Annotated in this window: 47 protein-coding genes, 1 tRNA gene and 3 pseudogenes (2 of these 51 only partly in view); 22 read left to right on the top strand and 29 right to left on the bottom strand. The window is 52.7% G+C overall.

Annotated features, from left to right (window positions below):
• Window positions 1–1,475, bottom strand: partial view of a bifunctional 5-dehydro-2-deoxygluconokinase/5-dehydro-2-deoxyphosphogluconate aldolase gene (locus OQV00_RS23615; RefSeq protein WP_104895719.1) — the 5' portion only. 439 nt of this gene lie to the left of the window's left edge; 1,475 of the gene's 1,914 nt are visible here — the first part of the coding sequence; its start codon is at window positions 1,473–1,475; its stop codon lies beyond the left edge, outside the window.
• Between the two features lie 528 nt (window positions 1,476–2,003).
• On the opposite strand from OQV00_RS23615, the gene iolD reads away from it, so the two are divergent.
• The 8 genes from iolD to OQV00_RS23575 all read left to right on the top strand — a co-directional run bounded on the left by iolD (window position 2,004) and on the right by OQV00_RS23575 (window position 13,699).
• Window positions 2,004–3,944: a 3D-(3,5/4)-trihydroxycyclohexane-1,2-dione acylhydrolase (decyclizing) gene (iolD, locus tag OQV00_RS23610; protein WP_004857359.1), complete on the top strand. Its 1,941-nt coding sequence runs from the start codon at window positions 2,004–2,006 to the stop codon at window positions 3,942–3,944.
• Between the two features lie 47 nt (window positions 3,945–3,991).
• A complete protein-coding gene (gene iolG / locus OQV00_RS23605; protein ID WP_004857363.1) occupies window positions 3,992–5,005 on the top strand; it encodes a bifunctional inositol 2-dehydrogenase/D-chiro-inositol 1-dehydrogenase in 1,014 nt (337 codons plus the stop codon).
• Window positions 5,006–5,047: 42 nt separating this feature from the next.
• The gene (locus tag OQV00_RS23600) at window positions 5,048–5,932 is read left to right on the top strand and encodes a sugar phosphate isomerase/epimerase family protein (RefSeq protein ID WP_004857366.1); all 885 of its coding nucleotides are present in this window, start codon (window positions 5,048–5,050) and stop codon (window positions 5,930–5,932) included.
• Between the two features lie 23 nt (window positions 5,933–5,955).
• Window positions 5,956–6,855 (top strand): myo-inosose-2 dehydratase, encoded by a 900-nt coding sequence (gene iolE / locus OQV00_RS23595; RefSeq protein ID WP_004857371.1) that lies wholly within the window; start codon window positions 5,956–5,958, stop codon window positions 6,853–6,855.
• A 582-nt stretch (window positions 6,856–7,437) separates the two neighbouring features.
• Window positions 7,438–8,346 carry a dihydrodipicolinate synthase family protein gene (locus tag OQV00_RS23590; protein WP_015585290.1) on the top strand — a complete coding sequence of 303 codons (909 nt, stop codon included), beginning with the start codon at window positions 7,438–7,440 and terminating at the stop codon, window positions 8,344–8,346.
• Window positions 8,347–8,360: 14 nt separating this feature from the next.
• Window positions 8,361–10,328, top strand: coding sequence for a YjhG/YagF family D-xylonate dehydratase (locus tag OQV00_RS23585; protein WP_004857383.1), 1,968 nt, complete (start codon window positions 8,361–8,363; stop codon window positions 10,326–10,328).
• Between the two features lie 359 nt (window positions 10,329–10,687).
• Window positions 10,688–12,067: a glycoside-pentoside-hexuronide (GPH):cation symporter gene (locus tag OQV00_RS23580; RefSeq protein WP_004857385.1), complete on the top strand. Its 1,380-nt coding sequence runs from the start codon at window positions 10,688–10,690 to the stop codon at window positions 12,065–12,067.
• A 12-nt stretch (window positions 12,068–12,079) separates the two neighbouring features.
• Entirely contained in the window at window positions 12,080–13,699 is a 1,620-nt protein-coding gene (locus tag OQV00_RS23575) for a glycoside hydrolase family 43 protein (RefSeq protein WP_266279515.1), read from the top strand.
• Between the two features lie 4 nt (window positions 13,700–13,703).
• On the opposite strand, the gene OQV00_RS23570 is transcribed toward OQV00_RS23575, so the two are convergent.
• Window positions 13,704–14,462: an IclR family transcriptional regulator gene (locus tag OQV00_RS23570; RefSeq protein ID WP_004857393.1), complete on the bottom strand. Its 759-nt coding sequence runs from the start codon at window positions 14,460–14,462 to the stop codon at window positions 13,704–13,706.
• A 29-nt stretch (window positions 14,463–14,491) separates the two neighbouring features.
• Between OQV00_RS23570 and OQV00_RS23565 the strand changes: the two genes are divergently transcribed.
• On the top strand, window positions 14,492–14,740 hold the full coding sequence (locus tag OQV00_RS23565) for a hypothetical protein (protein WP_266279513.1): 249 nt from the start codon (window positions 14,492–14,494) through the stop codon (window positions 14,738–14,740).
• A gap of 41 nt (window positions 14,741–14,781) precedes the next feature.
• On the opposite strand, the gene OQV00_RS23560 is transcribed toward OQV00_RS23565, so the two are convergent.
• From OQV00_RS23560 to ahr, 6 genes are all read right to left on the bottom strand, one after another.
• Window positions 14,782–16,092: an ABC transporter substrate-binding protein gene (locus tag OQV00_RS23560; protein WP_127673423.1), complete on the bottom strand. Its 1,311-nt coding sequence runs from the start codon at window positions 16,090–16,092 to the stop codon at window positions 14,782–14,784.
• Window positions 16,085–17,158: an ABC transporter ATP-binding protein gene (locus OQV00_RS23555; protein WP_044349346.1), complete on the bottom strand. Its 1,074-nt coding sequence runs from the start codon at window positions 17,156–17,158 to the stop codon at window positions 16,085–16,087. The genes OQV00_RS23560 and OQV00_RS23555 overlap by 8 nt, the downstream gene beginning before the upstream one ends.
• Window positions 17,159–17,163: 5 nt before the next feature.
• Window positions 17,164–17,988, bottom strand: a complete 825-nt coding sequence (locus OQV00_RS23550) for a phosphodiesterase (RefSeq protein WP_266279510.1) — start codon at window positions 17,986–17,988, stop codon at window positions 17,164–17,166.
• A 10-nt stretch (window positions 17,989–17,998) separates the two neighbouring features.
• A complete protein-coding gene (locus tag OQV00_RS23545; RefSeq protein WP_004857406.1) occupies window positions 17,999–18,886 on the bottom strand; it encodes a carbohydrate ABC transporter permease in 888 nt (295 codons plus the stop codon).
• Window positions 18,876–19,748: a carbohydrate ABC transporter permease gene (locus OQV00_RS23540; RefSeq protein ID WP_004857408.1), complete on the bottom strand. Its 873-nt coding sequence runs from the start codon at window positions 19,746–19,748 to the stop codon at window positions 18,876–18,878. Before OQV00_RS23540 ends, OQV00_RS23545 begins: the two co-directional genes overlap by 11 nt.
• Before the next feature lie 157 nt (window positions 19,749–19,905).
• Complete coding sequence (gene ahr / locus OQV00_RS23535; protein WP_015585286.1) at window positions 19,906–20,925, bottom strand: NADPH-dependent aldehyde reductase Ahr; 1,020 nt, start codon at window positions 20,923–20,925, stop codon at window positions 19,906–19,908.
• Window positions 20,926–21,215: 290 nt separating this feature from the next.
• Between ahr and OQV00_RS23530 the strand changes: the two genes are divergently transcribed.
• Window positions 21,216–21,300 (top strand) — tRNA-Leu (locus tag OQV00_RS23530).
• A gap of 163 nt (window positions 21,301–21,463) precedes the next feature.
• Window positions 21,464–22,729, top strand: coding sequence for a tyrosine-type recombinase/integrase (locus OQV00_RS23525; protein ID WP_266279507.1), 1,266 nt, complete (start codon window positions 21,464–21,466; stop codon window positions 22,727–22,729).
• Window positions 22,730–22,765: 36 nt separating this feature from the next.
• Here the strand turns inward: OQV00_RS23525 and OQV00_RS23520 are convergent, their stop codons facing one another.
• The 6 genes and pseudogenes from OQV00_RS23520 to OQV00_RS23495 form a co-directional block, all read right to left on the bottom strand.
• On the bottom strand, window positions 22,766–25,123 hold the full coding sequence (locus tag OQV00_RS23520; protein WP_266279505.1) for a S8 family peptidase: 2,358 nt from the start codon (window positions 25,121–25,123) through the stop codon (window positions 22,766–22,768).
• Window positions 25,124–25,140: 17 nt separating this feature from the next.
• Window positions 25,141–26,127: an AAA family ATPase gene (locus OQV00_RS23515; RefSeq protein WP_039024018.1), complete on the bottom strand. Its 987-nt coding sequence runs from the start codon at window positions 26,125–26,127 to the stop codon at window positions 25,141–25,143.
• 346 nt (window positions 26,128–26,473) lie between these two features.
• Window positions 26,474–26,746, bottom strand: coding sequence for an ogr/Delta-like zinc finger family protein (locus OQV00_RS23510; protein WP_048276941.1), 273 nt, complete (start codon window positions 26,744–26,746; stop codon window positions 26,474–26,476).
• A 5-nt stretch (window positions 26,747–26,751) separates the two neighbouring features.
• Window positions 26,752–27,303 (bottom strand): phage polarity suppression protein, encoded by a 552-nt coding sequence (locus OQV00_RS23505; RefSeq protein WP_266279502.1) that lies wholly within the window; start codon window positions 27,301–27,303, stop codon window positions 26,752–26,754.
• Window positions 27,300–27,581 (bottom strand): annotated as a pseudogene (locus OQV00_RS23500) (septation initiation protein); the annotation flags it as partial. The pseudogene OQV00_RS23500 and the gene OQV00_RS23505, both read right to left, overlap by 4 nt.
• A 27-nt stretch (window positions 27,582–27,608) precedes the next feature.
• Window positions 27,609–28,744 (bottom strand): IS3 family transposase gene (locus OQV00_RS23495; RefSeq protein ID WP_201996915.1). Its coding sequence is split into 2 segments (ribosomal slippage): window positions 27,609–28,498 and window positions 28,498–28,744, totalling 1,137 coding nucleotides; the frame shifts between segments, so codons are not numbered across the junction.
• A 188-nt stretch (window positions 28,745–28,932) separates the two neighbouring features.
• Between OQV00_RS23495 and OQV00_RS23490 the strand changes: the two genes are divergently transcribed.
• Window positions 28,933–29,901, top strand: a complete 969-nt coding sequence (locus tag OQV00_RS23490) for an IS110 family RNA-guided transposase (RefSeq protein ID WP_065906418.1) — start codon at window positions 28,933–28,935, stop codon at window positions 29,899–29,901.
• 176 nt (window positions 29,902–30,077) lie between these two features.
• Window positions 30,078–30,530 (top strand): Hcp family type VI secretion system effector, encoded by a 453-nt coding sequence (locus OQV00_RS23485; protein WP_064357819.1) that lies wholly within the window; start codon window positions 30,078–30,080, stop codon window positions 30,528–30,530.
• 234 nt (window positions 30,531–30,764) lie between these two features.
• Here the strand turns inward: OQV00_RS23485 and OQV00_RS23480 are convergent, their stop codons facing one another.
• Window positions 30,765–32,444, bottom strand: a complete 1,680-nt coding sequence (locus OQV00_RS23480; protein ID WP_064357588.1) for a glycoside hydrolase family 43 protein — start codon at window positions 32,442–32,444, stop codon at window positions 30,765–30,767.
• 59 nt (window positions 32,445–32,503) lie between these two features.
• Window positions 32,504–33,943, bottom strand: coding sequence for an MFS transporter (locus OQV00_RS23475; RefSeq protein WP_160873654.1), 1,440 nt, complete (start codon window positions 33,941–33,943; stop codon window positions 32,504–32,506).
• Window positions 33,944–34,389: 446 nt separating this feature from the next.
• On the opposite strand from OQV00_RS23475, the gene xylA reads away from it, so the two are divergent.
• Window positions 34,390–35,709, top strand: coding sequence for a xylose isomerase (xylA, locus tag OQV00_RS23470; RefSeq protein WP_266279497.1), 1,320 nt, complete (start codon window positions 34,390–34,392; stop codon window positions 35,707–35,709).
• Window positions 35,710–36,240: 531 nt separating this feature from the next.
• Window positions 36,241–37,628 (top strand): annotated as a pseudogene (locus tag OQV00_RS23465) (carbohydrate porin).
• Window positions 37,629–37,828: 200 nt separating this feature from the next.
• Here the strand turns inward: OQV00_RS23465 and OQV00_RS23460 are convergent.
• The 3 genes and pseudogenes from OQV00_RS23460 to OQV00_RS23450 form a co-directional block, all read right to left on the bottom strand.
• Window positions 37,829–38,659, bottom strand: a pseudogene (locus OQV00_RS23460) (SAM-dependent methyltransferase); the annotation flags it as partial.
• 66 nt (window positions 38,660–38,725) lie between these two features.
• Window positions 38,726–38,983, bottom strand: coding sequence for a YjhX family toxin (locus OQV00_RS23455; protein WP_032716428.1), 258 nt, complete (start codon window positions 38,981–38,983; stop codon window positions 38,726–38,728).
• Window positions 38,984–39,233: 250 nt separating this feature from the next.
• Window positions 39,234–39,479 carry a helix-turn-helix transcriptional regulator gene (locus OQV00_RS23450; RefSeq protein WP_015585267.1) on the bottom strand — a complete coding sequence of 82 codons (246 nt, stop codon included), beginning with the start codon at window positions 39,477–39,479 and terminating at the stop codon, window positions 39,234–39,236.
• A gap of 116 nt (window positions 39,480–39,595) precedes the next feature.
• Between OQV00_RS23450 and OQV00_RS23445 the strand changes: the two genes are divergently transcribed.
• Together OQV00_RS23445 and cspE are read left to right on the top strand one after the other, a co-directional pair.
• Complete coding sequence (locus OQV00_RS23445) at window positions 39,596–39,862, top strand: helix-turn-helix domain-containing protein (protein ID WP_071824652.1); 267 nt, start codon at window positions 39,596–39,598, stop codon at window positions 39,860–39,862.
• Between the two features lie 623 nt (window positions 39,863–40,485).
• Window positions 40,486–40,698: a transcription antiterminator/RNA stability regulator CspE gene (gene cspE, locus OQV00_RS23440; RefSeq protein ID WP_007720208.1), complete on the top strand. Its 213-nt coding sequence runs from the start codon at window positions 40,486–40,488 to the stop codon at window positions 40,696–40,698.
• A gap of 239 nt (window positions 40,699–40,937) precedes the next feature.
• Here cspE and OQV00_RS23435 read toward each other — a convergent pair whose 3' ends face one another.
• Window positions 40,938–41,096, bottom strand: a complete 159-nt coding sequence (locus OQV00_RS23435) for a YqaE/Pmp3 family membrane protein (RefSeq protein WP_015585265.1) — start codon at window positions 41,094–41,096, stop codon at window positions 40,938–40,940.
• Window positions 41,097–41,317: 221 nt separating this feature from the next.
• Between OQV00_RS23435 and pspE the strand changes: the two genes are divergently transcribed.
• Window positions 41,318–41,656: a thiosulfate sulfurtransferase PspE gene (pspE, locus tag OQV00_RS23430; protein WP_015585264.1), complete on the top strand. Its 339-nt coding sequence runs from the start codon at window positions 41,318–41,320 to the stop codon at window positions 41,654–41,656.
• Between the two features lie 215 nt (window positions 41,657–41,871).
• Here pspE and OQV00_RS23425 read toward each other — a convergent pair whose 3' ends face one another.
• Together OQV00_RS23425 and uxaC are read right to left on the bottom strand one after the other, a co-directional pair.
• Window positions 41,872–43,416: an MFS transporter gene (locus OQV00_RS23425; RefSeq protein ID WP_075808921.1), complete on the bottom strand. Its 1,545-nt coding sequence runs from the start codon at window positions 43,414–43,416 to the stop codon at window positions 41,872–41,874.
• Between the two features lie 23 nt (window positions 43,417–43,439).
• Window positions 43,440–44,846 carry a glucuronate isomerase gene (gene uxaC / locus OQV00_RS23420; RefSeq protein WP_032716452.1) on the bottom strand — a complete coding sequence of 469 codons (1,407 nt, stop codon included), beginning with the start codon at window positions 44,844–44,846 and terminating at the stop codon, window positions 43,440–43,442.
• A 458-nt stretch (window positions 44,847–45,304) separates the two neighbouring features.
• Between uxaC and uxuA the strand changes: the two genes are divergently transcribed.
• Entirely contained in the window at window positions 45,305–46,375 is a 1,071-nt protein-coding gene (gene uxuA / locus OQV00_RS23415) for a mannonate dehydratase (protein WP_015585261.1), read from the top strand.
• Window positions 46,376–46,479: 104 nt separating this feature from the next.
• Here the strand turns inward: uxuA and OQV00_RS23410 are convergent, their stop codons facing one another.
• A complete protein-coding gene (locus OQV00_RS23410) occupies window positions 46,480–47,379 on the bottom strand; it encodes a LysR family transcriptional regulator (protein WP_044348406.1) in 900 nt (299 codons plus the stop codon).
• Window positions 47,380–47,496: 117 nt separating this feature from the next.
• Here OQV00_RS23410 and OQV00_RS23405 point away from each other — a divergent pair, with 117 nt between their 5' ends.
• From OQV00_RS23405 to OQV00_RS23395, 3 genes are all read left to right on the top strand, one after another.
• Window positions 47,497–47,679 (top strand): 4-oxalocrotonate tautomerase, encoded by a 183-nt coding sequence (locus OQV00_RS23405; RefSeq protein WP_032716433.1) that lies wholly within the window; start codon window positions 47,497–47,499, stop codon window positions 47,677–47,679.
• An 888-nt stretch (window positions 47,680–48,567) separates the two neighbouring features.
• On the top strand, window positions 48,568–49,476 hold the full coding sequence (locus OQV00_RS23400) for a winged helix-turn-helix domain-containing protein (protein ID WP_052626755.1): 909 nt from the start codon (window positions 48,568–48,570) through the stop codon (window positions 49,474–49,476).
• Window positions 49,476–49,949, top strand: a complete 474-nt coding sequence (locus OQV00_RS23395) for a hypothetical protein (protein WP_048025005.1) — start codon at window positions 49,476–49,478, stop codon at window positions 49,947–49,949. The genes OQV00_RS23400 and OQV00_RS23395 overlap by 1 nt, the downstream gene beginning before the upstream one ends.
• Window positions 49,950–50,202: 253 nt before the next feature.
• On the opposite strand, the gene OQV00_RS23390 is transcribed toward OQV00_RS23395, so the two are convergent.
• From OQV00_RS23390 to OQV00_RS23365, 6 genes are all read right to left on the bottom strand, one after another.
• Entirely contained in the window at window positions 50,203–50,679 is a 477-nt protein-coding gene (locus tag OQV00_RS23390) for a hypothetical protein (protein WP_015585256.1), read from the bottom strand.
• A 194-nt stretch (window positions 50,680–50,873) separates the two neighbouring features.
• Entirely contained in the window at window positions 50,874–51,485 is a 612-nt protein-coding gene (locus OQV00_RS23385; RefSeq protein ID WP_266280718.1) for a winged helix-turn-helix domain-containing protein, read from the bottom strand.
• A gap of 610 nt (window positions 51,486–52,095) precedes the next feature.
• Complete coding sequence (locus tag OQV00_RS23380) at window positions 52,096–53,010, bottom strand: winged helix-turn-helix domain-containing protein (RefSeq protein WP_266279492.1); 915 nt, start codon at window positions 53,008–53,010, stop codon at window positions 52,096–52,098.
• Between the two features lie 761 nt (window positions 53,011–53,771).
• Complete coding sequence (locus OQV00_RS23375) at window positions 53,772–54,815, bottom strand: fimbrial protein (protein ID WP_157792083.1); 1,044 nt, start codon at window positions 54,813–54,815, stop codon at window positions 53,772–53,774.
• A gap of 22 nt (window positions 54,816–54,837) precedes the next feature.
• On the bottom strand, window positions 54,838–57,384 hold the full coding sequence (locus OQV00_RS23370) for a fimbria/pilus outer membrane usher protein (protein ID WP_048025010.1): 2,547 nt from the start codon (window positions 57,382–57,384) through the stop codon (window positions 54,838–54,840).
• A 29-nt stretch (window positions 57,385–57,413) separates the two neighbouring features.
• Window positions 57,414–57,671, bottom strand: the end of a protein-coding gene (locus OQV00_RS23365; protein WP_075808918.1) for a fimbrial biogenesis chaperone. The gene runs 432 nt beyond the window's last position; the window shows 258 of its 690 coding nt (coding positions 433–690); its start codon lies off the right edge, out of view; it ends in the stop codon at window positions 57,414–57,416.

The following is a 57,671-nucleotide window of genomic DNA, read 5'->3' as shown; positions in this document are numbered from 1 at the left end:
ACTTCCAGCAGCAGCGCATCCTGCTCAGCCCGCAGCGGTGCCGGATCTGCCGGATGGTAGAAGACCAGGCATTTGACCACATGCTCCAGCGGCCAGTCGATCAGCTGGGAACCAATGTTGCCGTGTTCCAGACGCAGCGGGCGCGAACCCGGCAGCTCGATAGGGCGACCAATCCACCAGCCTTTACCGGTAATGGCATTCAGCGAGCTCTGACCGTAGGTGCCGTCAGCGAGAATACCGCTCCGCTGTTCCAGCCCCGCCTCTTTGGCGGCCGCTTCGGCGGCAGCCAGCAGCAGCAGCTTGAGTTGGGGAATAGAGGCCGGATCGCATCCGGTTTCATGGGCCAGATCCGCCAACTGTTTACGATGATCAAAAGCGAAAATGCACAGCTCCGGCCACTGCTGACGGCGGCTGGTGACGCGGTGTAAATGGTTTAATCGCGCGTCGATATCCGGACGCGGGACGGATTCCGCCCGCAGCAGATAATCATCCAGCTCGACTTTGGTCGGCATCGCCGGCGCGCAGCCGTGGCGTGAGACTACCAGCGCGCCGCAGGCATTGGCGTAGCGACACGCCTGCTCCCAGCCTTCATCATTCAGCCAGCCGCGCAGCAGACCGGACATAAAGGCATCGCCCGCGCCCAGCACGTTGAGTACGTCAACCCGCACGCCCTGCTGGAGCGGAATGCTGTCCCAGCTATCGGGAATGTCGCCTTCCAGCACCACGCAGCCCATCGGACCCCGTTTACAGACCAGCGTCGCTTTAGTCGCATGGCGGACATTTTTCAGCGCCGTCAGCGTATCGGTGCTGCCGCCGGCAATATGGAACTCCTCTTCTGTACCGACCACTAAATCGAACAGATGGAGCACTTCCTGAAGCTGGCTGGTGACCGGACCGGATTCGATGAAACGCGTTTCACCGTCACCCAGCGAGGTCAATCCCCACAGCACCGGACGGTAATCGATATCCAGCGCGGTGCGCAGACCGTGACGGCGGGCGTACTCCAGCGCCTTCAGGACGGCCGCGCGGGTGCTGGCATGAGAGAGGTGCGTGCCCGTTACCGCCAGCGCACGGGAAGAGGCGATGTACTCTTCGTTAATATCCTCAGGCACCAGCGCCATATCGGCACAATTATCACGGTAAAAAATGAGCGGGAAGGTCTCCTGATCTTTAATGCCCAGCATCACCAGCGCGGTAAGACGCTGTTTATCCGTGATCAGGTATTCGATGTCGACCCCGGCCCGAGCGAGCGTTTCGCGTAGAAAACGACCATTGTGCTCATCGCCGACGCGCGCCAGCATGGCTGATTTTAATCCCTGAATGGCGGTACCAAAGGCTACGTTGCCGGAAGATCCGCCCAGATATTTAGAGAAACTGGCAACATCTTCTAGCCTTGCACCAATCTGCTGGGCATAGAGGTCGACAGCCACCCGGCCAATACAGATGACGTCGAGCCGCTTTACTGCTGCATTCATAGCTAGGTTTTCCTTTTGCATATCTGCTGTACGGAAGGGTCGGAATGCCGACAAGGTCTCCACACACAGCCTGAGGGTGAACGGTTATCCCTAGTTTGAGAAATAAATATTTCATTTGCAAATGAGATCGAAATTAAAAAACCAAAAGTGTGAGGGATCTACCACTCTGCCGCGCCAGGCCCCATTCTGCACAGGATCGAGGGCGCGGGTGACGCCTGGTGCGGTATGGTTCAGTAGGTGAGTGCTTTATGCATGATTTTAAAAGGGATAATTAAGCGGCGGCGCGCCTTGAACGGCCGATGGCGGGGTGACCGGGCTGGGTGAAACGGGTGAAACAGGGAGAGAGTTTGATCCCTCTCGCAAAATGAAATATTTTTTCTGTATTTCTATTTAATGAAAAAAATGTTTGCCTATAATCCAAAAGTATTCCAGTGGACGTTAACGATTTCCCGCGGCTGTGACAAGCGTGTAGCACGGGGAAAACGCGCTAACCCACACACAAATACTGAACAATAAGGATTGTGCAAGATGGGCAAACTGAGACTGACAATGGCGCAGGCGCTGGTGAAGTTCCTTGATAACCAGTTTCTCGACGTCGATGGCGAAGAGCATAAATTCGTAAAAGGTATCTTCGCCATCTTTGGCCACGGCAACGTGCTGGGGCTGGGCCAGGCGCTGGAACAAGACAGCGGCGACATGCGGGTCTTCCAGGGGCGTAACGAACAAGGCATGGCGCACGTCGCCACCGGTTTTGCCCGCCAGTCTCTGCGCCGCCAGATCATCGCCTGCACCTCTTCCGTCGGTCCGGGCGCGGCCAATATGATTACCGCCGCCGCGACGGCCACCGCCAACCGCATTCCTCTGCTGCTGCTGCCCGGCGATGTGTTTGCTACCCGTCAGCCGGACCCGGTGCTGCAGCAGGTTGAGCAGAGCTATGACCTGAGCATCAGCACCAACGACGCCTTCCGGGCCGTCAGCAAATACTGGGACCGCATTACGCGTCCGGAACAGCTGATGAGCGCCTGCATTAATGCGATGCGCGTCCTGACCGATCCGGCGGAAACCGGTGCCGTCACTCTCTGTCTGCCGCAGGATGTGCAGGGCGAAGCCTGGGATTACCCGGAGTCGTTCTTTGTGCGCCGCGTGCATCGTCTCGATCGCCGCCCGGCCAGCGCCGCCCAGCTGGCGGATGCGGTCGCGGCCATTAAGGCCAGCCGCAAGCCGCTGATTATATGCGGCGGCGGTGTGAAATATGCCGGTGCCGGGGAAGCGCTGTCCCGCTTCGCGGAACGCTACGGCATTCCGTTCGCGGAAACCCAGGCCGGGAAAGGGACGGTAGTCTCCTCCCATCCGCTGAACGTCGGCGGCGTCGGTGAAACCGGCTGCCTGGCCGCCAACCTGCTGGCGAAAGAGGCCGATTTGGTTATCGGTATCGGCACCCGCTTTAGCGATTTCACCACCTCCTCAAAATGGCTGTTCCAGCACCCAGGCGTGCGTTTTCTGAATGTGAACGTCAGCAACTTCGATGCCTGGAAGCTTGACGGCATTCCGCTGCTGGCCGATGCCCGCGAAGCCCTGACGTCACTGGACAGCGCGCTGGCCGGCGAAGGCTGGCAGGCGAGCTGGGGGGCGCAGATCGACAGCGTCCAGAGCCGCCAGCTGAAAGAGACCCAGCGCGTCTATCAGGCCGTCTGGCAGGAAAAGGCTTTTGTCCCGGAAGTCGATGATGCTCTCGATCGCGAGTCGGTGTATCGGGAATTTCGCCAGATAACCGACTCCACGCTGACCCAGAGTAGCGTGCTGGGCGTACTCAATGAAACGCTTCCGGCGGATGCGGTGATTGTGGCGGCGGCGGGCAGCTTGCCCGGGGATCTGCAGCGCGTCTGGCGTAACCGGGCACCCAACACTTATCACGTAGAGTACGGCTACTCCTGCATGGGCTATGAAGTGAATGCCGCGCTGGGCGTGAAGCTGGCGCAGCCGCAAACCGAAGTCTATTCCCTGGTCGGAGACGGCTCTTTCATGATGCTGCACTCTGAGCTGGTGACCTCGTTGCAGGAGCGGGCGAAGATCAACGTTGTACTGCTCGACAATATGGCCAACGGCTGCATCAACAACCTGCAGATTGGCCACGGTATGGGCAGCTTCGGCACCGAGTTTCGCTATCGCTCAGCGGAGAACGGGCAGCTGCAGGGCGGCCTGGTGCCGGTCGATTTCGCCACTATTGCGGCGGGCTACGGCTGCAAAACCTGGCGCGTCACCACCCTGAATGAGCTGCGTCAGGCGCTGGATGCCGCGCGTCGCGAGACGATCAGCACGCTGATTGATATTAAAGTGCTGCCGAAGACCATGGTGCATTCCTACGGCAGCTGGTGGAACGTCGGCGTCGCCCAAACGGCCTTGTCAGAACGTATTCGCAAAGTTGCTGAAATGATTAATGAAAAACGCGCCGAAGCGCGGGATTACTAGAACAGAACGCTCACCTTGAACCCTACAGAATCACGGAGAAAACCACTATGTCACTCAAATTAGGTGTCATCGGCGCTGGCGCCATCGGTAAAGAACATATCCGTCGTTGCACCCAGGTCTTACAGGGAGCCACCGTGGTGGCGGTGTCGGATATCAATGCGGAGAGCGCACGTGCGGCGGTAGCGCTGCCGGGCGTGCAGGCGGAAATCTACACCGACGGCCACGATGTTATCCGCTCCGGCGATGTCGACGCTATCCTTGTCACCTCGTGGGATCCGACGCACGAAGAGTATACCCTCGCGGCGATCGCCGCCGGCAAACCAGTGTTCTGCGAGAAGCCGCTGGCGATGAGTGCGGAAGGCTGCCGACGCATTGTCGATGCGGAAATGAAAGCGGGCCGCCGCCTGGTGCAGGTCGGCTTTATGCGCCCTTACGATGAAGGCTACCTGGCGCTGAAAAAAGTCATTGATGATGGCGATATTGGCGCGCCGCTGATGCTGCATTGCGCGCACCGTAACCAGTCGGTCGGCGAGAACTACACCACCGACATGGCGATCACCAACACCCTGATCCACGAGCTGGACGTGCTGCGCTGGCTGCTCAACGATGACTACCGTTCGGTACAGGTGCGTTTCCCGCGCTCGACCTCTCACACCCATCCGCGCCTGAGAGATCCGCAGATCGTCTCCTTCGAAACGCGTAAAGGCACCCTGATCGACGTCGAAGTGTTCGTCAACTGCCAGTACGGCTACGACATCCAGTGCGAAGTGGTCGGGGAAACGGGGATTGCCCGTCTGCCGGAGCCATCTGCAATCCAGATGCGTAAAAGCGCCAACCTGTCGACCGCGATCCTGACCGACTGGAAAGATCGTTTTATCAAAGCCTACGACGTGGAGCTGCAGGCCTTTATCAATGATGTGAAAGCCGGCCAGCTGCAGGGACCGTCGGCATGGGACGGCTATGCGGCCTCCGTTGCGGCCGATGCTTGCCTGCAGGCGCAGGAGAGCAGCGAACCGGTCGCGGTGACGCTGCCCGAGTGCCCGGCGTTCTATCAGCGCTAATCCGTCTCCCGCTTACGGAACTTCTTTGAACAGGTAACGACGATGAAAATTGCTTTCGACGTTGATGTGATTCGCGATCTCGGGATTACCCGGATGGTCCACCAGGTTGCGGAATGGGGTTACAAGTACATTGAGCAATCGCCCCATCCGCAGATTAACCCGTTCTACAAACACCCGCGCGCCGGTCGGGAAGTGATTGCCGAGTACAAACAGGCGCTGCGTGAAACTGGCGTGGAGATCTCTTCGTTTATCTGCGTTTACCGCTGGTCCGGTCCGGATGAACTGCGCCGTCAGGCGGCGGTAAAAAACTGGAAACGGTTGATCGAAGTGGCGGTAGAAATGGGTGTGCAGGTGATCAATACCGAGTTTTCCGGCGATCCGAATCAGCCGGAGATCTGTGAAGAGATGTTCTATCGCTCGATGGACGAGCTGCTGCCCATTTTCGAGCGCGAAGGTATTCGCGTGGAGATTCAGGCGCATCCGTGGGACTTCTGCGAAGAACATAACGAAACCGTCGATATCGTGAAGTCGTTCCGTAGCGAGAATGTGAAGTACGTATACAGCGTTCCGCACACTTTCTTTTATGACAAAGGGAAAGGTGAGGTCGAGAAAATGCTGCGCTATGCCGGCGGCGATCTCTCACACGTGCTGATTGCCGATACCCGAAATCATACAAAGCACTGCCGCTATATCGTTAATCCGCCGGGCGTGGATGCCGCGGTCCACCAGCACGTTGGCGTTGGCGAGGGGGACGTGGATTTCGACGCGCTGTTCCGCACGCTGCGCGAAATGAACTTTGCTGAGCAAACCTTCAAAGTCGGCGGCGCGCCGATTGTGGCCGCCTCGCTATTTGGCTACCCGGAAAAAATGAAATACCAGGCAGTGGAAACCCGTGAACTCATCGAACGTGAATTGCTGCGTCGCTAAAGCGCGGCAACAGGAGCATTTTTATGAACAAAGATAATGTAAAACTGGCGATCGCCCCTATTGGCTGGACCAACGATGATATGCCTGAACTGGGCAGCGAAAATACCTTTCAGCAGATAGTCAGCGAAATGGCGCTGGCGGGGTTTAGCGGCAGCGAAGTGGGCAGCAAATACCCGCGCGATCCGGCGGTGCTCAAGCCGATGCTGGATATTCGCGGCATTCAGATCTGCAATGCCTGGTTCAGCACCTTTTTTGCCAACGGGCAGCGGGAAAAGACCATTGACGAGTTTGTGAATCACATGAATTTCCTGCAGGCGATGGGGGCGAAAGTGATTGGCTGCTCCGAGCAAAGCGGCAGCATTCAGGGGCTGGAAAAACCGATTCTCGGCGAGGCAAAACCTTGCTTCAGCGAGGAAGAGTGGCAGCGTGTCGCCGAAGGCTACAACACGCTGGGGCGCCTGGCCGCCGAGAAGGGCATGCAGGTGTGTCTGCACCACCATATGGGAACCGGTATTCAGACCACCGAAGAGATCGACAAATTTATGTCGCTGGTCGATGACAAAGTCTTCCTGCTGTACGACACCGGACATGCCTGGTATTCCGAAGGGGGCGAAGCGCCGATGCTGGCGATCCTCGAGAAATATCTGCCGCGTATTAACCACGTGCACCTGAAAGACGTGCGCCCGTCGGTCATTGAGCAGGTTCGTCGTGAGGGGCTGTCATTCCTTGATGGCGTGAAGAAAGGCACCTTCACCGTGCCTGGCGATGGCGTGATCGACTTCCGTCCGGTGTTCAAACTGCTGGACGATCGCGGCTATAAAGGCTGGATGGTGGTTGAAGCCGAGCAGGATCCGGCGCTGGCTAACCCCTTCGAATACGCCCTCAAAGCGCGTAAATACATTCGTGAAACGGCAGGAATCTAATCGTTGATCCACTTTCAGGCCACACAGCGTTGTGGCCTGCTTTTTTTCCGCTTTACGGGCCGCACCACAAAACCCGTCCATGGCAGGTTAACGCCCCCGATAATCCCCCTCGCACCGCGCTGCTGCTGCCGAACGGGCCGCACAGCGAACAGTTCACCTTCTGTAATCCAGGAACACTCCCCGGTGGCGCGATGCTTACCGGGGCTACGGCTGGGGTCGGTGCGTAGCCCGGGCCAGGGGTTTATCCCGCTGTCCGGGAACCTCCCCGCTGGCGCTGTGTTTACCGGGGCTACGGTAGGTGTCGGTACGTAGCCCGGGCCAGGGGTTTATCCCGCTGCCCGGGAACCTCCCCGCTGGCGCTATGTTTACCGCGGTACGGTGGGTGTCGGTGCGTAGCCCGGGCAAGAGAGGCCGGTTTGTCGCACGCATAAGGCGTTGCAGCATTTTGTGATCCAGTCTGAAAAACGTGCACTTACGTCCGTCACCCCATTTACCTTCTCTTTGCAGGCGACATAGTATGGTCGTTAAATAAACGAACGCTGTTCTATAATGTAGAACAAAATGATTCAGCAAGGAGATCTCATGCCGCAAACCGTGCAGTTCTCGGGGATTATTCCGCCTGTCTCCACCATTTTTACCGCCGATGGCCAGTTCGATAAACCGGGTACCGCCGCGCTGATCGACGACATGATCGCCGCGGGCGTCGACGGCCTGTTCTTCCTCGGCAGCGGCGGGGAGTTCTCGCAGCTTAATGCCGATGAGCGCAAAGCCATTGCCGCCTTCGCCATCGCCCACGTCGATCGCCGGGTACCGGTACTGATTGGTACCGGCGGCACCAACGCCCGGGAGACCATCGAACTCAGCCAGCACGCGCAGCAGGCCGGCGCCGACGGGATCGTGGTCATTAACCCCTATTACTGGAAAGTCTCTGAGCCCAACCTGATTCGCTACTTCCAGCAGGTAGCCGAGAGCGTCACGCTGCCGGTGCTGCTGTATAACTTCCCGGCATTGAGCGGTCAGGATCTGACGCCCGCGTTGGTCAAAACTCTCGCCGACTCGCGCAGCAATATTGTCGGCATCAAAGACACCATCGACTCGGTGGCTCATCTGCGTAGCATGATTGAGACGGTGAAATCGGCGCACCCGCACTTCTCGGTGCTGTGCGGTTACGATGACCACCTGTTTAACACCCTGCTGCTGGGCGGCGACGGGGCCATCTCGGCCAGCGGTAACTTTGCCCCGCAGATCTCGGTAAAGCTGCTGCAGGCCTTCCGCGACGGCAACCTGGCGGAAGCCGCGCGCTACCATCAGACGCTGCTGCAAATCCCGCAGCTGTACCAGCTGGATACGCCGTTTGTGAATGTGATTAAAGAGGCGATCGTGCTGTGCGGGCGGCCGATCTCCACGCATGTGCTGCCCCCGTCCTCTCCGCTGGACGAGGCGAAAAAGCGGCAGCTCAAAACGCTACTACAACAGCTCAGACTCTGCTGAACCGGAAAATTAAGATGGCAATAGAGACGATTTTCACGCCCCAGAATGATGCGTTTTATGCGGTCATCACCCATGCTGCCGGCCCGCAGGGTGCGCTGCCGCTGACGCCGCAAATGCTGATGGAGTCGCCGAGCGGCAATCTGTTCGGGATGACGCAAAACGCCGGCATGGGCTGGGACGCCAACAAACTCACCGGCAAAGAGGTGCTGATTATCGGCACTCAGGGTGGGATTCGCGCCGGGGACGGCCGCCCGGTGGCGCTGGGTTACCACACCGGCCACTGGGAAATTGGCCTGCAGATGCAGGCGGCGGCCAGGGAGATTACCCGCAATGGCGGGATTCCTTTCGCCGCCTTCGTCAGCGACCCGTGCGACGGGCGCTCTCAGGGTACGCACGGCATGTTCGACTCCCTGCCGTACCGCAACGATGCGGCGATCGTGTTTCGTCGTCTGATCCGCTCGCTGCCGACGCGTCGGGCGGTGATCGGCGTGGCGACCTGCGACAAAGGCCTGCCGGCGACCATGATCGCCCTGGCGGCAATGCATGACCTGCCGACGATTCTGGTGCCCGGCGGGGCGACGCTGCCGCCGACCTTTGGCGAAGATGCCGGTAAAGTCCAGACCATCGGCGCACGCTACGCCAACCACGAGCTGTCGCTGCAGGAAGCGGCGGAATTAGGCTGTCGCGCCTGCGCTTCGCCGGGGGGCGGCTGCCAGTTCCTGGGCACGGCGGGGACCTCGCAGGTCGTTGCGGAAGCGCTCGGCCTGGCGCTGCCGCACTCGGCGCTGGCGCCGTCGGGGCAGGACGTCTGGTTGGAAATCTCTCGCCAGTCGGCGCGGGCGGTGAGTGAGCTGGATAATCGCGGCATTACCACGCGCGATATTCTGACCGATAAGGCGATCGAAAACGCGATGGTTATCCACGCGGCGTTCGGCGGCTCGACCAACCTTCTGCTGCACATTCCCGCCATCGCCCATGCGGCGGGGTGCACCATTCCTGATGTTGCACACTGGACGCGGATCAACCGCAGCGTCCCGCGTCTGGTCAGCGTGTTGCCGAACGGGCCGGACTACCACCCCACGGTGCGGGCTTTCCTCGCCGGCGGAGTACCGGAAGTGATGCTGCACCTGCGCGATCTTGGTCTGCTGCATCTGGATGCGATGACGGTCACCGGTCAGACGGTGGGAGAAAACCTCGACTGGTGGCAGACTTCCGAGCGGCGTGAGAAATTCCGGCAGTGTCTGCGCGAACAGGACGGCGTCGATCCGGATGATGTGATCCTCCCGCCGGCGCGGGCGAAAGCCAAAGGCCTCACTTCCACGGTGGCCTTCCCGGTAGGCAATATTGCGCCGGAAGGTTCGGTGATCAAAGCCACGGCGATCGATCCGTCGGTGGTGGATGACGACGGCGTGTATCGCCACACCGGACGGGCGCGGGTATTTGTTTCGGAAGCCCGGGCGATCAAGGCGATCAAAAACGGCGAGATCGAGCAGGGCGATATTATGGTGGTGATCGGCGGCGGGCCGTCCGGGACCGGCATGGAAGAGACCTATCAGCTCACCTCGGCGCTGAAACATGTCTCGTGGGGGAAGACGGTGTCGCTGATCACCGATGCCCGTTTCTCCGGCGTGTCGACCGGCGCCTGCTTCGGCCACGTCGCCCCGGAAGCGCTGGCGGGCGGACCCATCGGCAAGCTGCGCGATGACGATGTGATTGAGATCGTCGTCGACAGGCTGGCGCTCACCGGTCACGTCAATTTTATCGGTACGGCGCACCAGCGGCTGACGCCGGAAGAGGGGGCGGCAGAGTTGGCGGCAAGAACGCCGCATCCCGATTTGCACGCCCATGATTTTTTACCGGACGATACCCGCCTGTGGGCGGCGCTGCAATCGGTCAGCGGCGGGACATGGAAAGGCTGTATATACGATACAGATAAAATTATCGAGGTTATAAACGCCGGTAAAAAAGCGCTCGGTATTTAATTAAATTCAGCTGCAATGTCGTCTGCGGAAATAGTCCGCGGACGGCTTTTTTGCGTCTGCATTAAATACCATTATGCTTATTTTTTGTTTTTTGTAACCATTTAAAAATTAAGACGAAAAAATATTATGGCCTTCCCTTTTTTATAACGATGGCAATCACAAAAACCAAAAAACATAATTCATAAATTAAAAATGACCATTGCCGTAAAAATGCACATCTTCTTACACTCTATTAACACGAAAACGTGAACAGTAAGCACACGTATAATGGGTGATTTCCTGACGTTGCAGCGGGTATGTATTCCCTTTTCAGGTCCCTGACGTTTGCGCCATTCCACTCATTGGGGTTGGGGATAAATATGCAATTAACCATGAAAGATAAAATCGGCTACGGGCTGGGCGATACCGCGTGCGGTTTCGTCTGGCAGGCGACGATGTTTCTGCTGGCCTATTTCTACACCGATGTGTTTGGCCTCTCCGCCGGTATTATGGGCACGCTGTTTTTGGTTTCCCGCGTGCTGGATGCCGTCACCGATCCGCTGATGGGGCTGCTGGTGGACCGCACCCGTACCCGCTACGGCCAGTTCCGCCCGTTCCTGCTGTGGGGCGCCATTCCGTTCGGCATCGTCTGTATGCTGACCTTCTACACGCCGGACTTTTCCGCGCAGGGCAAAATTATCTATGCCTGCGTGACCTATATTCTGCTGACGCTGGTCTACACCTTCGTTAACGTCCCCTATTGCGCGATGCCGGGGGTGATTACGGCGGATCCGAAAGAGCGCCATGCCCTGCAGTCGTGGCGTTTTTTCCTCGCGGCCGCGGGATCGCTGGCGATTAGCGGGATTGCGCTGCCGCTGGTGAGCATCATTGGCAAAGGCAACGAGCAGGTGGGTTACTTTGGCGCCATGTGCGTGCTCGGGCTGACCGGCGTCGTGCTGCTGTATGTGTGCTTCTTCACGACCAGAGAGCGCTATACCTTCGACGTGCAGCCGGGCGCATCGGTGGCGAAAGATCTTAAGCTGCTGTTCGGCAACACCCAGTGGCGAATCATGTGTGCTTTCAAAATGATGGCGACCTGCTCCAACGTGGTTCGCGGCGGGGCAACGCTCTACTTCGTGAAATACGTGATGGACCACCCGGAGCTGGCGATGCAGTTTCTGCTCTACGGCAGCATCGCCACCATGTTCGGTTCGCTGGCCTCTTCGCGCCTGCTCGGGCGCTTCGATCGGGTGAAGGCCTTTAAAGGGATTATCGTGGTCTATTCCCTGATTAGCCTGCTGATTTTCGTTACCCCGGCTGACTATATCGCGCTGATTTTCGCGCTCAACATCGTCTTCCTGTTCGTTTTCAACACCACCACGCCGCTGCAGTGGCTGATGGCCTCTGACGTAGTGGATTACGAAGAAAGCCGCAGCGGCCGCCGTCTCGACGGACTGGTTTTTTCCACCTACCTGTTCAGTCTGAAGATTGGCCTGGCCATTGGCGGCGCGGTGGTGGGCTGGATTCTGGCCTACGTGAACTACTCCGCCAGCAGCAGCGTGCAGCCGGTTGAGGTGCTAACCACCATCAAAATCCTGTTCTGCGTGGTGCCGGTGGTGCTCTATATCGGCATGTTCACCATGCTCTCACTCTACAAGCTGACCGATGCCCGGGTGGAGGCCATCAGCCAGCAGTTACGTCAACATCGCGCGGCGCAGGAAGAGGGCGTCCCTGCTGCCGCTGCCGCGACATCCCATTAAGCAGGAGGCAATATGTACACGATAACTAACCCGATTCTGACCGGTTTTAACCCGGATCCGTCAATGTGTCGCCAGGGCGAGGATTACTACATCGCCACCTCCACCTTCGAGTGGTTTCCGGGAGTGCGGATTTACCACTCGCGGGATTTGAAAAACTGGTCGCTGGTGAGCACGCCGCTGGATCGCGTGTCGATGCTGGATATGAAAGGCAACCCCGACTCCGGCGGGATCTGGGCGCCGTGTCTGAGCTACGCCGACGGGCTGTTCTGGCTGCTGTATACCGATGTGAAAATCGTCGACTCGCCGTGGAAAAACGGTCGCAACTATCTGGTCACCGCCCCCTCTATTGAGGGGCCGTGGAGTGAACCGATCGCGATGGGTAACGGCGGCTTTGACCCGTCGCTGTTTCACGATTCGGACGGGCGTAAATATTATATTTACCGCCCGTGGGGGCCGCGTCACCACAGTGACCCGCACTGTACGATCGTCCTGCGGGAGTATTTCCCGCAGACGCAGACCCTGTCGAAGACGCGAAAAACCCTGTTTACCGGCACGGCGCTGCGCTATACCGAAGGGGCCCATCTGTACCATAAAGAGGGCTGGTACTATCTGCTGGTGGCCGAAGGCGGCACCAGTTATGAACATGCGGTGGTGGTGCTCAGAGCGAAAAATATCGACGGGCCGTACGAACTGCATCCGGACGGGACGCTGATGACCAGCTGGCATCTGCCGGAAAATCCGCTGCAGAAAAGCGGCCACGGTTCGCTGCTGGAGACCCACACCGGCGAATGGTATATGGCCTATCTCACCAGCCGTCCGCAGCGCTTGCCCGGTGTGCCGCTGCTGGCCTCCGGCGGGCGCGGCTACTGCTCGCTGGGGCGGGAAACCGGCATCGCGCGCATCGCCTGGCACGACGGCTGGCCGTCGGTGGAAGGGGGCAAACACGCGCAGCTAAACGTGCCGGGGCCGCAAATGGCTGAAAGTCGTGTCGTGGCTGATGAGCGCTGGCGAGAAGAGTTCAACCGCCCGACGCTCAACCCGGAGCTGCAAACGCTGCGTATTCTCTTCGATGACACCTTAGGGTCGCTGAATGCCCGTCCCGGCTTTCTGCGCCTGTACGGCAACGATTCGCTCAACTCGACGTTCACCCAGTCCACCGTCGCCCGGCGCTGGCAGCACTTTGCCTTCCGCGCCGAAACGCGAATGGAGTTTGCCCCGCAGAATTTTCAACAGAGCGCCGGATTAACCTGCTATTACAACAGCAAAAACTGGAGCTACTGCTTCGTTGACTATGAAGAGGGACAGGGCAGAACCATTAAGGTGTTGCAGCTCGATCATAACGTGCCGTCGTGGCCGCTGCATGAACACCCGATCGCGGTACCGGATGCCGCGCAGAGCATATGGCTCCGGGTCGACGTCGACCATCTCGTCTATCGCTACAGCTACTCGTTTGACGGCGAGCAGTGGCACACCGTGCCGGTGGAATATGCCGCCTGGAAGCTGTCGGACGATTACATCGGCGGGCGCGGGTTCTTTACCGGCGCCTTTGTCGGCCTGCACTGCGAGGATATCAGCGGCGACGGCTGCTATGCGGACTTTGACTACTTCAGCTATGAGCCGGTAGTCGGATAACCCCTCAGGCCGGGTAGCCCAGCGCTTTCGATAGCTGGCGCCCGGCCTCTTCCAGCAAGGCGCGATAGCGCGCGAGCTCAGCCTCATCGACGCGAGAGGTGAGCGTTGACAGACTCAGTGCGGCAATGACCCGCGATTCATGGTTCCACACCGGTACCGCCACGCAGCGCACGCCCTGCTCATTCTCTTCGCTGTCCTGCGCATAGCCCTGGGCGCGGGTTTGCGCCAGCGCCGCCAGCAGCGCCTCGCGGGAGGTCAGCGTTGCGGGGGTAAACGGCGTGTACTGATAGCCTTCCAGCAGAGTATTTTGCTCCGCCTCGCTCAGCCAGGCGATCAGGACCTTACCGATCGCCGTTGCGTGGATGGGGAGCCGACGGCCGATGCGCGAGTAGGCGATAGCGGCGAGCCTGCCTTCGATTTTCTCGATGTAGACGCCTTCGTGGCCGTCAAGAATGCCGAGGTGAGTGGTCTGCCCGGTGCGCTGCGAGAGATCCGTCAGCCAGCTTTTCGCCTTCTGGCGAATATCCATCGTCCCTACGACAAAATGGCCGCGTTCAACCAGCTTCATGCCCAGGCGGTATTTGTCGTTTTCCGGATTCTGATCGATATAGCCGTGCAGCTGTAAGGTTTTGAGCAGCGAATGGAGGGTGCTTTTACTGAGGCCCATCTGTTTGCTGATATCGGTGATCTTCAGTTCCGTGGCTTGTTCGTTAAACAGGTCGAGGATCGTCAGGGCTCGTTCAACAGACTGAATAATAGGCATAATGCACGACTGCTCACGCTGGGGGGAAGGTGAAAACGTACCCTTTTTACGCTGAAAAATCAAACGGCTGGCGTGGAAAGGGCGAGCAATATCACCTCGGGGAGCAGGTTCCCGGGCGGCGGGGTAAACCCCTTGCCCGGGCTACGGTACGGCGCTGGTCTGTATCCCCGGTAAGCGTCGCGCCAGCGGGAGGTTACGGTACGGCGCTGGTCAGTAACTCCGGTAAGCGTCGCGCCAGCGGGAGGCTACGGTACGGCGCTGGTCTGTATCCCCGGTAAGCAGCGCGCCACCGGGGAGAGGCGCCGGAGCGACAAGGGGCTTACTTCACCTCAGCGAGGGCGGTTTTGTCGACGTACGGCTTCATCAGGCTATCGGCCTCTTTCTGCGCCGTCTGCACCGCCGCTTCCGGCGTCACTTTGGCATCGTTAACCACCGCCGCCAGCTGGTTCTCCATCGCTTTACGCACGGCGACGGTCTCCCAGGTGGAGTACCACGGATGGGCGTACTTCAGCTGCTCCAGAGCAATCGCCGCGCGCGGATCCTGCTGCAGATAGGCCTTCATCTCCGGCGTATCGTACGAGGCTTTGCGCGGCGAGAAGTAGCCGGTGAAGCGGCTCCATGCGCCGTTGACCTGCGGGCTCACCAGATAAGTCAGGAACTGATAGGCCGCTTTCTTCTGCGCGTCGTTGATACCTTTAAAGCTCACCAGGCTGGCGCCGCCGATCGGTACCGCACGCTGCTCTTTCGCCGGCAGCATCGCCACCCCGAGCTCAAAATCTTTGCTGTTCTCGCGCATAAAGCCCAGCGCGCCGGTGCTGAGCATCGCCATCCCGACCTTGCCGGAGAAGAAGCTGGCGCTGATCTGCTTCGAGTTGAGCACGCCGGAGGGCATCACTTTGTCTTTGTAGATCAGATCCTGCCAGAAGCGCAGCGCCCCGATGGTGGTCGGCGCGTTGTAGTAGACCTCGCCCGGATAGTCTTCGTTAAAGTATTTTCCGCCGTTGGCGCGTACCAGCGCCGAGAAGATCCAGCCGCCGTAGTCATCGTTGGTCGACGGCAGCATGATCCCCCATTGGCCTTTGCTCTCGTCGGTCAGCTTTTTGGCATCCGCCAGCAGCTCGGCCCAGGTCTGCGGCGGCTGCGCGATCCCGGCCCGATCGAACATCGTTTTGTTGTAGTAGAGGATCGGCGTCGAGTTATGGAACGGAATAGCGTAGGTGGTGCCCATCACCTGGGCGTTCTTATGCATTGCCGGCCAGAACTCCTTGACCAGGAAGTCCCCCGCTTTTTGATCGCCATACTGGAACAGATCGTCCATCGGCAGGATCTCATCCTTCAGCGCCAGATCGGTGGTGAAGTTGGCGGACATGATCACCAATGCCGGCGGCTGTCCGGCCTTCTGCGCCGATTCCGCTTTGATCTTGGTGGTGTCGTAGTTGCCGGTGAAGATCCCGCGCACTTCGACATCCTGCTGCGAATCGTTAAAGGCTTTGATGACGCGGGTCATCTCCATGGTCAGCTTGCCGTCTACCGGCGCCGGGAACATGAAATCGATCTTCTCTTTTGCCAGCGCCGCGCCGCTTAGCGCGAGGCTTAACCCAACCGCGAGAGCCGTCAGAGGTTTAAGCATGGTCAATCTCCTGGAGTAAATTGTGCTGTTGCTCAGCATGAAAAAGATGAATATCGGCAGGCGAGAAGCCGAGGATCAGCGTGTCGCCTTTCTCCGGCACCGCGCCGCGATGGCGGCGGCTAAAGCGCAGGGTGCCGATGGGGGTGCTGACGTGAAGCAGATAATCGGCTCCCATCAGTTCTCGTTGCAGGACGGTGGCACAGAGGCGCAGATGCCCCTCCTCCACGCGATCGCTGATATGTTCCGGACGAATGCCGAACCAGACCCGGGACTCGTCACGGTAGCGCGGCGGCAGCGGATGGCGCAGGTCGCCGAGCTGCACCTCGCCGTCGGCGCAGGGCAGCGACAGCAGATTCATCGCCGGTGAGCCGATAAACCCGGCAACGAACAGGTTGGCCGGATGGGCGTAGAGGTACTCCGGCCGCCCGACCTGCTGGACGTGGCCGCCGTTCATCACCACGATGCGATCGGCCATCGACATCGCCTCGGTCTGATCGTGGGTGACGTAGACGGTGCTGGTTTTTAGCTGCTGGTGGAGATCCATGATGCTGTCGCGTACTTCGCTGCGCAGACGCGCGTCGAGGTTGGAGAGCGGTTCGTCCATCAGGAACAGGCGCGGGTTGCGCACGATGGCGCGGGCCATCGCTACCCGCTGGCGCTGGCCGCCGGAGAGCTTCGCCGGCTTGCGGTCCAGCAGCGTTTCCAGCTGTAGCATCTGCGCCACTTTATCGACCCGCGGCTGCCAGCTGGCCTTATCTTCTTTCCGTACCTTCATGCCGAAGGTGATGTTGTCCTGCACCGACAGGTGCGGGAACAAGGCGTAGTTCTGGAAGATCATCGCGAAGTTGCGCTCGCGCGGCGACAGGGTGGTGATGTTCTGGTCGTGCAGCCAGATCTCGCCTTCGCTCACCGGCTCCAGCCCGGCCAGCAGGCGCAGCAGGGTGCTTTTGCCGCAGCCGGAGGGGCCGACCAGCACCACGAATTCGCCTTCGTGAATATCGAGGGAGAGGGCGTCGAGGGCCGGTTTACCGTCGAAACGCTTACTGATGTTTTGCAAACTAAGCATGAGAATTAACGCTCTTCCGTTGGGCAACTGATGTTTTCGTCATACAGCCACGGCCCGGCGTGGTGGGTCAGCGGGTGCTGGTAGCTGACCCACTGCTCGCCGACCTGGCGGTGCATCAGGCACGACGCCGGCGACAGGTCGTAGTACGGGCGACGGTCTTCGTGGAAATAGGGCACCTGATGGACGGTTCCCGGGATGGTGGAGATGATCGCCTGGCGATACTGGGTCAGGGTCAGACTATGGTTATGACCGCAGAAGATGCGCGTCAGGGAAGGGAAGCGCTCCACCAGCGCCAGCAGACGATGGCCGTTTTCGCAGGCGATGGGGTCCATCTGGGCATTGCCCAGCGGCAGCGGCGGGTGGTGCATAAACACCGTCGCCGGCTTATCGCCGCCGTCGAACAGCTGGGCCTCCAGCCATTTGATGGTTTCGTCGGTCAGCCAGCCGCTGGAGGTGCCGGCGCGGCTGGAGTCGATAAACAGCAGGCGGGTGGCGAAGTCGTCCACCGCGTAATGCATGTTCTGCGGGTCGCTGCCGAGCTGCGGACACAGCGGATGCAGGTATTCGAGAAACAGGGCTTTATCGTCGTGATTGCCGGGGATCAGATACAGCGGATAGTTCAGGCTGCCGAGGATCTGGCGGGCCACCTCGTACTCCTGCGGGCGGCCGCAGTTGACGATATCGCCGCTGACCACCACCGCGTCCGGACGCTCCTGCAGGGCGTTGAGCTGGGAGACCACGTCGGCATTGGCGGCGTTAACGTCGATAAAGCCGTACAGCTTCTGCCCGCGGCTGCGGAAATGGGTATCGGAAATCTGGCCTAACAGCATAGATAACTCCTTATTTGATCCCGGAGAAGCCGAAGCTTCGCAGGAACTGTTTCTGGAAAAGGATGAACGCCAGCATCAGCGGCAGGCAGACCATCAGCGTCCCAGCGCCGATGGTGCCCCACTGGCCGCCGGATTCGGCGCCCATGGCGAAGGAGACCAGCCCCACGGTCAGCACCTGCTTATCGGGATCGTTGAGCATCATTAGCGGCCACAGATACTCGTTCCAGTGGTAGGTAATGCTGACGGTGGCGAAGGCCAGCACCGACGGCCAGGACATCGGCAGCAGCACGCGGAACAGCACCTGCCACCAGCGGCAGCCCTCCATCAGCGCGGCTTCTTCCAGCTCTTTGGGGATGGCGAGGAACGCCTGGCGCATCAGGAACACGCCGAACGCCGAGGTGAAGTAGGGCATCATCACCCCGGTGAGGGTGTTGAGCAGGCCGAAGGTCTTCAGAGTCAGCATGTTCGGCACCATCATCACCACCGGCATGATCATCAGCTGGACCAGGAACAGCAGGAACAGGGTCTGCTTGCCGCGGAACTGGTGGCAGGCGAAGACATAGCCGGCGGTGGTGATGGTCAACAGCTGCACGAAGAAGGTGCCGAAGGTAAAAATAAGGGTGTTGGCGTAGAGGCTTAGCCAGTCGGCGCTGGCCCAGGCGTCGCGGAAGTTATCCAGCGTCAGCGGCAGGCGCGGCAGCAGGGAGGCCATATCCTCGCCGAAGGTGGTGGCGCTGAACGCGGTAGCCAGCATCCAGATAAACGGGCTGACCCACAGCAGAGCCAGGCAGCACATCAGCACGCTGAGGGTGAACGGCTGCGAGCGACGTAGGCGCAGCCACAGCGGTAGTGAGGCGACCGGCGAACGAACAACCAGCGGCGAGGCTTCAGCGCTCATAGTGGGCTCCTTTCTCCAGCAGTTTGAGGTTAAGCAGCGAGAAGGCGAACAGCCCGGCCAGGGTCAGGAAGGTGGCGGCGGAGGCTTTGCCGAGGTCGTGGGTATCCCACGCCAGATTCTGGATGTAGTAGAGCAGCACGGTGGTGGCATTATCCGGCCCGCCGCGGGTCATCACCGCCACGTGGTCAATCTGGGTGATGGAGTAGATCAGCGCGGTGGTGATCACGAAGCTCAGGGTCGGGCGCAGCAGCGGTAGCGTCACCTTAAAGAACACCTGGCTGCGGGTGGCGCCTTCCATGATCGCCGCTTCACGCGTTGAGGCCGGGATGCTCTGCAACCCGGCGAGGAAAAACAGCATGTAGTAGCCGGCGAACTTCCATACGCCGATCAACGCCAGCGCCAGCAGGGCGCTGTTGCTGCGCCCCAGCCAGTTGTTGTTCATCGGCCCGAACAGCTTCGCCAGATAGTGGTCGAGCAGGCCGAGCCCGGGCATAAAGATAAACAGCCACAGCGCGGCGGCGCTGACCATCGGGATAATCATCGGGAAGAAAAAGGCGGTGCGCAGCCAGCGGTTAACGCGGTGGTTTTCGCTCAGCGCGACGGCCAGCAGCAGGGCCAGCGTCACGCCGGGGACCACGGTCAGCAGGATATAGAGCAGGTTGTTGAGCAGCGACTGCCAGAAGACGTTATCGGCGAACAGGCGGACGAAGTTATCCAGCCCGACGAACGGCGCGTTGTCGCTGGCCATGCGGGTATCGAACAGGCTGTCGTACACCGAACGGCCCAGCGGGAACCAGGTAAACAGTAGTAAAAACAGCAGGGAGGGCGACAGTATCAGCCAGGGGAGCCAGGTTTTTCTCATGGTGGCAGACGTCTCGTTCAGGCGTTTATGGAAGCCCGGATTGTGAGAACGAATGACTGCAAGGGGATGGCGGGGAGATGACCGTTTAATGAACCTTCAGCGGGCGCCGGCTGAGGGAACAGGCCGGGCAGACGCGCCGCCCGGCGGATAAGGGGGTTTAGAAGTCGGCTTTCAGCACCACGCGATAGCGGGCTTTACCCTCGCGCACGTGTTTCAGCGCCTCGTTGATCTGCGACATCGGGAACAGCTCGGTAGTCGGGGCCACTTTGCTGCGTCCGGCAAACTTCATCAGCTTGCGCAGCTCGGACGGGTTGCCGGTAGCTGAACCGGAGATGCTGCGGTCGCCGCCAATCAGGGTAAAGGCGGGAACCTGTAGCGGCTTCATCACCGCGCCGACGGTATGGAAGTTGCCGCCGTACGCCAGCGCTTCGAAGTACGGCTGCCATTCGAGATCCACCGCCACGGTGTTGATGATCAGATCGAACTGGCCGGCCAGCGCTTTTAGGGCTTCAGGATCGCGGCTGTTCACCACCCGATCGGCGCCCATCGCCAGCACTTCCTGCTCTTTCGCCGGACTGGAGCTGAAGGCAGTCACTTCGGCGCCCATGGCGCGCAGCAGCTTAATGGCGATATGGCCGAGGCCGCCGATACCAATGACGCCCACGCGGCTGGTGGCGGTGACGTGGTGCATCAGCAGCGGTTTAAAGACGGTGATCCCGCCGCACAGCATCGGGCCGGCGGATTCGATATCGATACTCTCCGGCAGCGGGATCACCCATTGCCAGTCGGCGCGCAGCTTATCGGCAAAGCCGCCGCGGTTGATGATGGTTGGCACCGAGCCTTCGAGGCAGTTGATCTGGTTGCCGCTGATGCAGGCATCGCAGTGCCCGCAGCTGCGGGCCGTCCAGCCGATGCCCACCTTCTGTCCGACTTTCAGTCCTTTATCCTGCGCCGCGCTGCCCAGCGCCGCCACGCGGCCAATCACCTCATGGCCGGCAACCAGCGGATAGCTCGACATGCCCCATTCGTTGTCGATCATCGACAGGTCGGAGTGGCAGATGCCGCAGTATTCAACCTGTACTTCGACATCCTGCGGCAGCAGTTCGCCCGCGTCGTACTCCCACAGCGACAGATCGGCGCCCGCTTCTTTGGCGGCGTAGCTTTTAATTGTGCTCATCACGATTTCCTTGGTTTGGCGTAGATAAACAGAAAGTGTAGAGCATGGGGCGGGGCGACGCTTGGCAGAAGGAGGCAGGCAGACGGGGCAATCGAAGAAGGAAGGGGAAGGGGAAGGGGAAGGGGAGCGGGGTAAGCTTGCCGGGCAGGCGAAGGGGAAAATGTGACCTGAGACGCTCCTGAGCAGGCCGGGCGCTGTTTTTTTCGACACTTAGCGTGGCGGAGACACGCTGCTGCTTGCATGGCGGCCATCGACAGGTATAATCCACAACGTTTCCGTATCCCTTCAGTGCCGAAGTGGCGAAATCGGTAGACGCAGTTGATTCAAAATCAACCGTAGAAATACGTGCCGGTTCGAGTCCGGCCTTCGGCACCATTAGTACTTCCAAGACCATCCGAGAAAGTCCAGTTATCCCTTTAAAATCAATGTTTGCAGCGATTTTTACGTCCTGAGTCGTCCGAGGTTGTCCGTTGAAATCCGGATGTCATTGGGGGCATAATTGGGGGCATCTTAACTTCGATTAGAAATATGCCCCCAAATGAAGCTCAACGCCAGACAGGTCGAGACCGCAAAGCCAAAAGACAAAACCTACAAAATGGCCGATGGTGGCGGTTTGTATCTCGAGGTTTCGGCCAAGGGTTCTAAATACTGGCGCATGAAATACAGACGGCCCTCTGACAAAAAAGAGGATCGCCTCGCTTTTGGTGTTTGGCCTACGGTGACGCTTGCTCAGGCAAGAGCAAAACGCGATGAAGCTAAAAAACTGTTAGTACAGGGTATTGACCCAAAAGCCGAACAGAAAGAAGCTCAGGCCGAGAATTCAGGGGCATATACTTTCGAAACCATTGCTCGCGAATGGCACGCCAGTAACAAGCGATGGAGTGAAGACCATCGATCGCGCGTTCTTCGCTATCTTGAGCTTTATATCTTCCCTCATATCGGTTCGTCCGACATTCGCCAGCTCAAAACCAGCAACCTGCTATCCCCGATTAAAAAAGTTGATGCCAGTGGTAAACACGACGTCGCTCAGCGCCTGCAACAGCGCGTTACGGCCATTATGCGTTATGCCGTACAGAACGATTACATCGACTCAAATCCAGCCAGTGATATGGCCGGTGCGCTTTCTACAACCAAAGCGCGACATTACCCCGCTTTACCCTCTAGCCGCTTCCCTGAGTTTCTTGCTCGTCTTGCTGCATATCGTGGCCGCATAATGACACGGATCGCGGTCGAGCTTTCCTTACTGACCTTTGTGCGCTCCAGTGAACTACGTTTTGCGCGCTGGGATGAATTCGACTTCGATAAATCTCTTTGGCGTATACCTGCAAAGCGTGAAGAAATTAAAGGCGTTCGTTACTCGTATCGTGGCATGAAGATGAAAGAGGAGCATATAGTTCCTCTTAGTCGACAGGCGATGATTTTGTTAGAGCAGCTTAAGCAGATTAGTGGTGATAAAGAGCTACTTTTTCCAGGGGATCATGACGCAACAAAGGTTATGAGTGAAAACACAGTGAACAGCGCTTTACGTGCAATGGGCTATGACACGAAAACCGAAGTCTGTGGGCATGGGTTTAGGACGATGGCGCGTGGTGCATTGGGTGAGTCAGGGTTATGGAGCGATGACGCGATAGAAAGGCAGCTGAGTCATTCAGAACGAAATAGTGTGCGTGCGGCATATATTCATACGTCTGAACACTTGGATGAACGTCGATTGATGGTTCAATGGTGGTCTGATTATATAGATGCAACTAAGAAACAAATGATTACTCCTTATGAGTTTGCTAAAAAACTTAATTTAAAATAGAATAAACAGGCAACATGGTTGCCTGTTTATTCTATTTTAAATTCGATTTCTGTTTTGTACTCTTGGCTGAACTCTTTGCTGGATGGTCTGGTAAATATTTACATTCTCAGTATGCGTGAGCTCGACTACAATCGCATAACGTTGTTGCTGAATAAAATCAGCCCAACCGGCTTGGCAACGTACAACAAGATGGTACGTATTTCCATAATTCTCTATGGCATTATCATAACTGACCGAAGCCGATTGTATTGTTGCAAAATCTCTAGAATTTGCGCCTGGCTTTAGATCACAATTATATTTATTAGGCATTTCAGAGATAGCATCACCTTCCTCTTTTACTTTGAAAAAGTTGAATACATCGTCGGCAGTTTTACCTCTTATTAACCTGAAGTTCATTTCACAGCCAAGATAATCTTTTCTTGTATGTCTAACCGGTGGGTCAAAGGCAAGTGTAATACTGATGTTTTTTTTACCTTTGGTGTTCTTGAAGTTATCTGGAATTGGTATTTCATATACAGCGAAATAATCAGGCTGTAAAACATCTTGAGAGTATAATACTACTCGATTATCTTCGGATGAGATTAAATTTTTTACTCTTACCAATCCTTTTCCATAGATGTTATTTTTGGATTTTCCATCAAGTAAATTAATGCGCTGTTGATTCTCTAAAGGATGAGAAGAGGCGTTTACTAACAAGGCTCTCAGTAAGTTAGCCGTACTATTTGGTATTTGTTTCAACAATAATGCAGCCTTATTAGCTACCATAGGCGCCGCAACTGATGTACCAGAGGAAGCTGTAAAAAGACTATTTAAAAATTTATTGTTTAAACTTAATATGCCGGATTCAGGAATATCTCCACCAGGCCTTATATTATGTATGGCTGTGTCGTAAAGCGCAGTTCCGCCGTAATCTACTAAGTCGGGTTTACACATTCCTAAAATCCCCGGCCCAGATCTGGTAAAAATCGAAGGCTCATCCATTCGTGCGGTAGGGATGACTCCAACATATTCTGCTAGATCAGGAGGTAATCCATCTCCATGAGATAAGGAACCTACCGTTAATACATTCACTGCACCTGCGGGTTCAAGAAATCTATTTCTCTTTTCTATTAAATAGTTTGGATATTCAGAAATTGCATCCTCTGGTTCTGCCCCCCAAGAAGAACCATTTCCAGCGGAAACTATAATCAATATATCAAGATCTCTAGCTAAGTCATCGAGAATTGAAGCCCATTGCCCATTTCGATCACCCTTGAAAGGAGCTTTAGGATCACCGAGTGAAATATTGAATATCCTACAATTAAAGTCATGATGAAGCTGTCTAATTGCTTGCGACATTAATTTGGGAATTACTACATCGTCTGGAAAACGTCCTTCATCATCTACAACTTTAGCCGAGCATATTCTAGCGTAACGAATCAGTTGGTTCTGAGCCAGTTGATGTCGTAAGTCTCCAAAAACTGCAACTCCCGCAACCGAAGTGCCATGTCCCCAAGAGTCTTGACCAGCATCATTTAGGTAAGACACGGTTCCGACAATTACGTTATCTAAAAAAGGATGATTGTTTAATCCACTGTCAATTATACCTATAACTGGCAAATCTTCATATGCATTAATGGGTTGTGGCGTGTCATCTAATTCAAATTTAAAGTATTTTTTGGTCTCCATATCTGGCATGGGGGGTAAGTCAATGGTATAGACTTCTGGTATTTCTAATACTAATTTTAATGCGGATATATTACACCGTGCCCTCAATAAGGAAATTGAGGGGCCAATATAGGAATCTAGAAAATCTCCACCATTATTAACAATAAGGTTTTTAATGGTTTCAATTTTCGCTTCTCTTTCTATTCTTCCTCCAAAATCCCATAATTCAATATCGACAATATAATTTTCCATTTCATCGAAATCATCTATGGCATTAAAACCAGATTCTTTAAAACGGATTCCTATTCTGTCTGTACTTGTAATGGTTTCAATTGAAATTAAATTACCTACGAAATTATTGTAGGATGGGTTCTTTTGTTTTGCGGGTATAGGCCCTGAGTAGGCATTAATTCTGTCTTTTAAATCGGCCAGTGAATCGTTAGAAGAAAATAATACTAAAGTTTTATCATCGTCGTGAGATAGAACCTGTAACCCAAGCCTTAACCAGTCTTCATCGGCAGCAGACCCATCATATTTAACCTTCATGATCAATGATGGATCAATGTTTCCAGGAATACGTTTACTTCGAACATATGCAACTGTACTATCAATTTGATGAATTAAAGATGTTCCATGTATTGTTCTTTCCTGAGAGTTACGTTTTGGAGCTGAACCATATCCCGGTTTTTTTCTTCTTTCTAATTGCTGAGGAATTTTAACAAGTCGTAAATGTTCATACTCTGCCATATAAGACTCCATGTATATTATCGCATTTGTTCAACACCACTATTTCTTCGATGTTCATCATTTATCGCATCGACAAAATAACGCTCATTCAAAACTTTATGTTTTCCAATAATCATTGATTTTATTGCTTGATTAAGCACTCTCTCTAGACTTGAAAAACTCATTTTTTCTAACTTATAAACATAATTATCTGGATTAAAATCATATTTAATATTTTTTAATCTGCTTTTTAAAAATCTCCTAATCATTCCTTTATCAGGGTTTTTAAACCATATGACTTCATCAAAACGTCTCCATACAGCTGGATCAATGCTTTTATCTAAGTTGGTGGCTGCAATCATAAAACCTTTAGGTGATAACCTTTCAATAAATAATAGCAAGCTGTTCACAACTCGTTTAAGTTCATTGTGTTCATTGCTATCTTCTCTAGAGCGAGCAATAGCATCAAACTCATCCAAAAAAAGAACGCAAGGCTTATTGTTGGCGAACTCAAAAATTGAGCGTATATTGGTCGCAGTTTCGCCTAGATATGATGACATCAATTTATCTAATTTTACGATAAACATAGGCAAGCCTAACGTGGATGCAAACACTTCTGCTGTTAGAGTCTTACCACAGCCGGGAGGCCCGCAAAAAAGAAGTTTCGTGCGTAATGATAGACCATTCTTCCGAATAGCTTCAGCAAAACGATACTCCTCTATTAACCCTTTAAGGATTCTAACGTTATCGAAAGATAAAACTAAATCTTTATGGAAATGGCTTGGTTCAACTCGTTCCACAAAATCATTAGTGGCCTCGTTCATGGGAGAGAATCGCTCCAATCCTTTTAATGAGTAATTCGAACCTACAGCTCGGCTATTTTCAAGCGTCCTTCTTAGGCTATTAGCCAAAACTTTATTATTCTTTTTTTCTTCTTCATTTATGATTCGTTCAGCAACAGAACGAAATTCATCATCATTACCGTAGCTAGCCAAAAGTTTCTTCATTAATTCGCCTCTGGCCATCTCCAATCCTTCTTAATAGTGTGAAATAGTAATCGGTTCGTTACATCAAATGCTCTACACATGAGTAACAAGGCTAAGAGTATACCACCAAGTTAAAGATACCTATCAACCACTTTGCGCGCGCAGCCCCGCCCGCCTGCCCGCTTCGCTTAACAGACTGGTTTTCATGCACCCCGTAAATCGTCTCAGAAGCTGCCGCACAAGGGCTTTCGCGTCAAAAATGGCGCATGATACTCATGCGTTTTCATGCGCCATAGACATGCACTCACGCGCTCTCAGGCCAGCCAGGGAAAAGGCGTAAAAAATCCCGGTACTGGACCGGGATTACGTGGGCGTTTTTTGCTAATCAGACAGGGATTTGCTGACGGCCTGACAGCTTTGACGCGGAGCCATAGCGATTGAGCGTTCTCTGCTGCTTTTCAGGTTGCTCCGGTTCGACTGGTACATTTTCATTGCGCCGGGGCTTCATAATTATCGTATCCACACTTTCAAGTGCGGTAAATGTGCAGGAACATTCCAGGTTCTGGCACTGATACCATGAGCGTTTAACCGATGGTGCTTCATAGGCGGAGGTTCTGGCGTGTGCCGTCGTACCGCATTCGGGACATTTAAGTGCCATTAATATCACTCCTGCATATCGTTAATGTCATTCAGGCGTTGCTGAAAGCGCAGATGTTGTGCCGGAGTGTAAGTACCCTGGCAGTCACGAACCATATTGGGGTCAGGCATCACACCGGATTCATCCAGAATCTCACGATAATCCCCGGCGATTTCAGGCGGTGTTATTGCGAGCTGGCGAACCAGGGCACTGCGTAACATACGGGACGCAACGTCAACCCCTCCACGCCCCTTAAGAAACGGAGCCAGTGCAGATGTCAGGGCTGCTCCATTCGCCTGCATAAAACTGCTGAGAGCGTCTTCTGTGCAGGCCTCCATCAGCAGATGCTGCGAGTACATACACTCACGCGCAGCGCAGTTAATCTGCCATTTCAGCACATCCAGTCGTTCCCGCAGTAACCCGAGCTGTCGGGCATAATCTGCTGGTTTTTCCGTGGCAGTGAGGAGAGATTCTATCTGTTGTTCAGCGGCTTTTCGGCTCTCACTATGTCCAGCCCACAGAATACGGGCGTTTCGAAAACTGGTAAGCGCCTGCGCAGGAGTGGCCCGGGCCGTCATACTGATTTCTCCTTCTCAGCCCGTTCCTGACGAACCTTCATTTTATGAATAGCTGCCGGAGAGGGTTGATTACTGAAATCCAGACGGGCCGCATAATCCGGTGCAACGCCCGCCAGTTTAAACACAGGGTCCTGTTCCGGCATCGCAGCGTTAGTAAGAGCCGGTCTGGTGAGATGTTTGTGAATAAAGTCTTTCAGTACTGTGTCCGGGTCATTAACTGAATTCACCACACCCACAACGGCACTGGCTTCCCGCCCCATTGTGGTTTTGTGGACTGACCCCACGACCGTAGACAAATTCTGTCCTCACGACGAGGCCTGTTCAAAGGCCTCCGGACTGACGCCGCCAAGGTGACTGTGACGCCGGGCCCGGTTGTAGAACACTTCAATGTAATCGAAGATATCGGCCCGGGCCAGATCCCGGGTTTTATAGATGCGTTTTCTGATCCGTTCTTTTTTCAGTGAACTGAAGAACGATTCGGCCACCGCATTATCCCAGCAGTTGCCACGCCGGCTCATACTGGGTGCCAGGTTATTGGCCCGACAGAACCGTTGCCAGTCGTCGCTGCCGTACTGGCTGCCCTGGTCTGAGTGCACGATGACCTCGCTGTCCGGTTTACGTCGCCAGACCGCCATCATCAGCGCATCCAGTGCCAGTTCGCGTGAGAGGGTCGGCTTCATCGACCAACCCACCACGTTACGGGCAAAGAGGTCGATAACCACCGCCAGATACAACCATCCCTGCCAGGTCCGGATATAAGTGATGTCGGTGACCCAGACCTGATTGGCCCGGACAACGGTAAACTGCCGCTGTACGCGATTAGGGGCAACCACTGAAGGTCGGCCGGCGATACGCCGTGGTGCTTTATAGCCACGCACGGCTTTAATCCGGTTCAGTTGCATAATACGGCCCACCCGGTTTTTGCCGCAGGTTTCCCCGATTTCGTTCAGATCGCCATGAACCCGCCGGTAACCGTATACGCCTCCGCTCAGTGAATATGAATCACGGATAAGCGTCAGCAGACGCTGGTTATCTTTATCACGCGCCGAGACCGGGTTGTGCAGCCACGCGTAGAACCCGGCCCGGGCGACATGCAGTACCCGACACATCGTCATCACACCCCATACAGTGCGGTGCTCATTGATAAAGCGGTACTTCAGTCGGGCTCCCTTGCAAAGTACCGCGCGGCCTTTTTCAGGATATCCCGTTCTTCTTCGGTACGTTTTAGCTGCGCCCGAAGTTTCAGGATCTCGCTTTTGGCTTCCAGTAAATCCCGGGCATGCTGTTCGCTGTTATCAGGTTTGATAGCCCGTAGCCACTTGTAGAGGCTGTGTGCAGAAACACCCAGACGGTCAGATACTTCGGCAACGGAATAACCGCGTTCCGTTATCTGACGGACGGCTTCTTCCTTAAATTCAGGTGTAAATCGTGGTGTGCCCATACGCTCCTCCTTGTATCTCAAAAGTGGATTACTATGATCTGGCTTAGATTTGGCAAGGCCTGTGTAGTCCGATTCCTCCCGGGGTTATTAAAGCCCGCAGCATAGCGATTGACGCACAGGCTGAGCCGTTCATCTGAAGCCCGAACAGTTGTCCGAACTTCAAATCGTATTTGCAAGGAGGGGTATAGATGAGCGTGTCAAATCAACGTTGTGCAGGCATAGATGTTTCAAAAGGTACTCTGGATATTGCAATCAGCAATATTGCCAGCCAGTTCACTGTACCAAATGGAACTGACGGTTTTACTCAAGTTCTCAGAGAGTTAAAGCGAAATGAAACAAGGTTGATCCTCATGGAGGCGACAGGGGGTCTGGAGTCATGTGTGGCTTGTTATCTTCAATCAGAAGGGTTTGACGTTGTCGTCATTAATCCCCGCCAGGCTCGAGATTTTGCTCGTGCAATGGGCTATCTGGCGAAGACTGATCGTATAGATGCCAGAGTATTGCTTCAGATGTCAGAAGTTATTAACCAGCACCCAGAACGGGAAAGATACATTCGTCCCTTACCTGATGCCCACAGGCAGATTCTGGCTGCGATGGTGGTCAGACGCAGACAGCTCACGATCATGCTTACAGCCGAACGAAACCGATTACATCCCTCGCATCCTCTGAGCCATGCAAGCATCAGATCAATTATTTCGGCCCTGAAGGGCGAGTTGGCGCGTATTGAAGGTGAAATGGCGATTCACATCAAGGAGCATTTCAGTGAATTATCCGAGCTTCTGAACGCAGTTAAAGGAGTTGGCTCTGCGACAGTCGCTGTACTACTGGCAGAAGTCCCAGAACTTGGCTCACTGTCACGACGAGAAATTAGTGCCCTTATTGGGGTTGCTCCAGTAAACAGGGATTCCGGTACGATGCGCGGTCGCCGAACTGTATTCGGAGGGCGAGCTTCAGTCCGTACAGCTCTCTATATGTCAGCCCTGGTTGGGACGAGGCACAACCCTGTAATTAAAGAGTTCTATACACGCCTGGTTGCCGCAGGAAAACCTAAAAAAGTTGCACTGACGGCCTGCATCAGAAAATTGCTGACCATCCTGAACGCAATGCTGAAAAAGAATGAAGCATGGGATCCGATGTATCACCAGCATGCTTCGTAGCCGCGCTCGAAAGACAGTTGCTATGCTCAAACTATAGGGCAGGATCGTCTACCGGGGTGGGGTCAGTCCAACTATAGGGCAGGATCGTCTACCGGGGTGGGGTCAGTCCAACTATAGGGCAGGATCGTCTACCGGGGTGGGGTCAGTCCAACTATAGGGCAGGATCGTCTACCGGGGTGGGGTCAGTCCACGTGGGGTCGTGTGATGTTCACGGAAGAGATGGCAGCATAGAACTACGAAGTTTGCAGCACGGCGTAATTATCCCTACAGATCCCCTCACTGGTAAAGTCACGGGTTCCCGTCAACACTGCTCTTTTAACTTCACCAAAGAGATTGACAGTTCATCGCCGTATCTGTTTAAGGCTGTTGCGACAGGCCAGACGCTGAAAAGTGCTGAATTTAATTTCTACAGAATTAACTACAGTGGACAAGAGGAAATCTACTACATCATCACGTTAGAAAATGTGAGAGTGGTTCACTATAGCCCTGTTATGCACGACACGAGATCGGTGACCGGGACGGGTCACATGGAAGATATTTCCCTGAGTTATGAGAAAATCACGCACCTTTATAAAGACGGTAACATTCTTCACTCTGATTCCTGGAACGAGAAGTATGGCTGTCATTAACGATGTCGGGCAAGAGGTGGAATACTGTACTATACGGATGCTGCTCTATGGCCTGATTATCATCAGCTCTACTGGCTAAAAGAGACCCCTCGTGCTGGATAAGAGAAACCCGGCCGTCGGCGTTTTATCGGTTCAGCGTACGGAATAACAGAGTATGGGTGGATGAAATATAGCGGCGAGCGATTACCATCAAAAACCTACGTTATCGTTAAGATAACGTAGGTTCATTATTATTTAATTAAAACGTGATTCGCTGGCTTGCCAGCTATATGTACCATCGGCCATTAACGCATCGCCCAGCTCCTGATAATGGAAATCGTAAAACTCTGCGCTGGCGTCATAACCTGAGTAGTCTACAGCCGCAAGGCCAACGAACGCCCCGGTAAAGAACCCGCCATAGCTTTGCAGCACATAATCGTCGGAAAGAATAGCGGCATCTAATTTAACGGGGATTTCCGTGAAATTGACCCCATCAAAACTGTATTCATAGCTATACGTTTGTTTGCGAACTTTGCTGCGGAACCAGACGAACTCGGTCCCTTCGGGGATCTTGATGGCATCATCTTTCAAATATGACGTGTATTTCCCACGATTATTTTCACCGATCTCAATGACTGAGCCATTAATCTCATTCCAGGTGATGAACACAAAGCTCCAGTGGCGATCGTTGTAATAATTCGTTAATCCTGCCATCTGTTGATAATTGAACGGATTAAATTTCACTTTAACCTGGGCATTAAAATAGAAGGCTTGCCAGCGTCGGGCAATAAGCGACAGATTATGCGTATTGGCTAATGAACCCTGGCCGATTAACGTCAGCTTGCCATCGCCGGTGGTCCCCATTTTTTCTGTGAACGGAACCCGCAGCGTATTCCAGTTAGGATCGAGCGTTGCTGTTTTAAACGCATCGTACTGGCTATGGTCTTTGGCACTTTCGGTGTAAATGGCATCGGTTGGTCCTTCGACAAAGGTTTTTCCGCCGTGGCCCCCTTCGATACGCGGCCAGCCGTCCGCATCCCAATACACTTTCTGGATCGCGGTTTCTCTGCCCAGAGTTGACCAGCCACGAGGATCATAGGCCGACTCACCTGGACGATTCCACGGACGGGCGCAGAGCGAGGCATAATACCACTCACCTTTCGGAGTGGAGACCAAAGCGCCATGCCCTTGTTTCTGGATGTAGCTGTCCGGGGTATCGACGTTCGTTAAGAAGACTTCCCCTGGCTCGGTTTCAAAGCTGTTGGCCTCTAAGGTTTTGGAGCGCGCAACAACCTCCTGGTGGGTAAAGACGGTCCCCCCCTGCGCGGCGAAAAGATAATAATAGCCGTTCAGTTTGTAGAGGTGTGGCCCCTCGACGAGTGCAACGGCGGTGCCCCGATAGATGGTCCGCGCGGTTGCCGGTTTTAATTTCAGTGTCCTGGTATCAAGCTCAGTTAACGTGATGCCATCGAAGGGGTGATGGTACTCTCGATGGTCCCAGGTTTGCTGCACGATATATTTACGCCCGTCATCGTCATGGAAAAGCGAGGCATCAAAACCGACGCCATTCAGTTTGACAGGATCTGTCCACGGACCACGGATATCGGTCGCGGTGGTCAGATAGTTGGTCATGTCTTTAAAGGCGCCTTCGGTGATTTTCACATCGGTATACACTAACCAGAATTGGCCATCGGCATACGAGAGCGCCGGCGCCCAAATCCCACCTGATGAAGGATTGCCTTTCATATCTAAAAGGGTCGTCGTCGACAAGGGACTGGGGAGCAGATTCCAGTGTTGCAGGTCCTTTGACTCATGCAAACGAACGCCAGGGAACCACTCAAATGTCGAGTTGGCGATATAGTAGGTGTCCCCAACACGGATAATACTGGGGTCTGCATTAAATCCGGGTAATACAGGGTTTTGGATAAGTGACATATCATTCTACCTTTTTAAAATTTCCAAATTTATATTTCTGAATTTTTATTAATTTTTAACTATACCCGGATCTCATCCAGCTGACGGTTGATCTCGGTGACATTTTTGTCTGAGATAGGATAGAGTTGAATAATGATCATCGAAATAGCGGCTAACACAATGGGCATCCACACCGCGGTCATAATGATTCCGTCGATCGCATTGGCACTTTGTTGCGCGCCGGTTTCGCTAAAGCCATAGGCGGCCAGTAACCAAAGTGGAATCGCGCCGCCAATCGTGAAACCAATCTTGAAGAACAGTCCCATAATCGCATTAATGATTGCGGCATTGCGTTTGCCTGATTTTAATTCGCCATAGGCAATCACTTCTGGAACAAGCGCCCACATGAAGCCAGTCGCTGAGGTTAAGCCCCATTGTTTAATGAAGGTTGCGACGTAAGCAAGCCACAGGGCATCGTGCATGCCTTCGCGTGACCACACGTAGGTCAGTAATTCACCCACAATAAACATGCCAAGGAAAAGATGGAAGAAGCCTTTTTTACCGAAGATTTTCTTCAGTCTGGACCAGAAAATAGGGAAGATGATGCCGGGAATTGAGGCGACAAGACCAATCGCTCCCATCCATTCAGAATGACCGACAACAAACTGATTGAAAAAGCCATTTACCGTGTTCATGAAAAACATGAAGGTAAAAGCTAACATGAAAAAGAATCCGAGAATGACAAGCGGCCGGTTATTTTTGAGTTCAAGGAATAAATCTGTCGCTTTTACGTTAGCCGTCTGTTCTGCCGTCGCAACCACTCGCTCTTTGGTGAATTTATAGCAGAAGAAAAGTGCCGCTGCGCCGATTAACATATAAATTGAGTAAACGCCAAACCACGCATAGTTAGCCGACGGGTCGGTATAGTTACCCATATTCAGCTGAAGGCCAAAAAAACCCGTATCCTTGAGGCTGCGATCTTTGGGGGAGGCCATCTGCACAAACATCGGGAACAGGGTATAAACAAGCAGGTTGGCGCTGTTTGCCAGCATCATGCGGGTACTGGTCAGTTTATCAATCGATTCAGGATCTCTCGTCAATGATGCATTAAGCGAACCATAAGGAATATTCACCAATGAATAAACTAAATCCAGCGCCAGATAAATGATAAACGCAAATGGAACCGAACCTCTTATTCCGGGAATAGGCGCAAAAAGCAACGCGGAAAGAATCACGAGGGGAATGCCCGCTCTTAAAAGCCAGGGACGATATTTGCCCGCACTTGAACTTCTTTTGTCAACATAGGTGCCGACCATCGGATCCCAGAAAACATTAACGATGCGCACAAACAGAAATATAAACCCCGCCGTCGCGGTGCTGATGGTATTTACCGTCAACATGTGAAGAGCAAGAAAACCGCCTATCGTACCAAAAACAAGGTTTTGCGCAAAATCACCCATCCCATAACCAATGCGTTCCCCACGAGTTAATTTATGATATTCATCATGCCGACTTTGCATTATGTTTTTGCTCATTCTAATCAAGTCTCCGGTTTCTTTTGAGAATGTGAAACACTTTCTGACACAGATGACCTCCGGGAATCCATTACGATTTTACATTAAGTAATTATGTTTTTTTACTTCTGTGATCATCGAAACTCAGGCTCTCTCGAGGCCGCGTATCCCGCCTGTTGACGCGCCGCTGACAGGCAATATCTGCGGCAGGTAAATGTCCCCCGGCAACAGCTGATTTTTATTTTAGTGATTGTCACCTGAAACCCTCGGGAAGGGAAGGGGAAGTATGGTTATCAATGTATTTAATATATGACGTTATTATTTGCGAGATGGTTCACATTTGCGCATTTTCTTAATTGCCGAATGAAATAACGTAATTGAGCCACCTGCCAGGAAAATACAGGATAGGTCAAAATTATTTATTTCTCGCTTCCTGAATGACGGAGTTCATTATGCCAGTTTATTTCGAACAGCTTGACCGCATACGTTTTGAAGGTCCAAAAACAGCAAACCCGCTGGCTTTTCGCCACTACAACCCGGATGAAATCGTGCTGGGAAAAAGGATGGCAGACCACCTGCGCTTTGCTGCCTGCTACTGGCACAACTTCTGCTGGAATGGCGCCGATATGTTTGGCAGCGGTTCTTTTGAACGACCCTGGCAACAAGCGGGGGACGCGCTGAGCCAGGCAAAATGTAAAGCTGACGTCGCTTTCGAATTCTTCCATAAGCTCAACGTGCCGTATTACTGCTTCCACGATGTGGACGTCTCGCCAGAAGGCGCATCGTTAAAAGAATATCTGAATAACTTCGCCAGAATGACCGAAGTGCTGGCGCAAAAACAGCAGGAAAGCGGGGTGAAATTGCTGTGGGGGACTGCTAACTGTTTTACCAACCCGCGCTACGCCGCCGGAGCGGCAACCAACCCCGATCCGGACGTCTTTGCCAGGGCGGCAGCCCAGGTCGTTGCCGCCATGAATGCCACCCACCAGTTGGGCGGCGAAAACTATGTGCTCTGGGGCGGTCGCGAAGGCTACGAATCCCTGCTGAATACGGATTTGCGCCAGGAGCGCGAGCAAATTGGCCGCTTCCTGCAGATGGTGGTTGAGCACAAACACAAAACGGGTTTCCGTGGCACGCTGCTTATCGAACCTAAACCGCAGGAACCCACGAAGCATCAATATGATTACGATGTCGCGACGGTCTATGGCTTCCTCAAGCAATTTGGCCTGGAAAAAGAGATCAAGGTGAACATTGAGGCCAACCACGCAACGCTTGCCGGGCACTCGTTCCACCATGAAATCGCCAGCGCCATTGCCCTGGATATTTTCGGCTCCGTTGATGCCAACCGCGGTGATGCCCAGCTCGGCTGGGATACGGATCAGTTCCCGAACAGCGTAGAAGAAAACACGCTGGTCATGTACGAGATCCTTAAAGCCGGCGGCTTTACCACCGGTGGCCTGAACTTTGATGCCAAAGTCCGTCGCCAAAGCACCGATAAATATGACCTGTTCCATGGCCATATTGGCGCGATGGATGTGATGGCGCTGGCACTCAAAAAGGCCGCTCGCATGATTGAAGACGGCCAGCTGGAGCAACGTGTTGCAAAACGCTATGCCGGCTGGAGCGATGAAGTGGGTCAGCAAATTCTGCAAGGGAAAATGTCGCTGGCGCAAACTGCTCGCTACGCTGAACAGCATAACCTTAATCCTCAGCATCAAAGCGGACATCAGGAATTACTCGAAAACCTGGTTAACGCGTATCTCTTCGACTGAATCCTGCTTGCATGCCCCTGCGGGGGCATTTATTGCCGGTGTTATTTATCATGACTGGAGTTTATTTCGGCGCATTCGCTGTGAACCCGATGCGGTACTGATATATAGACGACTTCTGCGTACTGATAAATACACTCTCAGCACTACCGAAGAGCAAAAAAATACAGAGAATCCTCGGGCCACAGAAATTGCGGGGAATAAAGTTAAAGAGAACCATTGATGAAACCTGCCTTTGCCGACAACCTCTGCCGGGGCAGCACCTGTTGTCTACGACAAACCGAGAAGGAGGGCCAAAGACCGCTGTAATGGCAATCATCGATAATGCTGGTTGGTGAATTATCCGAAGATATGATTCATCTGCATCAGCACGCATCAGCAAATATCACTCATGGAGACATTATCACGATAATAGCGTAAAGCCTCTGCGACCGTAAAAATAACAATGATATTGTTCTTATGATAGCGACATATTCTGTCACCCAGAATGGGATTGTTATTATCTGAATACAATTAAACTATATTGAGATAGACATGAACATGATAAAAAAACTTCCATTAACGATGGCGGTTATCGCCGCGCTTTGCCCTTTTTCCTCTGTTATGGCCCAAGAATTTACTCAGGAACAAATTGACGCCATTGTGGCGAAAGCCGTCGATAAGGCGCTGGCGGATCGTCAGACTAAAATTGATGCCGCCGCCAATAAGAAAGTGGACGTCATGACCAACCCGCAAACCACCGCCGCTTCGCCGGATATGGCGATTCCGTTCGGTCTGAAGTTTAGCGGCTACGCCCGCTACGGCGCCCAGTTCCAGAGCGGCGATCAGAAGTTCGTTGGCGTCGATGGCTCCTATAACGGCGCCTCGGCGATTGGTCGTCTGGGTAACGAAGGCAACGGCGGCGAGTTCCAGATTACCAAAGCCTTTAAGAGCAGCCAGGGCGCCATCTGGGATATCAACGTGATGTTCGACCACTGGAGCGACGAAGTTAACCTCAAGAAGGCCTACGTTGGCGTCACCAACGTGCTGGCATCCAATCCCGGCGCCTATATCTGGGCCGGTCGTGACTTCCACCAGCGTCCACAGCAGGGGATCAACGACTACTTCTGGATGAACCACGACGGCCAGGGGCCGGGGTGAAAAACTTCGATATCGGCGGCGTTCAGTTCGATGTCGCCGCGGTTTCGCAGGTCGAGTCCTGTAGTCCGGAAGTCATGGCCGATGAGTCTAACCCGTCGCGCATCACCTGTACCGGCGGCTCCGGGACCGGCGACGACGGTCACTATGCGCTGACCACCAAAACCCACAACATTAAGGCCGGCCCCATCGATGTCGAGGTCTACGCCAACTACGGCTTTGACTCCAAAGCGGTGGACAACGACGCGCAGATTGATGCCTGGCAGGGCGGCCTGCTGTTGAGCCACGCCAACAGCGACGACAGCGGCGTGAACAAAGTTATCCTGCGCTATTCCGATAACGCCGATAACAGCGTTTACAACAAAACGGACGGGTTGACCACCGTCTACGCCAGCTTCGAAGGTAATTATAAGTTCACCCGGCAGGCGCAGGTCGAATACCTGTTGGCCTTCCATGACTATGACAACAGCAAGGACAACACCGACAACCGCAAGAACTACGGCGCCATCGTCCGTCCGATGTACTTCTGGAACGATGTGCACTCCACCTGGCTGGAGGCGGGCTACCAGCGCGTTGATTACGATCAGGGCGGGGATAACCACGGCTGGAAGCTGACGCTGTCGCAGAACATCGCCATCGGGATGGGGCCGGAGTTCCGTCCGATGCTGCGCTTCTACGTCACCGGCGGTCAGGTCGATAATAACCATACCGCGAAGGTGAACGGCACCCGCGACGAGCAGCTGGACTCCCTGAACGTCGGCGGCATGTTTGAAGCGTGGTTCTGATGTCTCGTTAAGACGCTATCCTTCTGGTGTGTCGCATCGATACTGAAAAACGCGAACACGGTAGCCAGTTTTAGTGGGCGACGACCCTGGCACCCAGCGGAGATTATTGCGCAATTGCAAAAGCGCAATCTGTCGCAGGGGGCGCCATCGCGGGAGGTCATGGCGGTATAGCCGGTTTGAGCTATACCGCCAGCTTCATTTCATCGGGCGATTAATGCAAACACGCCCCAGCCAAAGTATTCCCGGGTCCAGGTGACATGACGTTGGGGGGCTGTCGTCAACTCATTTCGAACCTCGGGGGCCATGTCATCGTCAGGGTTTTCCTCCAGCCAGCGGCGCATCGTGAGCCACTTCGCGGCTTCGTAGCGGTCCCAGCCCTCCTGATCCGCCAGCACCATTTCCACCACGTCATAGCCGAGGTTGTCGAAAGAGGCCACAAGGTCGGGAAGGGGGAGAAAATCAGCCACCGAGGAGACTCCGCAGGCCTGGGCTATCTCTTCCGACGCAGGTAGCTGACGCCAGTAGGGTTCGCCAATAAGCATGATCCCGCCCGGTTTCAGGCTCTGCGCCAGCAGCCCGACTGTCCCGGCAAACCCACCGGCAATCCATGTCGCGCCGACGCAGGCGGCCACATCGTATTTCTCTTCTGCAACATACCCTGCGGCATCGTCATGAATGAAATGAACCTTACTGCTGACGCCGAGCTCTTCCGCGCGCCGCCTGGCCTGCGCGGTGAACAGCGGGCTCATATCGATGCCGGTGCCGGTCACGGCATAATCGCGGGCCCAGGTGCAGAGCATCTCCCCCGAGCCGCTGCCGAGGTCAAGGATGCTGGTGTCCGGCTTCATGCGTAACACGCGACCCAACGTGGCGTACTTTTCCGGGGTGAACGGATTATGAATGCGGTGCTCGCTTTCGCTAATCGTAAAAATACGTGGGATATCCAATGTTAAATTCCTTATATAGCGTTGAGTATGAAGAGGGTGTTCCTGTGAGGTTTTTGCTTTTTCAGCCAGCAGAGCAAACAGCTTTCTTCCGCTGACAGCTGGATGTGCCGGGGGGCGAAAATAAGGGTGCTGATGTCCATCATGCTCTCCTTAGCGGTTATCGAGCTGGGCGCGAACGTTGTTCAGCCCGGTGGTATTAATGCGATAGGGTTGGCCGTTGACGGATTTGATCAGTTTTTTGGTTTTGAGTTTTTTGAAGACGGCGAGCGTGCAGTCGGCGAGCAGAAGCCCTTCTCGGCTGTAGCATTCCACGGAAGTGACGCGGCCAGATGCATCGCGGACGTGCGCAATACGTCCACCTTTGGCGAGAACGTGTAAGGTACGTTGTTCCTGACGGGATAAATTCATACTGGAAAACCTGTTTAATCATCATGTGCAAAACGTGCAAACACACAGCGGTGTCCGCATTCGATTTCGGCGCATTGATAATCAGTCCGGCCTGAAAAGGTCGGGGAACTGATTATCCGATGATGACATTCTCCAGCATCAAAGCCTCGGGTTGAGTAGATAGGTATTTACGGGGTGAATGATAACACCTGTTTTTTATCAGGGAATAGCCCGGGTTAAAAAGTGTGATCCGGATAAACTCGCCTGACGCTCAGCGCTGATACCAGCCGGCGACCACTTCCGCCAGATCGTCTTCAACGGTATAGAAATAACAGGCCGGGATCTTCAGCACGTCTGCCAGCCGACAGGCCAGCGCGAAGTCAGGGGTGTGGATGCCGCGTTCATACTGGTTCATCCGCGCGCTCGCCGTCGCCTCATCAATACCCGCGAGGATACCCAGCTTTTGTTGGGAGAGTCCCGTTCTGAGGCGCGCTTCTTTTAGACGGTGCGGCAGCATGATGATCCTGAAAGACTGGAAACAGAATCACGATTCTGGTAGCTGTTAGTTGAAAATGTACTAAGTATTACTTAGTGTTGTGGCGATAATATGAACGGCTTCACTAACGCAAAGGAATGAATGAGATGAACAGAACTGATATGCATCCGGCTGATATCATTGCGCAATTAAAAAAGCGCAACCTGTCTCTGGCGGCGGTCTCCCGCCAGGCGGGGCTAAGCTCGTCAACGTTAGCCAACACGCTGTCTCGTCCCTGGCCTAAGGGGGAGTTTTTAATCGCGCAGGCGCTGGGTATCGATCCTGCGGAAATATGGCCGAGTCGCTACTTCGATCGGCAGGGCAACCCGATCGACAGAAAGAAACGGATTCGTGTAAAAGGGTGAATAATCCGCGTGTGAGGGCAGGAGCGGATGCCCCTGCGCAAGGCAGTCGATCCGGCTACCGGCTGGCGGTGATCACCGGCAGGATAGATAGCGTGAGCGGGGAGAAGGGCACATTCCTGTTTCCACCGCCATTTAAGTCGGCCTCACGCCTGTCCGTTCAGCCGGTTTTTATCCATGTTTAGCCAGTCCGGCCTGCGTGTAGCGCCGGTTCATTTGCTCATTGGTTCCTGTTTTCTCTCGATATCTATGCCCGCGGCACAGAGATGCTTCATGAGTGCAAAAAACGAAAACGAATTCGTGAAATACCGGACGCATTACTCTTGTGCGAAATTGAGATAGCGATTGTTGATAGCGGCTACCTTTTACAGACATATGGCCATCCGGGTGTTTAAGCGGTCAAAATAAAAAACATAAACCTTGCTATAATAATTTCTCTATGTCTTAATAACGTCATCGGTTTGGAACACAGACCTTATGAAAGCAGTTTTAGTAAAGCAGTCCTCAGTTCAAGAGCTATCCACAGATACCCTTCTTCATGAGCCTCCTCCTAAGTGCCAAATAAGTAACTCTAAATACAGGCCATCATCGCCGCGCTTAGTGGCTCATTAATTAAGGAAGTATCTATGTCTAATAAAATGACTGGTTTAGTAAAATGGTTTAACGCAGATAAAGGTTTTGGCTTTATCACTCCGAACGACGGCAGCAAAGATGTATTCGTACATTTCTCTGCTATCCAGAGTGACAACTTCAAGACCCTTGATGAAGGCCAGCAGGTCTCTTTCACCATTGAAAATGGCGCGAAAGGCCCGGCAGCCGGCAACGTCACTCCGCTGTAAGCCGCGCTCATTATCAGCGACGTTTACAATAGCGATGAAGGCGATAGCCTGAGCAGATAAGCTCCGCTGATAATAAAATGAACCCGCCCTGTGCGGGTTTTTTGTTGCATTCAGTTTGCCGAATTAAAATCCATTCGCCATTCGGTAGCGGCAGGTAATCGCGTAAAAATAAAATAAGATTCAGATGAAAAATACCTGAAAAAATAAACGGCGCCGTTGCGCCGTCATGATGATATTGGTTAATCGCGCGTTTGCACCCAGAATGCGTGAATCAGGCCGGGGATATAACCCAGCAAGGTCAGTACAATATTCAGAATAAATGCCCAGCCGAATCCTTTACCCAGTAATACGCCAAGTGGCGGCAAAATAATCGTTAAAACAATTCTCCAGAACCCCATACATACTCCCTATAAAAATCAACGTTGAAACAGGTGACGCTGTCTTTAAGCATAGTAATTTTAACGGAGAGCGCCAGTTTGCCTGCCGTGTTGCCTTTGCGCGCATATCATCGAGTATCCGCTTTCTGCCCATTTTCCTGATCAGGTCAAAGATTGCCCGGGATGCCTTCGCTAGTATCATTCCTGGTGACCAGGAAAAACAAATAAGGAGAACTATCGTCATGTTTAATCTGACCCGGGTAATGAAAAAAACGATCTTGACCGGCGCCATGCTGATGGCGTCCACCTCACTGTGGGCGGCTGAGCACTGGATTGATGTCCGCACTCCAGACCAGTTTCAGGAAACGCATGTAGAAGGAGCGGTGAATATTCCCCTGAAACAGCTGGATGCGCGCATCGGCGAAGTGGCAAAAGATAAGAATGACACGCTGCACCTGTACTGCAATACGGGGAACCAGTCCGGCAAAGCTGAAAAAATGCTGCAAAGTATGGGCTATAAGAATGCCGTCAACGAAGGCGGACTGAAGGATGTCGAGAAAACGCAGAAGATGGTGAAGTAATCCGCTTGCCCCATCGCGAGAATGTGCCTTAAATCCACCTCTTTGCACTGCTCCGGCTTCACTTGCGCGGCTTACGCGTCTGTCGTCGTCGAATGATCAAATCAGGAGCATGTCTGGCGGATAAGAGACGGCGATGGTTCGGCTGACCTTAATCGGGTCAGCCGGGCAGGGCAACCACGCGGCAGCGGGCATGATGCCGCTGCCGGCGGTATCTGTCAGTTCAGTACCGAGGTGGGTTCGCCCGCCTTTGCTCGCTCGGGCGGGGTATCGCGCCAGAGCGTGTCATAGCGATAACCCGTCAGGTCTTCAACCACATGGCGCGCTTCAGGCGTGACGTCCTGCTGAAGACCGTTCGCCTTCAGGCGCTCAATCTCATCGACAAAAATCTTGTGCGTACGTTTGTTCAGATGGAAGGTCAGCGCCTGCCACAGAGCAATCAGCAGCAGCACGGCGGTGCCGGCAAACAGCAGCGTCGCGATGGTATTAATCGCTTCCTGAGGCTGAGTCAGGCTCCCTTTCACGAAACCGCCGCTTTGCAACAGCAGGCCCACGGCAAAGGTAGCGATGGCGACCGTCGTTTTACGCGAGAACGTCATCACCGCGGCAAACAGGCCTTCACGGCGCTGGCGGGTAATCATTTCGTCAATATCGGGAATAAACGGGAAGACGTTCCACGGCGTAAATTCCAGCACGCAGCGGCCAACCTGATAGATACCGGCGATGATTACCAGCAGCATCACCTTGTTGTCGGTCGGGAACTGATACACCAGGAAGAACCCGCCGAGGCACAGCAGCATCAGGCTATAGGCGAAGACATAGAGGCGAGAGGGACCATACTTAATGATCGCTACGCCCGCCGCCAGCGTAACCGGCAGCCCGACGATACTCATCGACAGCAGCGTGCCCGCCAGAGAGGACGAGACGTTCAGGCAGTAGACGCAGAAAAAGACGAACACGGTGTTGTAGACGTCCTTCGCCGTAAAGGAAAAGAGATAAATCGCCAGGTGCTTACGGAACGCCCGCACCTTCAGAGTAGAGGCATACTCCTTAAACAGGTTGCCAAAGGCGACAAACTTCTCGGCCGCCGTGGTGGACTTGCGCTCTTTTTCCATTTCCGCCAGCATTTCCGGCGTCAGCTCGCGTTCCCAGGTCACTTTCCACGAGATAAAGACGCAGACCATGAACATCACGGCAAACACCACGCCGTTAACCAGATAGGCGTCGGCATTATTTTCACCCAGTGCGCCAATCAGCAGACCGGGGATAAAGGTGGCGAGAAAGGTCCCGGATGCCGAGAGGAACATCCGGCATGTGGAAAGCTTGGTGCGGCCATTAAAATCTTTGGTCATCTCGGAGGGCAGCGTTTCCCACGGGATCAATACCATGGCGGCAATGATCTCAAAAGCCAGATACACCGCGAGATAGAACCAGTAGTTCATGCCGTTTAGCCACAGCAGGGTGTAAACCAGCATGAGCGGTGCGCCGATCAACAGGAAAAAGCGCCGCCGGCCAAATTTCTTACCCAAATAGTTTTTATAGAAATGGTCCGTGAAGCTGCCCATAAACAGGCTGACAATAGCATCCACGATACGCGCGATCGCGACAATCGACGCCGCTTCAATCGGCGACAGGCCGACAAACGTGGTATAGAAGAAAAGCAGCCATGCGCCAATGACGGTAAATGCGCCGCCGCCCATAATATCCGTCAGACCGTAGCCGATACTGACGGGGATGGTCACTTTTCTGTTCTTACGAGTCATAGTTTATCCCTGTATCTGACGGGTCAAAAACGAAAATAACGACGGGCGTTGTCCACGCAAATACCGCGGATCATGGCGTCGAGGATGGCGCGATCTTCCGGCACTTCACCTTTCTCTACCCAACCACCAACCAGGTCGCAGAGGATCCGGCGGAAATAATCATGTCGGGTGTAGGAGACAAAGCTGCGCGAATCAGTCAGCATGCCGATAAAGTTGGCCAGCAGCCCCTGATCGGCCAGTGTATTGAGCTGGTTAACCATGCCGCGTCGGGTATCGTTAAACCACCATCCGGAGCCGAACTGCAGCGGTGATTTCATGCCATCCTCGCCGCTCTGGAAGTTGGCGAGAGTCGAGGCGACCACGTCGTTATAGCTGGCATTGAGGTTATAAAGAATGGTTTTCGGTAGACCGTCATTCTCCACCATGGCGTTAAGCAACGCGTTCAGACTCTGCGCAAGGTGAGTTTGATCGCCAATCGAGTCAAAGCCGCAGTTGATGCCGACCTTGTTGAACATGGTCGCGTTGTTGTTACGAATGGCGCCAAAGTGAATCTGCATGGCCCAGTCGCGCTGTTTGTACATTTTGGCCAGCGCGACAAAAATCATACTTTCCCAGGCCTGAAGGGCATGCTCATCCAGCGTCTCTCCTGCCAGCCGACGCTGAAACAGCGCGGCCTGCCCGGCCTCATCAAGCGGGCAAAACCGGATCGCCAGCGGACCGTGGTCCGATACGCGACAGCCCGTGCTGTGGAAAAAATCAACACGCGCTTCGAGAGCGGCCAGGAACCGATCCAGCGAGGTTATCGCCCGCTGGGTTTTCTGCGCCAGTCGGGAGACGAACGTCAGGAAGCGATCGGGGCAGGCGTCGAACAGCTCATCAGGACGAAATGTTGGCAAAACGCGAGGGGAAAAATCGCTTTTTGCTGCCAGCAGCCGATGGTATTCCAGGTCGTCGAGCGGCCCGTCGGTCGTGCACAGCGCTTCAACGTTTGAACGGCGGATGAGCGCCTGGGGTAAAAAGTCGTCGTGGCGTAATTGCGCATTACACCGTGCCATAATATCGCGCCAGTTTTTACTATTAAGCGTTTCGTCGATCGCAAAATAATGTTTCAGCTCAAGGTGGGTCCAGTGATAAAGGGGATTGCCAAAACTGGCTTCGACAGTTTGCGCCCAGGCTGCAAATTTTTCTTCGGCGGAAGCATTGCCGGTAATTTTTTGTTCAGATATTCCATTCGCCCGCATTGCCCGCCATTTGTAATGATCGCCCTCCAGCCAGAGCTGAGTAATATCCGTGAACGGTTTATTTTCCCAAATGGCTCTGGCATCAAGATGACAGTGGTAATCAATAATCGGTAACGCTTTTGCTATCTCAGAATACAGCCGCTGACCTGGCGCGTTGGTTATCATAAAGCTATTGTTTATCAGTGACATAAAAACTCCGTACACGATGTCGCTTTTACTACGCATCCCCAGCGTTAAGCCGGGGCCGGTGTATGACGGGAACATAATGGCGTTGAGGGTAAGCTTCCTTTTCATTGATTGTCTACTACCATACAAGATGTAATGATAAAATTGTGACTTAACGCATGTATTCCGTCGTCGATATTCATAACCTGAAATAAAAACCGGGATGAATTAAATGGCTAAAAATAAAATCGTGTTATAGAGGATGATTAATTTAAACTGAATTTGTTATTTTTTTACAATATAAAAACAATTAACCGCAACAGAGATAATGAAGATCCGTTCAGCCCATGAGTCTTTTTATCGCGTCGTCACTCTTTTTTAACGAGGTGGTTGATCAAACGATAATTACTGCATATGCTACTCAATACTAGTATGGTACATCTCGTAAAATGCATAGCAGCAACGATTAAGGCGGATAAAAAATGCAGATGACAATGCGCTGGTTTGGGCCACAGGAAGACAAAATCCCACTGGAATACATCCGACAGGTGCCGGGTGTGGAAGGTGTTGTCGGGGCACTGTATGACGTTGCTCCCGGAGAAGTCTGGCCAGTCGAAAAGATTAAAGCCCTGGTTGATCAGGCCCATGCCGCGGGCCTGACAATGGAAGTGATTGAAAGTGTTAACATTCACGATGACATCAAAATAGGCACCCCGGCACGCGATCGCTACATTGAAAACTATAAACAGACGATCCGTAATCTGGCGGGTTTTGGCGTCAAGGTCATCTGTTATAACTTCATGCCGGTCTTCGACTGGATGAAGACCGACATGAACTACGTCCTGCCGGATGGTTCACTGACGATGGCCTTCGAAAAAAGCGGTATCGATAAGAGTCTGGAAGAGGTCGTCAAAGAGGTTCTCGATAACGCCAACGGTTTTGCGTTACCGGGATGGGAGCCCGAGCGGCTGGCGAAAGTGCAGGAGCTGTTCGCCCGTTATAGCGGTGTCGATGATACTAAGCTGCGGGAAAATCTGTTTTATTTCCTCAGAGAAATTATCCCGGTGTGCGAGGAAGTGGGGGTGAAAATGGCGATTCACCCGGACGATCCGCCGTACTCTATTTTTGGCCTCCCGCGGGTGGTGAAGAATCGCGATGACCTGGCGAAGATTTGTGATGCCGTGGATTCACCGGCGAATGGCATCACGCTGTGCACCGGGTCAATTGCGGAAGATCCGGATAATAACGTCTATGAAATTCTTGCCGAATTCACGCGTCGTAAGCGCCTCCATTTTGCCCATGTGCGCAATATTAAGCTGATTAAGGATAAAGATTTCTACGAATCCGCTCATCCGTCGCAGTATGGCTCGCTGGATATGTATCGCGTTATGCAGGCCCTCCATGATAACGGTTTTGACGGCTACATCCGCCCGGATCACGGCCGGTTTATCTGGGGTGAAACCGGGCGTCCCGGATACGGCCTTTACGATCGCGCGCTGGGGGTAACCTACCTGCTGGGGCTGTGGGAGGCGCTGGAGAAGACGTCGTCATAAATCTGTCTGCCGGAGGCCAGGGCCTCCGGCCGCGTGTTTTCTGCCGCCGTTAAAACGGGCGTGTTGACCCGACGGGGCGGTGCAGACATCGGTCTGCAGTCGTTTCATCCATTATTCTGCGCGCCAAAGCGCTGTATCAGAAAATCAATCACGCTGCGCAGCTTGGCTGATGGACGGGTATCCTGTTGATAAATAAGATACATCGGCGTTGGCTTATAGGACCACTCGGGAAGCACCGGCACCAGGCGTCCCTCGGCGATATCTTCCTTTAGCAGTGATTCCGGTTGCAGCACGATACCGCAGCCGTTCAGTGCGGCAATCCTCAGCGCATGGCCCTGGTTAGACATAAACCGGCCTTTCACTACCGCTTTAACGATCTCGCCATCGGGCCCCATCAGCTCCCAGCGATCCTGATGTATCCAGTAGGACATCCCCAGACAGCTCATGTGACTCAGCTGATCCGGATGCGTCGGTGTCCCGTGCTGACGGAGGTAGTCGGGAGAGGCGGCAAGGATCCGACGATAGGCGTGCAGCGGCCGGGCAACGATATCCTTCTGCTGAATCTCACCAATATGAATAGCTAACTCAGCATTCCCGCTACTCAAGTTTGGCGTCTGGTTATCCAGCGTCAGCATGACGTTGACCTCCGGGTTTTGCGCCATGTAGAGGCTCAACGCCGGGACCAGTATCTGACAGCCGAAGCTGACCGGCGCGACCATATGAACCAGCCCTTTGGCAGTCGATTGCAGTTCCATGGCGCTATGCTCGGCGAGAGAGAATTCTGCCAGTACGCGGCGACAACGCTCATAGTAGAGCTGCCCGACTTCGGTTAACTGTTGGCGACGCGTGGTTCGGTGCAGCAAACGTGCGCCAAGCCGTTGTTCAATCGCCCGGATCTGTTTGGCAACCATCGTGGCCGATACGTCGCTGACATCGGCCGCTGAGGCAAAGCTGCCGCACTCGACAACTCTGACAAACATCTCCATTCCGGCAAGTTTATCCATGATTAACAACCTGTAGGTTCTGATTCACTCAACCTAACACACATTTATTGGTCCTCACCTTTCGGTAAAGATTAATTCATCGACCCTCAGACGGGGTCTCAACCGGAGAGAAAAAATATGCCTGTTTTACGTTTAGAATTACAGCCTGGCCGCTCGCCTGAACAGAAGCGCGATTTTGCCCGTGAAGTGACCCGGGTCGCGGTTGAAACGCTGAAATGCAAAGCGGAGAGCGTGGATGTGGTCATTGTCGAAATACCCAAAACGCACTGGGCTAAAGGAGGCGTATTGCCCACCGAATAGTTGTCTGGTCGCATTTCTCGTCGCCGGCGCAGGTTCACCGCGCCGGCTAAAGCGTAGCACCGGCCAGATGAATCATCTGCTTCCTCCGTGGTTTCTCAGCAACCGGCAATCCCTGCCGTTGCCTGGGGGTTATTGGGGATATGGCGATGAAAAATACCTATGGTACAGCGTGATTTGCTGCCTGTGTGCCACCTTATTCCCAGCCCCTTGCCGCCACTCAGTTGTGCCTGGCGTGCAGCCCCCGGCGATGGAAGGAGGCATCCAGCATGATATACAGTCTGCCGACCTGATAATGGCCGCGAATTACCGAGGCCAGCACCCGTTCCCGTCCATTTATGTCGCCTGCTGACAAATCTGCACTCCCCCTCTTAAATCCAGATAGCGATTATTGTTGCCACCGAGCGCTGTGCGCGTTATCCATGACGTTCAGCAAAAAAAAGAGTGGTGTTATCGAATAAGCCTGTCCATGCATAAAAGATCTAAACAGGGACCCGCTCTATTTTATTGAACGCCAAATATCAGTTGAATATAGCATTGGTTACCAATACGTTAAATTTTTGGATGAAAAGTTCGAAACATTTAACGGGAATTGGTAATTAATGTCGTGGCTTTACGGGTAACAAATTTCTTATCCTGTAACGACTTGTTGTAATTTATAATCAGTTACATCAATATCAATTTGGAAACAAATTAGTCATCAGTTGGTGAGCGTTGATGAAATAAATCGATACCTATCGCATTTTTAATGTTTTAATATGGATTTTTTGCCATTGGATAGCGTTAAATTTAAGTTGATAGGTTTATATCTTCTTAACTATTTTGAACTTTCTTTAGTCTAACGACTAACTATTTGATTTTAAAAATGCATGCAACAAAGGGTGTCGCAATATGGATCGCTCAGATAACATCCAAAGCTATATTATTGGCGAGGATGTTGTATTCACGCCATCCCAAAGAATGATTGTGGACAGGCTGAATTCAAAAGAAGTTAAGCTTCATGTACCTGCGAGCTGCTGCCTTGAAATTTTACTCAACAACCAGGGAAAGATTGTTTCTCAGGATCAATTGATTCTTTGTGGCTGGGGGGAGAAACGTAATGCCGGGGTGAGTCCAAACACCTACTATCAATGTATTTTACATCTCAGAAAGTCGCTGGCCGCCATAGGATGTCTGGATGTTATTGATACGGTGCCCAGACATGGTTTGCGGTTTAATAACAGGCTCAAAGTAACATATCTGTATCCTGAGAAGAATAATGAGCAACAAACTGACAACAATATAAATCAGGACATGGAAGGATGTGTCCATAGTGATATTGTGGGTATTGTCATTGACAGGTCTGAGCGTGTTGAGGCTGACGATGTCGAGTCAGATGATTCAGGAAACGCGCCGCAAGAGGCCGATTTTTTTGAAAGTTCAGCAGCAGAAGGGGGGATTCATGAAGGTAGCAAGCGGCATATTAAGTGGCTAAGAAATGCAGGCATTGTCACTATATCCGCTATTGTTTTATTCAGCATCATGACATTTCTTCATAAACCGGGAGGTGAAGCCTTTTCGGACTATAGCAAACTCTCTTTTGAGGGCTGCACTGTCTTTGTGGCAGACCAAAAATACGCTGTCACTGAAATTAAGAAAATCCTCAATACGCTAGGCCTGCCGTGTTCTGACAAAACTATTGTCTATTTTACCGCTTCCCCTATGAATACCCGCTTAAATTTTATGTATTGTTCTGTTTACACTAAAAAGAATCAAAACTGTCGCTCCCTGACAATAATGAAAACCATGAAGGTACACTAATGCGCGTTAAAATATATTGTCTTTCTGCGTTATTGGTCGTGGTGCTGTTTATCATTTTTTATTATTTTGAACCATTTATTCCAAATAAAATAATAGTATGTCAGAGCCGCCACACTCTGATTCATGATGATTTTCGTCTGGATTCAAACATTGGCTTTACGCTAGGAAACCATAAAGGTGAACTCACGATTTATGGCATCGCCGAGGAGAACGGCAGACGATCGCAGATCAGTAGAGTGATTAATTTTACCTATGTTAATCATGATGATATCTATGTTCTTAAAAATCAATATGTTGAGCATCTTAGCACCGATAGCAGTAGCGACAGCAATGCGGATGACCATTTTCCGGCTTTCTTTTATGAACCAGGGAAAGAGATTACGTTTAAAATTGAATATGATGAATATCATAACCCGGTGATTTATTTGCACAGCATGCCAACATTCTATTGTAAAAAATATCGAGACATTTAAATACGAAGAAAAATGCCGCCTGTTGTCGGCAATGATTCACGCTATCTGCTATTGGCTTAACTGCCGTTACCGACAGGCCGCCTTGCGGACAATATGATACGTTGGTGTTATGGATTATCTCGCCATCAGGATAGCGTATGCTGTTGCGTATCACTGGTGTATCTGAGTCGTTTACTGCTGCGCATATGCTTCGCTTTTGCGGTTTTCCTTAGACGAGAGCGGCGAGAACGATGAGTCTGATTAATAATACGCCTCAGATATCGTCTTGTTTATGACATACATAGGCCGGTAACGTAGAGAAGATAAATAAATAGCTATGCTGCTGTTCAATCATTTTTACGTAAATGTCTTTTTGGGGATAGATGAAAAATAATGGCTCATATTTTTCCAACCAACTGCTGCTGATGCTTTCATCAGGAAATATCACATTGGTCACTGAGGTCAAATGGTAGGTGTTATTCTTCCTTTGAATGTTGAAGAATATCTTGCGGTTAAATCTTTTCGTTTTGTCGTTAACGGAGTAGCCATTCATGCTGAGCAGGCCGCTATCTTTGTTTATCCTGTAAGTGAGTGAAATATTGAGTTGTTCATCAGTATTATGCTGTACAAAGTTAGCTTTGCATGTAAATTCAGGAGGCTGAGAGCGTTTCCATAATGAATAGCCTGCCAGGATTAAGGTAAAAAACAGGCATACGCAAAGCACATACACCGAAGTTCGGTAATGTATCATTTTAATGATCCTCAATAAAATAATCTGAAATACAGTAGTTGGGACGGGTCATAGGTTTGTTACACCGAATAACGGAAGCCCTGGGTAGCATGGCATAACGGCTGATGTATACCCATGGGAATTTTTTACAGTCAGGTTTGAATTGATTGCCATAGGTGAGCGCCGCCGCTTTCTCATCGGTGTTATGAATCTCTTTATTGAGAAAAAAGTGGCAGCCGTTGGTGTTTACGGCAAGCATGTAATTTTCGAAGTATCGACTTCCCTGGAACTGAGCGAGTATGACTTTGATATCGGCCAGCAGGATAGAAAAAATAAGCGCGGTGATTAAAAAAAAAAAGCTTACTGAATTTCCTGATACCTGCTTTATTCAGACTTTGTTCGGCAGGTATGTCGGGAACCGCTGCGACTATTCCTGATACCGGCTCCGATGCCCGTAAACTGCCGATATGATCTGAGTCCGCTGAGTCAGGCGTATCGTGGTGGACAGGCCGGGCACCCTCCTCGGTTTTTGCCTCCTCAACATTAGCGATCGGCAGGACATCGGCGGATTCAATAACCTGAACCTGCGTTTCACGGGCCAACGTTAAACCGATACGCGGTATCGTGGTAATAGGATCGGCGGGAAATCCAACCTCTTTCAGACCCTTTCGGAGTAGACAAATATTCTGATAGTAGGTATTTGCAGAAACGACGAGCCCGAGTTTCTCCCAGACGTTATACATAAATTCCTGCTGTGTAACTATCGTATTTGAACTCTCAATTAATAGTAATAAACAACGACTTGCAGGAGAGTTTAAGACCACCATTTGCGTGGGATTGATAAGGTTCCTTAACTGGCGAGTCGTGGGATGAAATTCAACAATGTTGTTAATAATGTAATATCTATGCATGGATTATATAAAACTCTTTCAGGAACAGGAGGGCTTTATCTCGGCGGATGCAGATAAAAATTAAGAACTTTTCACATTCAAAAAAAATTATAAATGATAGATTAAGCTCTGCATATTATGGCGCCTGGCGAAAATTCTTATTTATACCGTTACGGTGAATCACCATGATTGCTCGCCAGCCATGTGGGAGGGATAGTCTGTTCATCAAGATAATTTCTGACTGTACGGCAGAGGGCGCTACCTCTCCTGGAGTTCATGTCTGTCGTCTTAACGTAAGTAAGGAAAGCCACTGTTGATCTGGCGTCACAGCGTTGTCGTCGGGCGATCTGCCGATGTGCTCGGGGTGTATGAGCTGCTTTCGTAAGCCATGAAAGGGTAAGCGGAGTTATGTGAGGGAGAGGGAGTCTGCCGCAGAGCGGATAGCTGACTGGCCGGCACCGTTTAAGTAACAATCCACGGCCGATATTGCTTTTTCCTGCGCCTGTAAACCGGAAAAGTGGAAAATGATCGCGTAGTGCTTAAGCTGTTATTCAATGAAGTATTCTGAAATACATAAAGTAGATTGCGTGAATGGTTTATTACAGCGGATGATCGACGTTCGGGGAAAGTCAGCCAGCGTTGTTACGTATACCCAGGGGTAGTTCACACAATCACCGGTGATATGTTGGTCATATTTATTGAGTACCTCCATTTTCACACTCTCGGATACCGCTTTTGCTGATAGCACGTGGCAGCGCTGAGCTGTAGCAATCTTTACATAGTCAGAGAAATAGTTGTCTTTTATCGCTGTCAGATATGAGAAAAGCAGCGTGATGAATGCCAGGCTTATCGCCAGCAGAACGCCATTTTTTACGCTAAAGCCCATCCGGTATATATTTGTTCTGGTAAGCGAGGGGGGAAGGAAACGGTGCTCTGCTGCAGGAGATGGGGAAACTTGTTCCGCATATTCACAGGTAGTCGGCAGGGTGGTGGCGGGAGGCCGATGGCTATATTCTTCCACCTCCGTGTTTTCGTCGGATTGGCCAGCCCCGGTTTCGACTTCAGGAGTGGTTTCCGTGACTAATTTCCGAATCTGGGTACCTGTAGCCAGAGTAAGCCCAATACGGGGAAGGGTGATAATGGTATTATCCTCCAGCCCGGCGTGGATAAGGCTTCTGCGGAGAATTGAGATATTTTGATAGTAGGTGTTGCTGGTCACCTTCATACCACTCTGTTTCCAGGCAATATCCATAAAATCCTGCTGTGTCACGATATTACCGATATTATTAATGAGTAACTGCAAACAGCGACCTGCGGGGACACTCAGCGTTACCTTCAACGCCGGATTATGGATATTGCATAACATATTGGTCGCAGGTTGAAACGTCACGCAGTCGTTAATAACATAATACCTATGCGCATCTGCTAACCATTTATATCGTTCATTGCTGCCATTTTTCATTGTATTGATCTCCTGGCGAAAAGGGATACATAATCACGTAAACAGGAAAGCTACATAATGAATCTTTGTTATTATTTTTGCTTTATTTGACCCTAGAGATATTACCTCATCGTGATGCCGGCTGAAGGGCTGCAGCCTGTTGAGGAGGTTGGACGTGTCAAACGAAAGCGTAGAAAGAGCTCATCTCTGCGTTAATGGCAGCCAGGCTGGGGGGCGATATGCTGTGCTGAACTTCAGGTCTGACTAAGCGCCTGTCCTATCATGGCTATTTTACTTGCCACTTTGGACCTGAGCAGTGCCGAAATTCTCAGGTACTACGCGTACGCGCTGGTTTCTGCGCGCTGCCTGTCTCCACACTGGATCACCACGAACGCCCGCCGTGGCGCCGCCATACTTTATGCGCATGGGCGTTGGTTTTATTACCCGGCTCATCCGGGAACCTCGCCCTTACGTGTCGCCGCGTCGAAGCATGTGAATCTGTTCTGGACAGGTTTGTTGCTCACCCCGGTCATTTACTGGGGTACAGCTGGTACGGGCTCCCGGCGTTGCCGTTTTCTGCCACTCAGATTATTTAAGTGATAACGATTTGCGGCAAAAGGTTTTTGTGCTGCATGAGTCTGCTGTGTATCGCGGGCAGTTTGTGGAACTCAGGATGCAAGAGTGCATGTGGGATAAATTGTCTAATGATATTTATAATAGTTGTACCAGCCCGATGAATAATGCCCCCTTGCGGAGGGCATTATATATTCCGGGCCCGGGGATCAATCTTCCTGGATCACAACCTCTATCACCGCTTTGACCAGACCATCTGAAATATCATTATTCATCTTGAAATAATCAGCGGTTAAGCTGATATCCTGATCGAGGCTAAGGGACGTAATATTGTACGCATCGGTATCATAAAATTTCACTGGATTACCCTCTTTTTTCAGGATGATCCCGACATTTTTGGCGCCGCTACCTCCCGGCGCTGGGAGGATAGCATTTTCCATTACCCCAATATCGCCGGTCACCGAGCTTTTTGGGTTAAACCAGTAGGTGAGCTTCTGGCCTTGCAATTCACTGGGGCAGGTAATATTCATGTCAATGGTTTTGCCTTTACCGGTTGCCGCGCCGGAGGAAAGCGCTAACAACTCGCTTTTATTAATTCTTTGCAGATTGACCGTGCTGGGACCCTTCACCGAAATATTACAGCTCTCATTACGAAAGGAAACTCTTGTTGTTTTGGGATTTACCCAGTAGATCGCGCCCCCCCTTTCATACGTTGGATAGGCCGGGTCTCTCACGCGAAACGTAATTTCGACATTGATGTTGGTCGCCCCGCTGGTATCGATGGGGCCCGTTTTAACCAGCCACGCAGAGAAGAACGGTGTGGCGGGAAACTGTGCCGATCTGTCAAAAGGCGTCGGCCAGGACCCGGCCTCGCCGGGAACCTGTTTGCCGACGCGGCTGGCGAATATATCGCTAAATTGAATACCAATACCGGATACGCCCGTTTCATAAACGGGCATACCGCGGAGAGTCATTCCTGGAACCTGCGAAGTGCTCACTTCGACGACATATTCTGCGCCGGGATTGCACCGGAACAGCCTGTGGTGCAAATCCATGCCGCCTATTGTCTTAGAATAAAGAAATGCTCCAACCGGAAGCGCAGGATCGGCCGATATCTTAGGATATAACGTCATACCCTGGCGCTCTTCCACACCACCATCGTTGCCGGCAGCATCCGTATAAGTGCATAGCCGTGCAGCTGAAACCCCGCTACTGAAAAAGACGGCGGCCAGCAGTACAATCATTTTTTTCATTTCACTCATCTCGTTATGATGATTATCGACACAAGGCTTCAGCCTGACTGACTCCGGAATTTTTCTTCTGGCCGGCGGACAAGGTATATATGGCGGTACATTGCTGGCCTGCTTTTTTCCCCCAGCTTACCGTCAGTACGCCAGTTGGCTGAAGGCCGGTCATATAGACCATACCGGCGTCGCTCACGATACTGGCTTGAGATTTGGCGGCACCGGAAAGCGTGACCATGGCGCCAAAAGGCACTTCGCGGCCTGAAGGCGTTTTAAGATGAATAAATGCCCGCAGCCCAATATTCCCGGCATAGTTTGTGCGAACAATGGCGCCTCGCGTAGGGACAACCCGCTGGGTGGTCTGCATCAGCTCCATCTCTTCGCCAAAGGACGTGCTATCCAGAGTGATATCGGTACTGCGGTAGGGGGTAATATAGGGAACGATGGCATAGCCGCGACCGTCCGTGACGATAGTGGAGTCCGAGCTGAGCCTGACGTTGTCTAAACCAGGGGCCTTGATCAGGACCGCTGCGTTGCTGATATTCTGCCCAAGCGTTATGCCGTCCGCGTGTGCAATCAGACTGCCATTGGCGCCGTAGTCGAACCGTCGGCTGTTGTTGTCGTAGCTGTAGCCAGCGCTTACGCTGCCGCGAGAGCCGTTGTATGCTCCCCGAATGTCGCCGCTATAGTATTCACGATTGCTATAGCCCTGCTGGATGTTCCAGTCGAGGTTGTTGTCTTCCAACGCTATACCGCCTACAGAGACGTACTGATCCGTGGAGCCTGGGCTACTTTCGGTGATTTGATAGCTGGCATAGGTATTGGGCAACCAGTTGCTCAGCGGTATAGAGATGGTGAGGGCAACGCGCTGATCGTTTCGCGATTCGCGGCTGGAACTGTAAATCCCCCAGGTATAGCGGCTATAGCTGTAGCCGAGATAGTAGTTAATTCCCCGCCAGCCGCCGTTGTAACCCAGGCTCAATGATTTATTCGTACGCTTGTTATCCCAGTAATCTTCTACAAGCGCGCTGATGGATACGCTGCCATGCGCTCTTCCCAGACTTTGGTTCAGCGTGAAGTTAGTGCGATTACGTAAAGAACGGCCGGAGTAGTAATACCCGTCATGGGCATAGGTGTTAAGCACCTCAGAGAGCGTGTTAAACCCTTTTGTCGAGTAGCGATAGCCGGCAATGGTAAAGTTGGTCCCGGTTTCAATAATATTTTTACCGTAGCGTAAACGCCACGACTGGCCGGACGTTTTATCGTCATAGCGTTTTTTAGACCATGCCTGGGTCACATCTGCCGAGAGGGCGCCAAGACTGGCAAGGTTATAGCCAATCCCGCTTGAAAGAGCCTGATATTTGGCCGATGCCTGTACGCCGCCAAAAATCGTGGCGCTGGATGTCAATCCATACTTGGCAGTGGCCTGCGTAAAGGGCGTGTCGTCAATGGTGCCCACATACGGGCGGTACTTCCCGGAGGTGATTTCATATTCGAATTGCTTCTCGCGCAGCATCACCGGCAGGACCGCGAACGGCACGATGAAGTTCTGTCTTGAGCCGTCGGACTCTTCAACCGTCACGTACAGATCGCCGCTGCCGCCGCTCGGATACATGTCGGTAATTTCAAAGGCGCCTGGGGCGACGTAGGTCTGGTAAACCTGATAGCCGTTCTGCTTGATGACAACGCGGGCGTTGGTTTTAGCAATACCACGGATTACCGGAGCATAGCCGCGCATACTTTCTGGCAGCATGCTGGTATCCGTCGCCAGCTGCACCCCGGAAAAGGGGACGCTGTCAAATATGCCGGACAGGGAAGAGCTTTCACCGATGATCAGATTGCTGCTGATAGAGCGTAAGCTGCGTTGGAGATAAAGATAAGCGGAATCAAAATGGTCTGATTCACCCTTGCTTTTATTCCACATGCTCAGGTTTCTGACCCGCCACGGGCCGATATTTATCCCTGATTCCAGGTTCAGGCTATAGTATTCATTATCGCTTTTATAATCCTGAGAACCATTGAATTGATAGTTTACAAACATGGCGTTGATGCCGTCATCAAATTTTTCCGGCGGGATGTAGTCATTGGCCACGGTACTTATCGCGGCCTGAGGCACGGAAATATCTAAGCGCTGAGCGGCAAAATCGAAAATGGTTTTGCTGTCCGGGATGATATCGAAATTGCTACACCCTTGTTCACTCTCCTTGAGCTCAGGGAATGACTTGACTCTGACACCATATTGCGAGAGTACATCTAACGTAAAGCAGGGAATAAGATTGAGCTTTTTATCGAGTTTATTGCTTCGGGTGTCCGTGATAAATTTAACATTTTTGGTTTCCAGGTAACGGCCATTAAAAACAACATCAACTCGATAGTCTCCCGGAGCCTGGGCATTGACCGATTGATAAACTGACAGATCGGGAATGTTGGATGTGTCACCTCCATTGACTGATGAAATGAATGCCGGGTCAAAGAATTCACGGGCGTTCACTTTAGTGTGAATACTCGCCGTCATTATAGTAATAATAGCTATGCAGATCGTAGATAGCCTGAAGGTATTGTTGTGTTCTATAGGCATAAAAACATCCATTTATAAATGCGAACTGTTTATGGCAGTTGCGATGAATAGAGGGAACCTGCTCCTCCATAATCATTCACTATTTTCCACGTGACTTTGGTAGCATTACCGTTATCTTTTAGCGTTATAACTTTTGATGAAAAGGGTTCAATGAATTTAATTTTTGCCTGATATTCATTGGCGCCAATTTGTACGTTTCTAAAATAGTAAAAGAAAGGCGTCGGGTTTTTAATGGTGAGCTGTTTACCCGCTCTGCGCCACTCTATTTTTTTTGCTTCGGTATTATT

The organism is Klebsiella sp. DY2415 (assembly GCF_026314315.1).
Classification (GTDB): domain Bacteria; phylum Pseudomonadota; class Gammaproteobacteria; order Enterobacterales; family Enterobacteriaceae; genus Klebsiella; species Klebsiella ornithinolytica.
Note: the sequence above shows the minus strand (reverse complement) of the source record. Positions and strands in the feature narration are given on the sequence as shown.

Excerpts from the sequence above, each read along its gene's own strand:
- iolD (WP_004857359.1), top strand. The coding sequence starts at position 2,004 with ATGGGCAAACTGAGACTGACAATGGCGCAGGCGCTGGTGAAGTTCCTT.
- iolG (WP_004857363.1), top strand. The coding sequence starts at position 3,992 with ATGTCACTCAAATTAGGTGTCATCGGCGCTGGCGCCATCGGTAAAGAA.
- OQV00_RS23600 (WP_004857366.1), top strand. The coding sequence starts at position 5,048 with ATGAAAATTGCTTTCGACGTTGATGTGATTCGCGATCTCGGGATTACC.
- iolE (WP_004857371.1), top strand. The coding sequence starts at position 5,956 with ATGAACAAAGATAATGTAAAACTGGCGATCGCCCCTATTGGCTGGACC.
- OQV00_RS23590 (WP_015585290.1), top strand. The coding sequence starts at position 7,438 with ATGCCGCAAACCGTGCAGTTCTCGGGGATTATTCCGCCTGTCTCCACC.
- OQV00_RS23585 (WP_004857383.1), top strand. The coding sequence starts at position 8,361 with ATGGCAATAGAGACGATTTTCACGCCCCAGAATGATGCGTTTTATGCG.
- OQV00_RS23580 (WP_004857385.1), top strand. The coding sequence starts at position 10,688 with ATGCAATTAACCATGAAAGATAAAATCGGCTACGGGCTGGGCGATACC.
- OQV00_RS23575 (WP_266279515.1), top strand. The coding sequence starts at position 12,080 with ATGTACACGATAACTAACCCGATTCTGACCGGTTTTAACCCGGATCCG.
- OQV00_RS23570 (WP_004857393.1), bottom strand. The coding sequence starts at position 14,462 with ATGCCTATTATTCAGTCTGTTGAACGAGCCCTGACGATCCTCGACCTG.
- OQV00_RS23560 (WP_127673423.1), bottom strand. The coding sequence starts at position 16,092 with ATGCTTAAACCTCTGACGGCTCTCGCGGTTGGGTTAAGCCTCGCGCTA.
- OQV00_RS23555 (WP_044349346.1), bottom strand. The coding sequence starts at position 17,158 with ATGCTTAGTTTGCAAAACATCAGTAAGCGTTTCGACGGTAAACCGGCC.
- OQV00_RS23550 (WP_266279510.1), bottom strand. The coding sequence starts at position 17,988 with ATGCTGTTAGGCCAGATTTCCGATACCCATTTCCGCAGCCGCGGGCAG.
- OQV00_RS23545 (WP_004857406.1), bottom strand. The coding sequence starts at position 18,886 with ATGAGCGCTGAAGCCTCGCCGCTGGTTGTTCGTTCGCCGGTCGCCTCA.
- OQV00_RS23540 (WP_004857408.1), bottom strand. The coding sequence starts at position 19,748 with ATGAGAAAAACCTGGCTCCCCTGGCTGATACTGTCGCCCTCCCTGCTG.
- ahr (WP_015585286.1), bottom strand. The coding sequence starts at position 20,925 with ATGAGCACAATTAAAAGCTACGCCGCCAAAGAAGCGGGCGCCGATCTG.
- OQV00_RS23525 (WP_266279507.1), top strand. The coding sequence starts at position 21,464 with ATGAAGCTCAACGCCAGACAGGTCGAGACCGCAAAGCCAAAAGACAAA.
- OQV00_RS23520 (WP_266279505.1), bottom strand. The coding sequence starts at position 25,123 with ATGGCAGAGTATGAACATTTACGACTTGTTAAAATTCCTCAGCAATTA.
- OQV00_RS23515 (WP_039024018.1), bottom strand. The coding sequence starts at position 26,127 with ATGGCCAGAGGCGAATTAATGAAGAAACTTTTGGCTAGCTACGGTAAT.
- OQV00_RS23510 (WP_048276941.1), bottom strand. The coding sequence starts at position 26,746 with ATGGCACTTAAATGTCCCGAATGCGGTACGACGGCACACGCCAGAACC.
- OQV00_RS23505 (WP_266279502.1), bottom strand. The coding sequence starts at position 27,303 with ATGACGGCCCGGGCCACTCCTGCGCAGGCGCTTACCAGTTTTCGAAAC.
- OQV00_RS23490 (WP_065906418.1), top strand. The coding sequence starts at position 28,933 with ATGAGCGTGTCAAATCAACGTTGTGCAGGCATAGATGTTTCAAAAGGT.
- OQV00_RS23480 (WP_064357588.1), bottom strand. The coding sequence starts at position 32,444 with ATGTCACTTATCCAAAACCCTGTATTACCCGGATTTAATGCAGACCCC.
- OQV00_RS23475 (WP_160873654.1), bottom strand. The coding sequence starts at position 33,943 with ATGCAAAGTCGGCATGATGAATATCATAAATTAACTCGTGGGGAACGC.
- xylA (WP_266279497.1), top strand. The coding sequence starts at position 34,390 with ATGCCAGTTTATTTCGAACAGCTTGACCGCATACGTTTTGAAGGTCCA.
- OQV00_RS23455 (WP_032716428.1), bottom strand. The coding sequence starts at position 38,983 with ATGAATTTATCCCGTCAGGAACAACGTACCTTACACGTTCTCGCCAAA.
- OQV00_RS23450 (WP_015585267.1), bottom strand. The coding sequence starts at position 39,479 with ATGCTGCCGCACCGTCTAAAAGAAGCGCGCCTCAGAACGGGACTCTCC.
- OQV00_RS23445 (WP_071824652.1), top strand. The coding sequence starts at position 39,596 with ATGAATGAGATGAACAGAACTGATATGCATCCGGCTGATATCATTGCG.
- cspE (WP_007720208.1), top strand. The coding sequence starts at position 40,486 with ATGTCTAATAAAATGACTGGTTTAGTAAAATGGTTTAACGCAGATAAA.
- OQV00_RS23435 (WP_015585265.1), bottom strand. The coding sequence starts at position 41,096 with ATGGGGTTCTGGAGAATTGTTTTAACGATTATTTTGCCGCCACTTGGC.
- pspE (WP_015585264.1), top strand. The coding sequence starts at position 41,318 with ATGTTTAATCTGACCCGGGTAATGAAAAAAACGATCTTGACCGGCGCC.
- OQV00_RS23425 (WP_075808921.1), bottom strand. The coding sequence starts at position 43,416 with ATGACTCGTAAGAACAGAAAAGTGACCATCCCCGTCAGTATCGGCTAC.
- uxaC (WP_032716452.1), bottom strand. The coding sequence starts at position 44,846 with ATGTCACTGATAAACAATAGCTTTATGATAACCAACGCGCCAGGTCAG.
- uxuA (WP_015585261.1), top strand. The coding sequence starts at position 45,305 with ATGCAGATGACAATGCGCTGGTTTGGGCCACAGGAAGACAAAATCCCA.
- OQV00_RS23410 (WP_044348406.1), bottom strand. The coding sequence starts at position 47,379 with ATGGATAAACTTGCCGGAATGGAGATGTTTGTCAGAGTTGTCGAGTGC.
- OQV00_RS23405 (WP_032716433.1), top strand. The coding sequence starts at position 47,497 with ATGCCTGTTTTACGTTTAGAATTACAGCCTGGCCGCTCGCCTGAACAG.
- OQV00_RS23400 (WP_052626755.1), top strand. The coding sequence starts at position 48,568 with ATGGATCGCTCAGATAACATCCAAAGCTATATTATTGGCGAGGATGTT.
- OQV00_RS23395 (WP_048025005.1), top strand. The coding sequence starts at position 49,476 with ATGCGCGTTAAAATATATTGTCTTTCTGCGTTATTGGTCGTGGTGCTG.
- OQV00_RS23390 (WP_015585256.1), bottom strand. The coding sequence starts at position 50,679 with ATGATACATTACCGAACTTCGGTGTATGTGCTTTGCGTATGCCTGTTT.
- OQV00_RS23385 (WP_266280718.1), bottom strand. The coding sequence starts at position 51,485 with ATGGTGGTCTTAAACTCTCCTGCAAGTCGTTGTTTATTACTATTAATT.
- OQV00_RS23380 (WP_266279492.1), bottom strand. The coding sequence starts at position 53,010 with ATGAAAAATGGCAGCAATGAACGATATAAATGGTTAGCAGATGCGCAT.
- OQV00_RS23375 (WP_157792083.1), bottom strand. The coding sequence starts at position 54,815 with ATGAAAAAAATGATTGTACTGCTGGCCGCCGTCTTTTTCAGTAGCGGG.
- OQV00_RS23370 (WP_048025010.1), bottom strand. The coding sequence starts at position 57,384 with ATGCCTATAGAACACAACAATACCTTCAGGCTATCTACGATCTGCATA.